At 72.4% G+C, this 57671-nt stretch carries 51 protein-coding genes (2 of these 51 only partly in view); 40 read left to right on the top strand and 11 right to left on the bottom strand.

Annotated elements, in window-relative coordinates:
- A protein-coding gene (ccsB, locus tag AC07BS_RS23045; protein ID WP_478647251.1) for a c-type cytochrome biogenesis protein CcsB crosses the window boundary here: on the top strand, positions 1-1065 show its 3' portion. Its footprint begins 15 nt before the window's first position; only the last 1065 of its 1080 coding nucleotides appear in the window; its start codon lies beyond the left edge, outside the window; its stop codon occupies positions 1063-1065.
- 83 nt (positions 1066-1148) lie between these two features.
- The gene (locus AC07BS_RS23040; RefSeq protein ID WP_478647249.1) at positions 1149-1676 is read left to right on the top strand and encodes an SRPBCC domain-containing protein; all 528 of its coding nucleotides are present in this window, start codon (positions 1149-1151) and stop codon (positions 1674-1676) included.
- 22 nt (positions 1677-1698) lie between these two features.
- Here the strand turns inward: AC07BS_RS23040 and AC07BS_RS23035 are convergent, their stop codons facing one another.
- A complete protein-coding gene (locus AC07BS_RS23035; RefSeq protein ID WP_478647248.1) occupies positions 1699-2007 on the bottom strand; it encodes a PLD nuclease N-terminal domain-containing protein in 309 nt (102 codons plus the stop codon).
- An 87-nt stretch (positions 2008-2094) separates the two neighbouring features.
- Between AC07BS_RS23035 and AC07BS_RS23030 the strand changes: the two genes are divergently transcribed.
- Positions 2095-3546 carry a menaquinone biosynthesis decarboxylase gene (locus AC07BS_RS23030; protein ID WP_478647246.1) on the top strand — a complete coding sequence of 484 codons (1452 nt, stop codon included), beginning with the start codon at positions 2095-2097 and terminating at the stop codon, positions 3544-3546.
- Positions 3543-4448 carry a menaquinone biosynthesis prenyltransferase MqnP gene (mqnP, locus tag AC07BS_RS23025; protein ID WP_478647244.1) on the top strand — a complete coding sequence of 302 codons (906 nt, stop codon included), beginning with the start codon at positions 3543-3545 and terminating at the stop codon, positions 4446-4448. The genes AC07BS_RS23030 and mqnP overlap by 4 nt, the downstream gene beginning before the upstream one ends.
- A gap of 118 nt (positions 4449-4566) precedes the next feature.
- Here the strand turns inward: mqnP and AC07BS_RS23020 are convergent, their stop codons facing one another.
- The gene (locus tag AC07BS_RS23020) at positions 4567-5715 is read right to left on the bottom strand and encodes a hypothetical protein (RefSeq protein ID WP_478647242.1); all 1149 of its coding nucleotides are present in this window, start codon (positions 5713-5715) and stop codon (positions 4567-4569) included.
- A 97-nt stretch (positions 5716-5812) separates the two neighbouring features.
- Here AC07BS_RS23020 and AC07BS_RS23015 point away from each other — a divergent pair, with 97 nt between their 5' ends.
- The gene (locus AC07BS_RS23015; protein WP_478647240.1) at positions 5813-6502 is read left to right on the top strand and encodes a UbiX family flavin prenyltransferase; all 690 of its coding nucleotides are present in this window, start codon (positions 5813-5815) and stop codon (positions 6500-6502) included.
- On the opposite strand, the gene AC07BS_RS23010 is transcribed toward AC07BS_RS23015, so the two are convergent.
- Complete coding sequence (locus tag AC07BS_RS23010; RefSeq protein WP_478647318.1) at positions 6499-6633, bottom strand: hypothetical protein; 135 nt, start codon at positions 6631-6633, stop codon at positions 6499-6501. The two genes, AC07BS_RS23015 and AC07BS_RS23010, sit on opposite strands and share 4 nt — an antisense overlap.
- Before the next feature lie 139 nt (positions 6634-6772).
- Here AC07BS_RS23010 and AC07BS_RS23005 point away from each other — a divergent pair, with 139 nt between their 5' ends.
- From AC07BS_RS23005 to AC07BS_RS22980, 6 genes are all read left to right on the top strand, one after another.
- A complete protein-coding gene (locus AC07BS_RS23005) occupies positions 6773-7228 on the top strand; it encodes an Lrp/AsnC family transcriptional regulator (RefSeq protein WP_478647238.1) in 456 nt (151 codons plus the stop codon).
- A gap of 70 nt (positions 7229-7298) precedes the next feature.
- On the top strand, positions 7299-8462 hold the full coding sequence (gene mqnE, locus AC07BS_RS23000) for an aminofutalosine synthase MqnE (RefSeq protein WP_478647236.1): 1164 nt from the start codon (positions 7299-7301) through the stop codon (positions 8460-8462).
- Positions 8463-8530: 68 nt separating this feature from the next.
- On the top strand, positions 8531-8833 hold the full coding sequence (locus tag AC07BS_RS22995) for a DUF4229 domain-containing protein (RefSeq protein ID WP_478647234.1): 303 nt from the start codon (positions 8531-8533) through the stop codon (positions 8831-8833).
- Positions 8834-8965: 132 nt separating this feature from the next.
- Complete coding sequence (locus AC07BS_RS22990; protein WP_478647232.1) at positions 8966-10291, top strand: dicarboxylate/amino acid:cation symporter; 1326 nt, start codon at positions 8966-8968, stop codon at positions 10289-10291.
- A 199-nt stretch (positions 10292-10490) separates the two neighbouring features.
- Positions 10491-11192: a TetR/AcrR family transcriptional regulator gene (locus AC07BS_RS22985; protein WP_478647231.1), complete on the top strand. Its 702-nt coding sequence runs from the start codon at positions 10491-10493 to the stop codon at positions 11190-11192.
- Positions 11193-11332: 140 nt separating this feature from the next.
- Entirely contained in the window at positions 11333-13225 is a 1893-nt protein-coding gene (locus tag AC07BS_RS22980) for an AMP-dependent synthetase/ligase (RefSeq protein ID WP_478647229.1), read from the top strand.
- Positions 13226-13276: 51 nt separating this feature from the next.
- Here AC07BS_RS22980 and AC07BS_RS22975 read toward each other — a convergent pair whose 3' ends face one another.
- Complete coding sequence (locus tag AC07BS_RS22975; protein ID WP_478934130.1) at positions 13277-14440, bottom strand: lipase family protein; 1164 nt, start codon at positions 14438-14440, stop codon at positions 13277-13279.
- Between the two features lie 86 nt (positions 14441-14526).
- Positions 14527-15549 carry an AraC family transcriptional regulator gene (locus AC07BS_RS22970; RefSeq protein WP_478934128.1) on the bottom strand — a complete coding sequence of 341 codons (1023 nt, stop codon included), beginning with the start codon at positions 15547-15549 and terminating at the stop codon, positions 14527-14529.
- Between the two features lie 120 nt (positions 15550-15669).
- Here AC07BS_RS22970 and AC07BS_RS22965 point away from each other — a divergent pair, with 120 nt between their 5' ends.
- Positions 15670-17469 carry an AMP-dependent synthetase/ligase gene (locus tag AC07BS_RS22965; RefSeq protein ID WP_478934126.1) on the top strand — a complete coding sequence of 600 codons (1800 nt, stop codon included), beginning with the start codon at positions 15670-15672 and terminating at the stop codon, positions 17467-17469.
- 148 nt (positions 17470-17617) lie between these two features.
- Here AC07BS_RS22965 and AC07BS_RS22960 read toward each other — a convergent pair whose 3' ends face one another.
- Positions 17618-17821, bottom strand: coding sequence for a cold-shock protein (locus AC07BS_RS22960; RefSeq protein ID WP_184350269.1), 204 nt, complete (start codon positions 17819-17821; stop codon positions 17618-17620).
- Positions 17822-18139: 318 nt separating this feature from the next.
- Here AC07BS_RS22960 and AC07BS_RS22955 point away from each other — a divergent pair, with 318 nt between their 5' ends.
- Entirely contained in the window at positions 18140-19030 is an 891-nt protein-coding gene (locus AC07BS_RS22955) for a menaquinone biosynthetic enzyme MqnA/MqnD family protein (protein ID WP_478647221.1), read from the top strand.
- A 97-nt stretch (positions 19031-19127) separates the two neighbouring features.
- On the opposite strand, the gene AC07BS_RS22950 is transcribed toward AC07BS_RS22955, so the two are convergent.
- Positions 19128-20363, bottom strand: a complete 1236-nt coding sequence (locus tag AC07BS_RS22950) for an alpha/beta hydrolase (RefSeq protein ID WP_478647219.1) — start codon at positions 20361-20363, stop codon at positions 19128-19130.
- A 163-nt stretch (positions 20364-20526) separates the two neighbouring features.
- Here AC07BS_RS22950 and AC07BS_RS22945 point away from each other — a divergent pair, with 163 nt between their 5' ends.
- The 7 genes from AC07BS_RS22945 (at position 20527) to AC07BS_RS22915 (ending at position 30347) form a co-directional block, all read left to right on the top strand.
- Positions 20527-22080 carry a serine/threonine-protein kinase gene (locus tag AC07BS_RS22945; RefSeq protein WP_478647218.1) on the top strand — a complete coding sequence of 518 codons (1554 nt, stop codon included), beginning with the start codon at positions 20527-20529 and terminating at the stop codon, positions 22078-22080.
- Between the two features lie 79 nt (positions 22081-22159).
- On the top strand, positions 22160-23356 hold the full coding sequence (mqnC, locus tag AC07BS_RS22940) for a cyclic dehypoxanthinyl futalosine synthase (RefSeq protein WP_478647217.1): 1197 nt from the start codon (positions 22160-22162) through the stop codon (positions 23354-23356).
- 19 nt (positions 23357-23375) lie between these two features.
- A complete protein-coding gene (locus AC07BS_RS22935) occupies positions 23376-23936 on the top strand; it encodes a hypothetical protein (RefSeq protein ID WP_478647216.1) in 561 nt (186 codons plus the stop codon).
- Positions 23937-24027: 91 nt separating this feature from the next.
- Positions 24028-24645 (top strand): Uma2 family endonuclease, encoded by a 618-nt coding sequence (locus tag AC07BS_RS22930; protein WP_478934122.1) that lies wholly within the window; start codon positions 24028-24030, stop codon positions 24643-24645.
- A 348-nt stretch (positions 24646-24993) separates the two neighbouring features.
- The gene (locus AC07BS_RS22925; RefSeq protein ID WP_478647213.1) at positions 24994-25692 is read left to right on the top strand and encodes a demethylmenaquinone methyltransferase; all 699 of its coding nucleotides are present in this window, start codon (positions 24994-24996) and stop codon (positions 25690-25692) included.
- Between the two features lie 201 nt (positions 25693-25893).
- Positions 25894-28983, top strand: coding sequence for a hypothetical protein (locus AC07BS_RS22920; protein ID WP_478934120.1), 3090 nt, complete (start codon positions 25894-25896; stop codon positions 28981-28983).
- Between the two features lie 77 nt (positions 28984-29060).
- Positions 29061-30347, top strand: a complete 1287-nt coding sequence (locus tag AC07BS_RS22915; protein ID WP_478647210.1) for a geranylgeranyl reductase family protein — start codon at positions 29061-29063, stop codon at positions 30345-30347.
- 569 nt (positions 30348-30916) lie between these two features.
- On the opposite strand, the gene AC07BS_RS22910 is transcribed toward AC07BS_RS22915, so the two are convergent.
- Positions 30917-31741 (bottom strand): C40 family peptidase, encoded by an 825-nt coding sequence (locus AC07BS_RS22910; RefSeq protein WP_478647209.1) that lies wholly within the window; start codon positions 31739-31741, stop codon positions 30917-30919.
- A 735-nt stretch (positions 31742-32476) separates the two neighbouring features.
- On the opposite strand from AC07BS_RS22910, the gene AC07BS_RS22905 reads away from it, so the two are divergent.
- From AC07BS_RS22905 to nuoN, 14 genes are read left to right on the top strand one after another with little or no spacing between them, the layout of a single operon-like run.
- Positions 32477-32836, top strand: coding sequence for an NADH-quinone oxidoreductase subunit A (locus AC07BS_RS22905; protein WP_086568361.1), 360 nt, complete (start codon positions 32477-32479; stop codon positions 32834-32836).
- An 11-nt stretch (positions 32837-32847) separates the two neighbouring features.
- Positions 32848-33402: a NuoB/complex I 20 kDa subunit family protein gene (locus AC07BS_RS22900; protein WP_478647207.1), complete on the top strand. Its 555-nt coding sequence runs from the start codon at positions 32848-32850 to the stop codon at positions 33400-33402.
- Complete coding sequence (locus AC07BS_RS22895; RefSeq protein ID WP_478934117.1) at positions 33399-34205, top strand: NADH-quinone oxidoreductase subunit C; 807 nt, start codon at positions 33399-33401, stop codon at positions 34203-34205. Before AC07BS_RS22900 ends, AC07BS_RS22895 begins: the two co-directional genes overlap by 4 nt.
- Positions 34205-35530: an NADH-quinone oxidoreductase subunit D gene (locus AC07BS_RS22890; RefSeq protein WP_478934116.1), complete on the top strand. Its 1326-nt coding sequence runs from the start codon at positions 34205-34207 to the stop codon at positions 35528-35530. Before AC07BS_RS22895 ends, AC07BS_RS22890 begins: the two co-directional genes overlap by 1 nt.
- A 17-nt stretch (positions 35531-35547) precedes the next feature.
- A complete protein-coding gene (gene nuoE, locus AC07BS_RS22885) occupies positions 35548-36357 on the top strand; it encodes an NADH-quinone oxidoreductase subunit NuoE (RefSeq protein ID WP_478647315.1) in 810 nt (269 codons plus the stop codon).
- Positions 36354-37724 carry an NADH-quinone oxidoreductase subunit NuoF gene (gene nuoF / locus AC07BS_RS22880; protein WP_478647202.1) on the top strand — a complete coding sequence of 457 codons (1371 nt, stop codon included), beginning with the start codon at positions 36354-36356 and terminating at the stop codon, positions 37722-37724. The genes nuoE and nuoF overlap by 4 nt, the downstream gene beginning before the upstream one ends.
- A complete protein-coding gene (locus AC07BS_RS22875) occupies positions 37721-40240 on the top strand; it encodes an NADH-quinone oxidoreductase subunit G (protein WP_478934115.1) in 2520 nt (839 codons plus the stop codon). Before nuoF ends, AC07BS_RS22875 begins: the two co-directional genes overlap by 4 nt.
- Entirely contained in the window at positions 40237-41610 is a 1374-nt protein-coding gene (nuoH, locus tag AC07BS_RS22870) for an NADH-quinone oxidoreductase subunit NuoH (RefSeq protein ID WP_478934113.1), read from the top strand. Before AC07BS_RS22875 ends, nuoH begins: the two co-directional genes overlap by 4 nt.
- Positions 41603-42181 carry an NADH-quinone oxidoreductase subunit NuoI gene (gene nuoI, locus AC07BS_RS22865; protein ID WP_478647198.1) on the top strand — a complete coding sequence of 193 codons (579 nt, stop codon included), beginning with the start codon at positions 41603-41605 and terminating at the stop codon, positions 42179-42181. Before nuoH ends, nuoI begins: the two co-directional genes overlap by 8 nt.
- Positions 42178-43008, top strand: coding sequence for an NADH-quinone oxidoreductase subunit J (locus tag AC07BS_RS22860; RefSeq protein WP_478647196.1), 831 nt, complete (start codon positions 42178-42180; stop codon positions 43006-43008). Before nuoI ends, AC07BS_RS22860 begins: the two co-directional genes overlap by 4 nt.
- A complete protein-coding gene (gene nuoK / locus AC07BS_RS22855) occupies positions 43005-43304 on the top strand; it encodes an NADH-quinone oxidoreductase subunit NuoK (protein WP_478647195.1) in 300 nt (99 codons plus the stop codon). The genes AC07BS_RS22860 and nuoK overlap by 4 nt, the downstream gene beginning before the upstream one ends.
- 12 nt (positions 43305-43316) lie before the next feature.
- The gene (nuoL, locus tag AC07BS_RS22850) at positions 43317-45212 is read left to right on the top strand and encodes an NADH-quinone oxidoreductase subunit L (protein ID WP_478934110.1); all 1896 of its coding nucleotides are present in this window, start codon (positions 43317-43319) and stop codon (positions 45210-45212) included.
- Between the two features lie 2 nt (positions 45213-45214).
- Positions 45215-46822 carry an NADH-quinone oxidoreductase subunit M gene (locus tag AC07BS_RS22845; RefSeq protein WP_478934108.1) on the top strand — a complete coding sequence of 536 codons (1608 nt, stop codon included), beginning with the start codon at positions 45215-45217 and terminating at the stop codon, positions 46820-46822.
- Positions 46819-48477 (top strand): NADH-quinone oxidoreductase subunit NuoN, encoded by a 1659-nt coding sequence (nuoN, locus tag AC07BS_RS22840; RefSeq protein WP_478647190.1) that lies wholly within the window; start codon positions 46819-46821, stop codon positions 48475-48477. The genes AC07BS_RS22845 and nuoN overlap by 4 nt, the downstream gene beginning before the upstream one ends.
- Positions 48478-48564: 87 nt before the next feature.
- Here nuoN and AC07BS_RS22835 read toward each other — a convergent pair whose 3' ends face one another.
- The 3 genes from AC07BS_RS22835 to AC07BS_RS22825 all read right to left on the bottom strand — a co-directional run bounded on the left by AC07BS_RS22835 (position 48565) and on the right by AC07BS_RS22825 (position 51072).
- Positions 48565-49083, bottom strand: coding sequence for a hypothetical protein (locus tag AC07BS_RS22835; RefSeq protein WP_478934106.1), 519 nt, complete (start codon positions 49081-49083; stop codon positions 48565-48567).
- A gap of 73 nt (positions 49084-49156) precedes the next feature.
- Positions 49157-49888 carry a GOLPH3/VPS74 family protein gene (locus AC07BS_RS22830; protein ID WP_478934104.1) on the bottom strand — a complete coding sequence of 244 codons (732 nt, stop codon included), beginning with the start codon at positions 49886-49888 and terminating at the stop codon, positions 49157-49159.
- Positions 49885-51072: a fumarylacetoacetate hydrolase family protein gene (locus AC07BS_RS22825; protein WP_478647187.1), complete on the bottom strand. Its 1188-nt coding sequence runs from the start codon at positions 51070-51072 to the stop codon at positions 49885-49887. The genes AC07BS_RS22830 and AC07BS_RS22825 overlap by 4 nt, the downstream gene beginning before the upstream one ends.
- 239 nt (positions 51073-51311) lie before the next feature.
- Between AC07BS_RS22825 and AC07BS_RS22820 the strand changes: the two genes are divergently transcribed.
- From AC07BS_RS22820 to AC07BS_RS22795, 6 genes are all read left to right on the top strand, one after another.
- The gene (locus AC07BS_RS22820; RefSeq protein ID WP_478647185.1) at positions 51312-52568 is read left to right on the top strand and encodes a carboxylate--amine ligase; all 1257 of its coding nucleotides are present in this window, start codon (positions 51312-51314) and stop codon (positions 52566-52568) included.
- Positions 52569-52623: 55 nt separating this feature from the next.
- Entirely contained in the window at positions 52624-53829 is a 1206-nt protein-coding gene (locus tag AC07BS_RS22815; RefSeq protein ID WP_478647184.1) for an NAD(P)-binding domain-containing protein, read from the top strand.
- 208 nt (positions 53830-54037) lie between these two features.
- Positions 54038-55048: a polyprenyl synthetase family protein gene (locus tag AC07BS_RS22810; protein ID WP_478647183.1), complete on the top strand. Its 1011-nt coding sequence runs from the start codon at positions 54038-54040 to the stop codon at positions 55046-55048.
- A 285-nt stretch (positions 55049-55333) separates the two neighbouring features.
- Positions 55334-56587 (top strand): LolA family protein, encoded by a 1254-nt coding sequence (locus AC07BS_RS22805; protein WP_478647181.1) that lies wholly within the window; start codon positions 55334-55336, stop codon positions 56585-56587.
- Between the two features lie 55 nt (positions 56588-56642).
- The gene (locus AC07BS_RS22800) at positions 56643-57626 is read left to right on the top strand and encodes an ABC transporter ATP-binding protein (RefSeq protein WP_478647180.1); all 984 of its coding nucleotides are present in this window, start codon (positions 56643-56645) and stop codon (positions 57624-57626) included.
- On the top strand, positions 57613-57671 hold the beginning of the coding sequence (locus tag AC07BS_RS22795; RefSeq protein WP_478934100.1) for an ABC transporter permease. 817 nt of this gene lie beyond the right edge of the window; the window shows 59 of its 876 coding nt (coding positions 1-59); it begins with the start codon at positions 57613-57615; its stop codon lies off the right edge, out of view. Before AC07BS_RS22800 ends, AC07BS_RS22795 begins: the two co-directional genes overlap by 14 nt.

Here is a 57671-nt window from a genome sequence, read left to right as displayed (position 1 = left end):
GCAACCAACGAGAACCTGGCCCACACCAGCAATGTGCTGGTCTATTCGGCCATGGCCGTCTACACCCTGGCCTTCCTCGCGCACATCGCGGAGTGGGTGCTCGGCAGCCGCAGCGCGGTCGGCCGTACCGCCGCCGCCCTCACGGCCACGGCGAAGCCCGCCGTGACCGTGACCACCCGGACGGCCGGGCAGAGCGGCGGCACCGCCGTCCTCGAACGGCCCGAGATCGTCACCCGGGCGGCCCCCGGCAGCCGCGACGTCCCCGACGGCCCCGGCGCCGCCGGCGGCAGCGAGAAGGGCGACCTCTACGGCCGTGTCGCGGTCTCCCTGACGGTGCTGGCCTTCGTCCTCCACGTGGGCGGTGTGCTCACCCGCGCCCTGTCGGTGGAGCGGGCGCCGTGGGGCAACATGTACGAGTTCTCCACGACCTTCGGCATGTGCGCCGTCGGCGTCTACCTGGGCCTGCTCGTCGCCGGGAAGAACGTCCGCTGGCTGGGCCTGCCGCTCACCACGTCGATCCTGCTCGACCTGGGTCTCGCGGTCTCCGTGCTCTACACCGACAGCGACCAGCTGGTGCCCGCCCTCCACTCGTACTGGCTGTGGATCCACGTCTCCTGCGCGATCATCTCCGGTGCCGCGCTGTGGGTGGGCGCCACCTCCAGCCTCTTCTACCTCTTCCGTGACCGCCACGAGGTGCGCCTGGACGAGAACCGGGCCACCGGCGCCTGGGACAACGTCCTCTCCCGACTGCCCTCGGCCGCCACGCTCGACAAGTTCGCCTACCGCGTCAACGCCACCGTCTTCCCGCTGTGGACGTTCACGATCATCGCGGGCGCCATCTGGGCCGAGGCCGCCTGGGGCCGCTACTGGGGCTGGGACCCCAAGGAGGTCTGGTCCTTCATCACCTGGGTCGCCTACGCCTGCTACCTCCACGCCCGCGCCACCGCCGGCTGGAAGGGCCGCAAGGCCGCGTACCTGGCCCTGGTCGCCTTCGCCTGCTACCTCTTCAACTACTACGGCGTGAACATCCTGCTGAGCGGCAAGCACTCCTACGCCGGCGTCTGAGACGCCCGGCCCACGCCCGACACGGCCCGTCCCCCCGCGCTCCCGGCGCGCGGGAGGCGGGCCGCCGTGCTAGACGTGGACCCATGGAGATCCCCTCCCCCTACGGCGCCTCCGAGACGCGGGGCGACATCCACACCCTGCGCTACGAGCTGTCGATCCCCTACTCCGTCGACGAGGTGTGGGACGCGGTGGCCACGCCCGAGGGGCTGCCGACCTGGCTGGCCGCCGCCGAGCCCTTCGAGCCCCGTGAGGGCGGGGCGATCACCCTGCGCTGGCTGAACACCGACGCCGAGGGCAACGCCACCGTCGCCCCCGGGCGGGTCACCGCGTGGGAGCCGAAGCGGGTCGCGGAGTACACGGTCGACGTCCACGGCCGCATCCGCTTCGAGCTGGAGGCCGGACCGCTCGGCGTCGGCGGGACGCTGCTGCACTTCACCAACGAGATGACCGGTCCCGACGACCGGCGCCTGGACTGCCTGGCCGGCTGGCACCACCACTTCGAGTACCTGATGCAGGCGCTGGCCGGGCAGCCGGCCGACTGGTCCGGCTGGACGCTGGACCGCTGGCGGCAGCTGCGCGGGCGCTACGAGCGCGGGCCGCGGCACGAGTGACCCGCGGCGGCCGGGGGAGGCGTCAGCCGCGGGGCGTCCCGCCGCCCGGGCCCTTGTCGTCGTCCTCGGGGCGCAGCGAGCGCAGGAACTCCGGGTTGTCGTCGGGTGCCACCCACCGCCGTTCGGGCCGCCGCGGCCGCGCCGCCGCGCGCGGCCGGCCGGCGACCAGCCAGGCCACGGGCCCCACGAGCACCTCGCCGAACAGCAGGATCACGAACACCCACGCCAGCTTCGGCAGCCCCCGTACCTCGTTCTCCGGGGTGTTGAGGCAGTCGATGAAGGCGTAGATCCACAACGCCAGGATCAGCAGGAACGGCAGATACCTGAGCATGGAGACAGCCCCCGGGAAGCGGTGCTCGGAGCCGCTGGGCGGCCCCCGTGACGGGTCCAGGGTAGTGCGTGCTCGATACTGGAACGCATGGCTTACGACGATCTTCGCTCCTTCCTCCGGGCACTGGAGCGCGACGGCGATCTCAAGCGCATCACGGCGGAAGTCGACCCCTATCTGGAGATCGGGGAGATCGTCGACAGAGTGAACAAGTCGGGCGGTCCCGCGCTGCTCTTCGAGAACGTCAAGGGCGCCTCGATGCCGCTCGCGATGAACGTCTTCGGCACCGACCGCCGGTTGCTCAAGGCGCTCGGTCTGACGTCCTACGACGAGATCAGCGAGAAGATCGGCGGTCTGCTCAGGCCGGAGCTCCCGCAGGGGTTCGTCGGCATGCGCGAGGCGTTCGGCAAGCTCGGCGCGATGGCGCACGTCCCGCCCCGCAAGGTGAAGGACGCGCCGGTCCAGGAGGTCGTTCTCACCGGCGACGACGTGGACCTGGAGAAGCTGCCGGCGCTGTTCACCTGGCCCGAGGACGGCGGCTCCTTCTTCAACCTCGGTCTGACCCACACCAAGCACCCCGAGACCGGCGTCCGCAACCTCGGCCTCTACCGCCTCCAGCGTCACGACAAGCGCACCATCGGCATGCACTGGCAGATCCACAAGGACAGCCGCAACCACTACCAGGTGGCCGCCAAGCGGGGCGAGAGGCTGCCCGTCGCCATCGCCTTCGGCTGCCCCCCGGTCGTGACGTACGCGTCGACCGCGCCGCTGCCCGGCGACATCGACGAGTACCTCTTCGCCGGCTTCGTCCAGGGCAAGCGCATCGAGATGGTCGACTGCAAGACCGTGCCGCTCCAGGTCCCGGCCAACGCCGAGGTCGTGCTGGAGGGCTGGCTGGAGCCCGGCGAGATGCTCCCCGAGGGCCCGTTCGGCGACCACACCGGCTTCTACACGCCGCAGGAGCCCTTCCCGGCGCTCACCATCGACTGCGTCACCATGCGGCGCCGCCCGCTGCTCCAGTCGATCGTCGTCGGCCGCCCGCCCACCGAGGACGGGCCGCTGGGCCGCGCCACGGAGCGGTTCTTCCTGCCGCTGCTGAAGATCATCATCCCGGACATCGTGGACTACCACCTGCCGGAGTCCGGCGGCTTCCACAACTGCGCGATCGTCTCGATCGACAAGAAGTACCCCAAGCACGCCCAGAAGGTCATGCACGCCATCTGGGGCGCCCACATGATGTCGCTGACCAAGCTGATCATCGTGGTGGACTCCGACTGCGACGTCCACGACCTCCACGAGGTGTCCTGGCGGGCCCTGGGCAACACCGACTACGCCCGCGACCTCACCGTCGTCGAGGGCCCCGTCGACCACCTCGACCACGCCTCCTACCAGCAGTTCTGGGGTGGCAAGGCGGGCATCGACGCCACCGCGAAGTGGCCCGAGGAGGGCTACACCCGCGACGGCGGCTGGCCGCACATGGTGGAGTCGGACCCGCGGACGGCCGCCCTGGTCGACCGCCGCTGGAAGGAGTACGGACTGTGAGCGCCGGCGCCGCCGCCGCGCCGCGCATGGGCCGCGCCCGCGGCTTCCTGCGCGTCGTGATGATCGAGCACTCCGTCTTCGCGCTGCCCTTCGCGTATATCGCCTCCCTGACGGCGATGTTCGACAAGGACGAGCGCGTCGACTGGGTCAGGCTCCTCCTCGTCACCGTCGCCATGGTGGGCCTGCGCACCTTCGCGATGGCCTGCAACCGCATCATCGACCGTGAGATCGACGCCCGGAACCCGCGTACCGCGAACCGCGAGATCGTCACCGGCGCCGTCTCCGTCCGCTCGGCGTGGACCGGCGCGCTGATCGCCGTCGCCGTCTTCCTCGGCGCGGCGGCGCTGCTCAACCCGCTGTGCCTGGCGCTGGCGCCGGTCGCGGTCGTCCCGATGGTGGTCTACCCCTACGGCAAGCGCTTCACGAACTTCCCGCACGCCATCCTGGGCCTGGCCCAGGCCATGGGCCCGGTCGGCGCGTGGCTGGCGGTGACGGGGGAGTGGTCCTGGGACGCGGTGATCCTCGGCCTCGCGGTCGGCGTCTGGATCGGCGGCTTCGACCTGATCTTCGCCTGCCAGGACGTGGCGGCGGACCGGGCCCACGGGGTGAAGTCCACGCCGGCCCGCTTCGGCATCGCGGCGGCGCTGTACGGCTCCCGGGTCTGCCATGTGATCACCACGGCGCTGCTGGCCTGGTACGGGCTGGCGACGCACGCGGGGGTGTTCTTCTGGACCGGCCTCGTGGTGGTCGCGGGGGCGTTCCTCTACGAGCACTCGATCGTGCGGCCGGGTGATCTGTCCCGCCTGAACAGGGCGTTCTTCACGGTGAACGGTTTCATCGGGATCATGCTGTTCGTGTGCGCGCTGCTCGACCTGCTGGTGCGGGGGCTGGCGCCGGCCTGACGACCTGATCGGCCGGATCGCCTGATCGGCCGGATCGCCTGATCGCCGTACAGACGCCGGAAGGGGCGGTCCCGTTGGCCGGGGCCGCCCCTTCGCGCGTGGTGCCGGATACGCGGCGTCAGACGCCTTCGAGCCCGGCCTTCCCGGGCCGGCCCGCGCCCAGGCGGTCGCCGCCCAGCGTCAGCGCGGCGCCGAGGAGGTCCTGCGGCCTCAGCTCCTGGGCGCCGGACGGGGCCTCGACGCGGGCGGTCGCGCCGCCCCGGAACGTGACGGCGACCGGCAGTTCGCCCTTCGCCTCCTTGTCGAAGGCGGAGGCGTCGAAGGTCAGGCCGGCGAGGTCGCCGCCGCGGAGGGCGATGTCGACGGTGACGTCCTTGTCGGGGACGTCCCCGAGGTCGTCGTCCCCGCCCTTGTCCTTCCGGCTGAACGGGTCGAGCTTCTCCTGGAGCGGCCGGAGGCTCTCCTTCATGTCCTGGGCGACCTTCTTCGCCGGGACGGTGACCCGCACGTGCTCGGTGCCGTCCTTCGTGCCCGCGTCCTTGAAGCGGGCGTTGTCGCCGACGGCCTTCCTGAACGCGTCGAGGAGCTGCTTCTGGCTCCTGCCGTCGGGCGAGAACGGGTTCGGCGCGGCCTTCCCGCCGCCGCCACGGGCCTCGGCGAGCCGCTCGAACTCCTCGGTGTCGAGGGAGACCCAGCCGCCCTTGAGGAGGCTCTTGACGGCGCCCATGGAGGCGGGCAGCTCGTCGGCCCTGCGCGTCAGTTCGTCGAGGACCGCCTTGGGCGTGCGGGTGTCCGGGCCGCGGCCGGTCCCCTTCCCGGCCGTGCCGGCCAGGGCGAGCACCTGCCCGAGGTCGGCGCGGGCGTAGGCCCTGCGGTCGAGGGAGCGGACCTCCACGAGCCGCTTGCCGCCGCCGGTCGTGAGCTCGTACGCGATGCGCGCGTTCTTGTCGTCCTTGCCGGTGACGTCCTTGAGCGGCTTGTCGTAGGACGCGGTGAAGGAGTACCGCAGGCCGGCCAGGACGTCGGCGTCGGAGCGCTCGAAGTCGTCCTCGCCCTTGAGGGCCTCGTAGATCTTCCCCGCGTCGGCGGCGAAGGACATCTCCGCCGCGTACGACGTCCGCTCGCCCAGCCGGTCGAAGGCGCGCTGGACCTTCGCCGCCGTGCCGAGCTTCCCGGTGTCGCAGGCGGTGGCAGCGGTGGTGACGAGGACGAGGCCGCCGAGCGCGGCGAGGCCCCGGTGGGTACGACGGATGATGATTCCCCCCATGTGGCTGATCTTGCGCAAAACCCAGCTAAATCCAGGAGGATTAAGCATGTCAAAGGACTTTTCGGCCGTGGCTGCGGGCTGCGGATAGGCTCGGGGCGTGGAGCGGTACGAACACACAACGCAGCGCCGGCCCTGGGTGGTGGGCGTTTCCGGCGCGTCCGGGACGCCGTACGCCGCGGCCGTCGTGCGCGGACTGCTGGCGGCGGGCGAGGCGGTGGACCTGGTGGTCAGCCGGGCCTCGCGGCTGACGCTGCTGGACGAGACGGGGATCGCGTTCCGGGACGCGCACTGGCGCGACGACCTGCGGAGCTGGCTGGCGCTGGGCGCCGACGGCAAGCCGGGGACCTTCGATCCGGACGTGTCCGACGTGCGGTACTGGGCGGCGGGCGACCTGGCCGCCGGGCCGTCGTCCGGCTCGTATCCCGTCAAGGGGATGCTCATCGTCCCGGCGAGCACGGCGTGCGTGGCCGGTGTGGCGATGGGGCTGTCGAAGGATCTGCTGCAACGGGTGGCGAGCGTGACGCTGAAGGAGCGCCGGCCGTTGATCGTCGCGGTGCGGGAGACCCCGCTCAGCGGCCAGACGCTCAGACAACTCGTGGCGCTCGACGACGCGGGAGCCGTGGTGCTGCCCGCCTCGCCGGCGTTCTACGCGGGGGCGACGCACATCCAGGATCTGGTGGACTTCGTCGCCGGGCGGGTGCTGGACGCGGCAGGGGTGCCGCACCGGCTCTACCGCCGATGGGAAGGAGAGCTCGGTGGCGCCAGCGGATCCCGCCGTGCGGGCTAGCGCTTCTTGGCGCGCGGCAGACGGAGCCTGGGCTCCGCGCGGCGCTGGTCGGTGGGCTGGTGGGCACGCGAGCGGTTGGCCAGGTCCTGCAGCTCACGCATGCGGGCGTAGGCCATCTCGATCGAGTACACGGGCTCTTCACTCCTGATGATCGAAGGATCGTCGTTGATTCGCTGATCTGGTGAAAGATTTGCGGGGTCTTGAGCCCCGTACGCCTTAGATTCTACACGTAAACCGGCGAGTTCGCTGATTATTGAAAGGTGCCAGGTTATGGACGCGGTGGACAGGCAGCTCATCCAGGCTCTGCGGGAGAACGGCCGGGCCTCGTACGCGGAGCTGGGCAGGCTCGTCGGCCTGTCCGGACCCAGCGTCACGGACCGGATCAACCGCCTGGAGGCGGCGGGGGTCATCACCGGCTACCGCGCGACCGTCAACTCCGCGTCCCTCGGCCTGGGTGTCACCGCCCTGATCGGCATCCAGCTCTCGGACGCCGCCGACCACGAGGACGTGGCCCGCCGGCTGCGCGACCTGGAGGAGATCGAGGACTGCTGGTTCATCGCCGGCGACGACTCCTACATGCTCAAGGTGCGCGTCGGTGACGTGGACGGCCTGGAGCGCACCATCCGCCGGCTGTCCGGCACCAAGGGCGTCGCCCGCACCCGGACCACCATCGTGCTCTCCACCAAGTGGGAGAACCGGGTGGGTGAGCTCCCCGAGGAGGCGTGACGGCGGGGGAGTAGGCTCGTCGGGGATCGACGCGGCAGCGCAGGACAGTGACAGAGAGGCGGGCGCATCCATGGACGCGGGGCTCAAGCGCGAGCTGGAGGAGAAGGTCCACGCCGGTGAGCGGCTGACCCGCGAGGACGGCATCGCCCTCTACGAGTCCGACGACCTGGCCTGGCTGGGCGGTCTGGCCAACGAGGTGCGGACGCGCAAGAACGGCGACGTCGTGCACTTCAACGTCAACCGCCACCTCAACATGACCAACGTGTGCACGGCCTCCTGCGCCTACTGCTCGTTCCAGCGCAAGCCGGGCGAGAAGGACGCGTACACGATGCGCATCGAGGAGGCCGTCCGCCTCGCCAAGGCGATGGAGAGCGAGAACCTCACCGAGCTCCACATCGTCAACGGCCTCCACCCGACGCTGCCCTGGCGCTACTACCCGCGCTCGCTGAAGGCCCTCAAGGAGGCGCTGCCGAACGTCTCGCTGAAGGCCTTCACCGCCACCGAGATCATGCACTTCGAGAAGATCTCGGGGCTGCCCGCCGACGAGATCCTCGACGAGCTCATCGACGCCGGCCTGGAGTCGCTCACCGGTGGTGGCGCGGAGATCTTCGACTGGGAGGTCCGCCAGCACATCGTCGACCACGACACCCACTGGGAGGACTGGTCGCGCATCCACCGCCTGGCGCACTCCAAGGGCCTCAAGGGCCCCTGCACGATGCTCTACGGGCACATCGAGGAGCCCCGCCACCGCGTGGACCACGTGCTGCGGCTGCGCGAGCTCCAGGACGAGACCGGCGGCTTCCACGTCTTCATCCCGCTGCGCTACCAGCACGACTTCGTGGACATGAAGGACGGCAAGATCCGCAACCGGCTCCAGGCGCGGACGACGATGGCGACCGGCGCCGAGGCCCTCAAGACCTTCGCGGTCTCCCGGCTGCTCTTCGACAACGTCCCGCACGTGAAGGTGTTCTGGGTGATGCACGGCGTCCAGACCGCCCAGCTCGCGCTCCAGCACGGCGCGGACGACATGGACGGCTCGGTGGTCGAGTACAAGATCACCCACGACGCCGACAACTACGGCACGCCCAACAAGCTCACCCGTGACGACCTGCTGGAGCTGATCCGGGAGGCCGGCTTCCGGCCGGTCGAGCGCAACACGCGCTACGAGGTCATCCGTGAGTACCCCGGTCCGGACGCCTCGCTGCGCGAGACGCCGCAGGCGATGCGCGTCTGAGATCCACTTCGGGCCGTGCTGTACTGAATGCACCCCCCTTGGTCGCCGTCGAGAAGAAGGTCCCGTCCGTGAGTAGCCAGAAGTACGCGTCGCTCCGCTACACCGCCCTGCGGATCGGCCTGCTCGTCGCCTGCTTCGCCCTGGTATGGGTGCTGTGCTACGCGCACGTCATCCCGCTCGGGGTCGGCGACTCCAACCTGGTCTGGATGGTGCTGCTCGCGCTCATCCTCTCCGCCCCGCTCAGCTGGGTCCTGCTGCGCAAGCAGCGCGACGCCATGTCCGAGCAGATCGTGGAGCGCGTGGACCGGGCCAAGGCGCGGCTCGACGCCAGCGCCGGCCAGGAGGACGGCGCGCAGACGCCCGGCGCGTAACCCTTCTCACACCTTTTCGACGCCCTGTCGCGGAATATCCCTTTCGCGACAGGGCGTCGGCGCGTTTCGGGCCGCGTGCGCCTCAAAGTTCTTCTTGGGGATGCTCAAAGCATGAGTGTTAACGTGGTCGGCATGTCGACGCCCCCGTCCACCCCGGCGTCCGCTCAGCGCGGGCGCATATCGCGCATCCTCTCCGTCCCCTTCTGGGCCCAGATCCTGCTCGCCCTCGTGGTGGGCGGCCTGCTCGGCTGGGTCGCCAAGAGCGGCGACGTCTCCTGGCTCAAGACCACGTTGGACAAAACAGGCGGCATATTCGTCCAGCTGCTGATGGTGGTCGTCGCCCCGCTGGTGTTCTTCGCCATCCTGGTGTCGATCACCAACCTGCGGAACGTCTCCAACGCCGCCCGGCTGGCCACCCGGACCCTGCTCTGGTTCATGATCACGTCGCTGATCGCGGTCGTCATCGGCCTCGCCATCGGCGTGCTCACCGACCCGGGCGCCGGTACCGGCCTGACCGCCGCCGACGGCGCCGAGCCCAAGAAGCACGGCTCCTGGCTGGACTTCCTCACCGGCATCGTCCCCACCGACGTCATCACGCCCTTCACCGAGCTCAACGTCCTCCAGATCGTCTTCATGGCCGCCGTCGCCGGCATCGCCGTGCTGCAGATCGGCGACAAGGCCCAGCCGCTGCTCACCCTCAGCCAGTCCGTGCTGGAGCTGCTGCAGAAGGTGCTGTGGTGGGTCATCCGGCTCGCCCCGCTGGGCAGCCTGGGCCTGGTCGGCAAGGCCGTCTACACCTACGGCTGGGGCCTGATCAGCAAGTACGCGACCTTCACCGCAGACATCTACGTGGGCTGCGCCCTCGTCCTCTTCGGCGTCTACCCGCTGCTGCTGGCCACCGTCGCCAAGGTCAACCCGCTGCGCTTCTTCCGCGGCGCCTGGCCCGCCATCCAGCTGGCCTTCGTCTCCCGCTCCTCCGTGGGCACCATGCCGCTGACCCAGAAGGTCACCGAGCGCCTCGGCGTGCCGCGGGAGTACGCCTCCTTCGCGGTGCCGTTCGGCTCCACCACGAAGATGGACGGCTGCGCCTCGATCTACCCGGCCATCGCGGCCATCTTCGTCGCGCAGGTCTTCGACGTGCCGCTGGAGATCAAGGACTACGTCCTGATCGTCTTCGTCTCGGTCATCGGCTCGGCCGCGACCGCCGGCCTCACCGGCGCCACGGTCATGCTGACCCTGACCCTGTCGACGCTGGGCCTGCCCATGGCGGGCGTGGGCCTGCTGCTGGCCATCGACCCGATCGTGGACATGATGCGCACCGCCACCAATGTGGCCGGCCAGTCCGTGATCCCGGTCCTGGTCGCCTCCCGGGAGGGCATCCTCGACCGCGAGGCGTACGAGACGGCCGACGGCTCGAAGCTCGAGAGCGAGCCGTCGCCGGTCCCCGTCGCCGCGTAGGCGCGTAGGCGCGTAGGACGAGGCACCTTGTGGACGCCCCCGGTCTCCCCCCGAGGCCGGGGGCGTCCGCGTGCCGGGGCCCCGGTTCGGGGGCCCGGCCGCCGGGGGACGGCTGGATCTCTACCCTTGACGTCCCTCCTCCCTGTGATATTACCTGCCGGTAACGTGACGGGGGGGAGGGATTTCTGTCGTGAATGTCATGAGTTCCGTCGAGCCCGCGCAGTCCAAGGCCGGGCGCGGGGGCAGCGGCAAGGCGAAGGCCAAGCGGATGCCCCGGGAGGTGCGCGAGCGCCAGATGCTCGACGCCGCCGTGGAGGTGTTCGCCCGGCGCGGGTACAGCGCGGCGTCCATGGACGAGATCGCCGAACTGGCCGGCGCCTCCAAGCCGCTGGTCTATCTCTATCTGAACTCCAAGGAAGACCTCTTCAGCGCGTGCATACGGCGCGAGGCGGAGTCGCTGATGGCCGCGGTGTCGGCCGCGGCCGAGCCCGGCGCGCCCGCCGACCGGCGGCTGTGGAGCGGCCTGCTGGCGTTCTTCGCGCACACCGCCGCGCATCCCGACGGCTGGGCGGTCCTCAGCTGCCAGGCGCGCACCCACGGCGAGCCGTTCGCGCGGGTGGTGGCGGGGATGCGGCAGCGGATCGTCGACCTCGTCACCCGGCTGATCGAGGAGGCCGCCAAGGCGGCCGCCCCCGCCGTACCGCTGACCGCCCACGAGGTCTCCGGCCTGGCGCACGCGCTCGTGGGCGCCGCCGAGTCGTTGGCCGGCTGGGCCAACTCCGGTACCCGCGCCGATGCCGGCGCCGCCCCCTCGGTGGACGAGACGGCGCGGACGCTGATGAACGTGGTGTGGGTGGGGCTGGACAACCTCGTGAACGGTCGTCGCTGGACCCGCGGGTGAGCCGCGCGGCCCCCGTCGCCGCGCGCCGGGGGCGCGAACACTGGCCCCGCCGGGTGCTCCGGCGTACATTTACGGCCATTGATTTACCGATGAGTAAGGTTACTTGCCGGTCTGGATGTGGGTCTGAACAGGAGCCGCACGTGTCCGTACCGCACAGCACCGCCCTGCCCCCGCTCGTCCCGCCCCGTACGACGACCGTCGCCGGCGTCGTCCGCGAGGCCTCCGTCCCCCCGCTCGCCGCGCCGGTCCTCCGCGGCTCGCTCGGCGACCTGCCCTTCGACACCGCGGCCGACGTCCCCCAGACCGTGGTGATCAGCCGCAAGGAGAGCGGCGGACTGTGGCGGGACGTCTCCGCGGCCCGCTTCGCCGCCGAGGTGCGCTCGGTCGCGGGCGGCCTGGTCGCGAGCGGGCTGCGGCCCGGCGACCGGCTGGCCGTCATGGCCCGCACGTCCTACGCCTGGACCCTGCTGGACTTCGCCGCGTGGGCGGCGGGCCTGGTCACCGTCCCCGTCTACCCCACCTCCTCGCCGGTCCAGACACACTGGATCCTGCGCGACTCCGGCGCGGCGGCCTGCGTCGTCGAGACCGCCGAGCAGGCGGAGGCCGTCGCGGCCGGCGACCTCCCGGACCTCGCGCACCTGTGGCGGCTCGACGACGGGGCCGTCGCCACACTCACCGCCGCCGGCCGGGGGCTGCCCCCCACCGTGGTGGACGGACGCCGGGCCGGCCGCGGCCCCGACGACATCGCCACCCTCATCTACACCTCGGGCACCACCGGCCGCCCCAAGGGCTGCGTCCTGACGCACGCCAACTTCTTCGCCGAGGTCGACAACGCCACCGAGCTCCTCCACCCGGTCTTCAAGGCCACCAGCAAGGAGCCCGCCGCCACCTTGCTCTTCCTGCCGCTCTCGCACGTCTTCGGCCGCATGGTCGCCGTCGGCTGCCTGCGCGCCCGGGTCCGGCTCGGCCACGCCCCCAGCCTCGCCACCGAGGAGCTCCGCGCCGACCTCGCCGGCTTCCGGCCGACGTTCCTGCTGACCATCCCCTACGTCCTGGAGAAGATCTACAACACCGGGCGGGCCACGGCCGAACGCATGGGCCGCGCCGACTCCTTCGACCGCGCCGTCCGCGTCGCCACCCGCCACGGCGAGGCCGACGCGCGGGGCCGCGACGGCACCCGGCCCGGCCCCGGCCCCCGGCTGAGGGCGGCCCGCGCCCTCTACGACCCGCTGGTCTACCGCCGCATCCGGGCCGCCCTCGGCGGCCGGGTCCGCTACGTCATCAGCGGCGGCTCCCCGCTCGGCAGCCGGCTCGCCTCCTTCTACACGGGCGCCGGCATCGAGGTCTTCGAGGGCTACGGGCTCACCGAGACCACGGCCGCCGCCACCCTGACGCCCCCGCTGCGCCCCCGCCCCGGCACGGTCGGCTGGCCGCTGCCCGGCGGCGGGGTCCGCATCGCCGACGACGGCGAGGTGCTGCTGCGCGGCGGGCACGTGTTCGCCGGCTACTGGGACGCCGAACGGCGGGCCGCGACCGGGGCCGTCGCGGGGGAGTGGTTCCCGACCGGAGACCTCGGCGCGCTGGACGCCGACGGCTATCTGACGATCACCGGCCGCAAGAAGGAGCTGATCGTCACCTCCGGCGGCAAGAACGTCGCCCCCGCCCCGCTGGAGGACAGCCTCCGCGCCCACCCCCTCGTCGACCAGTGCGTGGTGGTCGGCGACGACCGGCCGTACGTCGCCGCGCTGATCACGCTCGACGCGGACGGCTTCGCGCACTGGCAGCGGATGAACGGCCTGGACGACGTGCCGGCGCAGGAGCTGGTGGACGACCCGGCGCTGCGCGCCGCGCTCCAGGAGGCGGTGGACGGCGCCAACGCGCTGGTGTCACGGGCGGAGGCGATCCGCCGGTTCACGGTGCTGCCGGTCGCCTTCACCGAGGAGTCGGGGCACATCACGCCCTCGCTCAAGCTCAAACGGGCCGTCATCGCCCGGGACTTCGCCCGCGAGATCGACGCCCTCTACGAACGGTGAGCGTGCCGCGGGGGCCCGGACCCGTACGGCCCGGGCCCCCGCGGACGCGTCCTAGCAGGTGCCGCTCACCGGCCGGCCGGCGAAGCGGTCCGCCAGCCAGTTCGCGGCCGGGACCGCCTCGCTGATCACGCCCAGCACGTGCTCGCCCAGGGGCAGCGACTTCCACTGGACCGTGGCGCCCCCGGCACACCAGTCGGCGCGCAGCCGCCGGCCCACGTCGTACGGGATCAGCTCGTCGATCACTCCGTGGTAGAGGTACACGGGGTGGTCCGGGGCGTGGGTGCCCAGCGTCGAGGAGCGCAGGGCGCGCTGCCAGTCGGGCTGCTGGAGCGGGTCGCGGACGGTGACGTCCGCGATGCGCTTGAAGAGGCCGGCCACGGTGTTGACCACGACGCAGTTCTTCCGCATGAAGTCGATCGAGGCGCGGCCCCGGTCGTTGAGGTAGCGGTCCAGGCCGAGTTCGGGATAGGCCGCGTCGTGGCCCGCGGCGGCCATCAGCACCAGGCCGGCGCCGATCCCGCCGTTGTTCGCGGCGGCGGTCCGGAGCAGGTCGGCGGGCACCCCGCCGGTCGCGGTGCCGCGCACGTCGAGCTCGGGCGCGTACGCGTCGTGCAGTTCGGCGGCCCAGCCGCTCGCCTGGCCGCCCTGGGAGTAGCCCATGATGCCGACCGGGCTCCGTGAGCTCAGCCCGGTGCCCGGCAGCCGCTGCGCGGCCCGGGCGGCGTCGAGGACGGCGTGCCCCTCGGCGCGCCCGACGGCGTAGGTGTGGTCGCCGGGGGTGCCCAGGCCCTCGTAGTCGGTGACGGCGACGGCCCAGCCGCGCAGGGTGAGCTGCTGGATGAGGTTGGCCTCCAGGGTGGTGCCCCGGGGGAAGCCGGCGGAGGGGGCGCAGTGGTCGGCCAGGCCGACGGTGCCCACCGCGTAGGTGACCAGGGGGCGCGGTCCGGTGCGACCGTCCTGGGGGACGATCACGGTGCCGGAGACGACGTTGGGGGTGCCCTTGGCGGTGGTGGAGCGGTAGGTGATGTGCCAGGCCCTGGTGCGGGTGGGCTGGCCGGGCAGGGGGTGGAAGGAGGTGGGGGCCGAGGTGACGATGTCACCGGGCGACCCGGTCGCCGCCGGCGCGGCGGACGCGGTGCCGCCGGGCAGACCGAGCGCGACGGCCAGCGCGGCCAGCGCGGAGAGGGCGACGTGGGCTCTGTGGCGCAGGTGCATGCGGCTCTCCCGACTGTCCTGGGGTGGCTCCGGACGTGGCACAGAACCGTAATGACCGTCCGGTAAGGGGGCGTTGACCGGAACGCTCAGCTTCGCTGACTCCGCAGCCGGTAGACGCCCGGGGTCTCGCCCGTCCAGCGGCGGAAGGCGCGGTGGAAGGCGGTGTCCTCGGAGAAGCCCAGCCGCGCGGCGAGTTCGGCGATCGGCTCCCGGCCCTCGGCCAGCCCGGCGATCGCCGCGTCCCGCCGGACCTGGTCCTTCAGCCGCCGGTACGAGGTGCCCTCCGCCCGGAGCCGGCGGCGCAGCGTCGCCGGGCTGACCGCCAGCCGGGCGGCCAGCTGGGGGACTTCCGGCAGCCGTGCCGGGCGGCCCTCGCGCAGCGCCCGGGTGAAAGCGCGCCGCACCTGCTCGGTGACGGTGGTGCCGTACTCGCGGCGGCTGAGCAGCTCGGCCGGGGCACCCCGCAGCAGCTCCCGCAGGCCCTCCTCGTCACGCACCAGGGGCGCGGCCAGCCAGCGGGCGTCGAAGGCGGCGGCCGTGCGCGGGGCGCCGAAGCGCACCGGGCAGCCGAACATCAGGGCGTACTCCGGGGCGTGCGGGGGCTCCGGGCAGGCGAAGGCGACCCGGTGCAGCGGGATGCGCCGCCCGGTCAGCCAGCTCGCCAGCCGGTGCCAGACGAGGACGGCGCACTCGGCGAGGAAGCCGCCCTCGGCGTGGTCGCCGAGGTCGTTGCGGACGGTGAACTCCGCCTCCGTGCCGAGGCGTTCGAGCCCGAGGTCGGGGCCGCCGGGGAAAAGCCCGTAGAAGCGCACGGCCCGGTCCACCGCCGTGCCCAGGTCGTGGCAGCCCACGCAGGCGTAGCACATCATGGCGAAGGTGCCGGGTCTGCCGGCCGCCGGACCCAGCGCGAGGAACTCGTCGCCCGTGGCCCGGTGCAGGGCCCTGACCAGGCGGGCGAACTGCTCGGCGGTCACCCGCGCCCGGTCGTCGCCGGGCAGCAGCGGCGGGATGCCGGCCCCCTGGAGCAGGGGGGCGGTGTCGATGCCGAGCCGTCCCGCCCCGCCGAGCGCGGCCCGTACGTGGTGCACGCTGATCGTCGGCATGCTCATGCCCGCACGGTAGCCGTCGTCGAGCGCCGGGGTCAGTGGTGCTGACGCATCCGGTCATCCCCGAGGGGCGGGCGGGCTCCTTAGCGTTCGACGCGGGACGGACGGATTCCAGGAGGCGCCATGGAGCGTGAACGGCCCGACACACTCGCGGAGTTCATCGAATGGACGGCGCGCCGGTACGGCCGGCTGCCCGCGCTGCGCCACCGGTCGCGGGAGGGCGGCGGCTGGGTGGAACGGTCCTTCCTCGCGCTGCGGGACGAGGTCCGCACGGTCGGGCGCGGGCTGATCGCCCTGGGGGTGCGGCCGGACGAGAGGGTGGCCGTCGTGGCCCGGACCCGGCCGGAGTGGACGGTGGCCCAGTTCGGGGCGCTGGCCGCGGGCGCCGTGGTGGTGCCGGTCTACCCGACGGCCGGGGAGGACGAACTGGCCTGGGTGCTGGGCGACTCGGGCGCCGCGGTCGTCGTGTGCGAGGACGCGGCGCAGGCGGCCCGGGTGGCGGCCGTACGGGCGAAGCTGCCCCGGCTGCGGCACGTGGTGCTGATGGACACCGGCGGCTGCGCCCCCGGGGAGCTGGCCCTGGGACGGCTGCCGGGCGGGGTGCCGGCCGGCGAGCTGGAGCGGCGGAGCGCGGCCCGGCGCGGCACGGACCTGTGCACGATCGTCTACACCTCCGGCACCACGGGCCCGCCCAAGGGCTGCCGCCTCACCCACGCCAACGTCGTCTCCAACCAGGACGCCACGGCCCACCTCACCGAGGGCGGGCCCGGCTCCTTCACCTACCTCTACCTCCCGCTGGCCCACGTCCTCGGGCAGATCGTCCAGCTGACGTCGCTGCGCACGGGCGGCACCCTGTGCTACTTCGGGGGCTCGGTGGAGGACGTCGTCGCCGAGCTGGCGGAGGTGCGGCCCACCCACCTGCCGTCGGTGCCCCGGCTCTTCGAGAAGGTCCACGCCACGGTGGTGTCGCTGGCCGAGGCGCAGGGCCCGCGGGGACGGGAGCGGCTGGAGGAGGCGGTACGGGCCGGGCTGGCGGTGGCGGACGCCCGGGCCCGGGGCGAGGAGCCGGCCGAGGAGCCGCTGGCGGCGTGGCGGACGGCGGAGGAGACCCTCTTCGCGCTCGTCCGGGCGGCCTTCGGCGGGCGGCTGCGCTGGGCGCTGACCGGGGCCGCGCCGATCGCGCCGCGGACGCTGGACTTCCTGCGGGCCTGCGGTATCGCCGTCTACGAGGGCTACGGGATGACCGAGGGCTCGGGGGTGATCACGATGAACCACCGGGGCGCGGTCCGGCCGGGCACGGTGGGGCGGCCCATCGCGGGGTACGAGGTGCGGATCGCCGGGGACGGGGAGGTGCTCGCCCGGGGGCCGGGCGTCTTCCCCGGCTACCACGGCGACCCGGTGGCGACGGCCGCGGTGGTGGACGAGGACGGCTGGCTGCGCACCGGCGACCTGGGCGCGCTGGACGCCGACGGCTATCTGACGATCACCGGCCGCAAGAAGGACCTGATCATCACGTCGAGCGGGAAGAACCTGGTGCCGGCGCCCGTGGAGTTCGCCCTCCAGCAGTCGCGCTTCGTCTCCCGCGCGGTGCTGGTCGGCGACCGCCGCCCGTACCCGGTGGCGCTGCTGACGCTGGACGCGGCGGAGGTGGCGGCGTGGGCGGCCCGCTCGGGGGTGGACCTCGGCGCCGCGGGACCGGCCCGGCACCCGGCGGTGCGGCGGCTGTGCCAGGAGGTCGTCGACGCGGTCAACGCGCGGCTGGCCCGGCCGGCCCGCATCCGGGCGTTCGCGATCCTGAACGAGGACTTCAGTGTGGAGAACGGCGAGCTGACGCCGACCTTGAAACTCCGCAGGTCGGTGGTGGGTGAACGCTACGCGGCGGAAATCGAGGAATTGTACGAACGGCAGAACAATCGTTCGTGAAGAATGCGGGGCCGGCCGGAGATGGGTGGCCTGTGAATTCCCCGGCCCGTCGCCGGCATCGTCCCCCTACCCGTAAAAAGGCAGGAGCCCCGCCTCCGCCGAAGCGGAAGGCAGGGCTCCTTAAGTGGATCCACTCGGGATCCGGGCGTTACGCCGGGGTGACGTTCTCCGCCTGCGGGCCCTTCGGGCCCTGCGTGACGTCGAAGGTCACCATCTGGTTCTCCTCGAGGGAGCGGAAGCCAGCGGCGTTGATCGCGGAGTAGTGGACAAAGACGTCGGGGCCCCCGCCGTCCTGGGCGATGAAGCCAAAGCCCTTTTCAGCGTTGAACCACTTCACGGTTCCGGTAGCCATAAGCCCTCCTTGGGCCAAAGGGTTGCCCTGCTCCAGAACCTGCGAGAAGTCTGAAAACTACAAAAGCCTGCGGGGTCACATGCTCCGCAGGCTCTGTACTGCAAGGGAAACCAAACTGCAACTTGCGGCGAGCCTAGCACGCCAGGTTCTTCCGGGGAAGGAGTCGAAGATCACGCCGAAGGGGGGTTTTCCGGCCCTTCGCCGAGGAAAAGATGAACGTTTGGGCCCCGGGCCGGTGAGGCCCCCGCGCGACCCCGGCTGCCGCCCCGGTGCCACCCCGGCCCGGCGGCCGCCGCCGACCGGGGCTAGCCTCCGGATGTGGACAATTCAGCCTCAGACGTAGCGATCGCCGACGATGCGACCGAGCCGCTCCGCAGCCGCCCGCGTGTCGGCCACATCCAGTTCCTCAACTGCCTGCCCCTCTACTGGGGCCTCGCCCGCACCGGCGCCCTGCTGGACCTGGATCTGACCAAGGACACCCCCGAGAAGCTCAGCGAGCGGCTCATCGACGGCGACCTGGACATCGCCCCGGTCACCCTGGTGGAGTTCCTGCGCAACGCCGACGACCTCGTGGCCCTGCCGGACATCGCGGTCGGCTGCGACGGCCCGGTCATGTCCTGTGTGATCGTCTCGCAGCTGCCGCTGGACAAGCTGGACGGCGCCCGCGTCGCCCTGGGCTCCACCTCGCGCACCTCCGTACGGCTGGCGCAGCTGCTGCTCGCCGAGCGCCACGGCGTCACGCCCGAGTACTACACCTGCCCGCCCGACCTCTCCGCGATGATGCAGGAGGCGGACGCCGCCGTGCTGATCGGGGACGCCGCCCTGCGGGCCGCGCTGCACGACGCCCCCCGGCTGGGCCTGGAGGTCCACGACCTGGGACAGATGTGGAAGGACTGGACGGGCCTGCCGTTCGTCTTCGCGGTCTGGGCCGCGCGCCGCGACTACCTGGCCCGTGAGCCGCGGATCGTCGCCAAGGTCCACGAGGCGTTCCTGGCCTCCCGAGACCTGTCCCTGGAGGAGGTCGGGAAGGTCGCCGAGCAGGCCGCGCGCTGGGAGGCCTTCGACGCCTCGCTGCTGGAGCGCTACTTCACCACGCTGGACTTCCGCTTCGGCCCGGACCAGCTGGCGGGGGTCGCGGAGTTCGCCCGCCGCACCGGCCCCACCACCGGCTTCCCCGCCGACGTACGGGTGGAACTGCTGGAGCCCTGACCCCCGGTCGGGGTCAGGGCTCCGGAGCGAGCGCGTCACGGGCCGCCGTGCGGCGGCGCCGGGCTCCCGCGGAACAGGACGGGGCCCGGCGGGGGGATCAGGGAGCGACCGGTCCTTCCAGGTGCTCGCTGATCCACTGCATGCTGCCGGCGTCCATGCCCTCGATGTAGGTCTTGGCGTTGTGCCGGCCGCCCTCGATCTTCTGCAGGCGGGTGTGGACGGGGCCCTTGTTGCCGTAGGTGGCGATGAACTTGTCCACGTGCGGGATGACGCTGGACTCCTTCGTCCCGTACTGGAACGCGAGGTAGACGTCGGGTCCCTTGCGGGCGATGAGGTCCTTGGCCAGCACCTCGGGGTTGTTCTCCGCCTTCTCCTTCTCGTGGCCCTTCCACAGCGGGGAGTCCGGGACGATGTCCGGGCCGGAGGCGATGACGGCCTTGAACTTGTCCGGGTGCTTCAGCACGGCCTTCAGGCCGGAGAAGGCGCCGGAGGAGGAGCCCATGAACGCCCAGCCGTCACGCGACTTGATCGTGCGGAAGTTGGCCTTCATCAGGTCCGGGACGTCCTCGGTCAGCCAGGTGCCCATCTTCGGCTGGCCCGGGATGTCACTGCCGTCCCAGTAGAGGCCGCCGGTGTCCGGCTTGGGGTTCAGGACCGGCATGGCGAGGATGAAGGGCTTGCCCTTGCCCTCGTTGTACCACTTGGTGATCGACGACTCGAGGTGGAGGCCTCCGTCGTCCATCCAGTAGTTGTTCGGGAAGCCGGGGCCGCCGGGCAGCGCGACGAGCACCGGGAAACCGTGGTCCTTGAACTTCGGGTCGTTGTACGCCTTGGGCGCCCACACCCACACCTTGCCGGTGAAGCCCGACTTCTTGCCCTCCAGCGTGGTGACGGCGACCTGGGTGCCGTCGGAGAGGGTGCTGGTGTTCTTGAACTCCGCCTTCGGGCCGGTCGGCATGAGGACCTTGGAGTCCGGCTTCTGCGGGGCGCCGCCGCCCTGGCCGCCGCCCGCCTGGTCCTGGCCGAAGCTGACCGGCTTGCCCTTGTCGGAGAACGGGCCGATCTTGAAGTAGTTGAGCACCCCGGCCGTGATCAGGCCGAGCACGGCTATGGACGCCACGATGATCGTCCACTTCTTGGCCCGGCCCGCCCGCGCGCGCCCCTGGGACTGGTAGGCGCCCTCGGGATCCCAGTCGCCCTGCGGCTGCTGGTAGGTCTGGGTCTGCTGGTAGCCACCCGGGTGCGGAGGGTAGTCCCCGCCGCCCTGGTAGCCGCCCTGCGGCTGCTGGTAGCCCCCGTTGGGCCGGTAGCCCCCGTTGGGTGTGTGCGTCATCGCGTCGCTCCGGATGATGCTGCTGCCCCGAAGGACATGACGGTTTGTTCCGTCCTAGTGGATGGGCAAACCAGGCGTCGGGGTTCCTGGTGGGCCCCGTGAATTGAGTCATAGGCTGAATTCGGGGCCGCAGGGCCCCTTCCGGGGGGAGGCGAAAGGCCCGATGCAGCCGCTTACGGCAGAAGATCCGCAGGTCATAGGGGCATACCGGCTGCTGGGCCGGCTCGGGGCCGGCGGCATGGGCCGGGTCTATCTCGGCCGCAGCTCCGGCGGCCGTACCGTCGCGGTCAAAGCCGTGCACCCGCATTTCGCCCTCGACGAGCAGTTCCGGGCGCGTTTCCGGCGCGAAGTGGAATCCGCCCGGAAGGTCGGCGGCGCGTGGACGGCCCCGGTGCTCGACGCCGACCCCGACGCGGCCGTCCCCTGGGTCGCCACGGGCTATGTGGCCGGCCCCTCCCTCACCCAGGCCGTCGCCGAGACCGGGCCGCTGCCGGAGGCGACCGTCCGGGCCCTCGGCGCGGGCCTCGCCGAGGCGCTGGCGGCCGTGCACGCCCTCGGCCTCGTCCACCGGGACGTCAAGCCGTCGAACGTGCTGCTCACCCTCGACGGCCCCCGGCTCATCGACTTCGGCATCGCCCGCGCCACCGACGGCACCGCCTCCCTGACCACCACCGGCGTCTCGGTCGGCTCACCCGGCTACATGTCCCCCGAACAGATCCTCGGCAAGGGCGTCACCGGAGCCGCGGACATCTTCTCGCTGGGCGCCGTCCTGGCGTACGCGGCCACCGGCGAGCCGCCCTTCACCGGCGACAGCTCGGCGGCGCTCCTCTACAAGGTGGTCCACGAGGAGCCCGTGCTCGGCGACGAGCTCCGCGGCGACCTGCGGGAGCTGGTCGCCGACTGCCTGGGCAAGACCCCGGGGCGGCGGCCGGACCCGGCCGAGCTGCTCCGCCGGCTCGCCCCCGCCACCGGCGCGCACGATCTCGTACGGTCCGGCTGGCTGCCCGCGCCGCTGGTGGAGCGGGTGAGCCGGCAGGCGGTGGAACTCCTGGACCTGGAGGCGGCGCCGGCCGCCGGGCGGGCCCCCGAGGCGGAGGTGCCCCGGCAGCGGCGGTGGTCCCTGCCCCCGCGGCCCGCGAAGGCCACGGCGCCGGAGGACGGTGAGGGCTCGTCGGGGCGGCGCAGGATCAGCTGCACCCTCGTGCTCACCGTGACCGGCGTGGTGGCCGCCGGCCTGCTGACGGCGGCGTTCCTCACCGGCCTGCTGCCCGGGGCCGTCAACGACGACGGCGGCGGGAACGCGGCCCGGCCGGCCTCCCCGGCCGGCAGCGCGCCCGGCACCGACGCGACGTCGCCCCGTGCCGAGGTGCCCGAGGCCTTCCTCGGCACCTGGACCGGCCAGGTCGTCCAGGCCGACGGCACCCCCAACGGCACCATGACCAGCACCATCACCGCCGGGACCAAGGGCTCGTACGTGGTCCGCACGACCTACTCCGCGCTCGGCGTCGTGGAATGCAAGGCCAAGGCGAAGCTCGTCACCGCCACCGCCGGCAAGCTCACGCTGACGGAGGAGACCGACGGCGAGCGCAAGGCGTTGTGCACGGGCGACACGGCGACCGTCACCTACTCCCTCGCCGACGGCGGCCGCCTGGCCTTCGCCTCCGACGACCCCAGAGGAGGCCGGCCCACGGCCGCCCTCACCCGAGCCGGGGGCTGACCCCGGCCCGCGAGGGGCCCGGCAGGGCCCCTCGCGTAGGCTGGCCCGGTATCGCACACCCCCTCCGAAGGGACGCCCGGTGACCGAGAACGCCGACCTTCAGTTGGTCCTCGACCGCGCCGCAGCCGGCGGCCGGATCACCCCGGAGGAGGCGCTCGAGCTCTACCGCTCCGCGCCGCTGCACGCCCTCGGCCAGGCGGCCGACGCCGCGCGCCGCCGCCGCTACGCGGGCACCGAGCACATCGCGACGTACATCATCGAGCGCAACATCAACTACACGAACTCGTGCGTCACCGCGTGCAAGTTCTGCGCCTTCTACGCCCCGCCGAAGAGCGACAAGGTCTGGACCCGGCCGCTGGACGACATCCTGCGCCGCTGCGCGGAGACCGTGGAGCTTGGCGGCACCCAGATCATGTTCCAGGGCGGCCACCACCCGGACTACGGCGTGGAGTACTACGAGGAGCACTTCTCGGCGATCAAGAAGGCGTTCCCGCAGCTCGTCATCCACTCCCTCGGCGCCTCCGAGATCGACCACATGTCGCGCATCTCGGGCGTCTCGGCCGAGGAGGCCATCCGCCGCATCCACGCCGCCGGCCTCGACTCCTTCGCCGGCGCCGGCGCCGAGCTGCTGCCCGAGCGGCCGCGCAAGGCCATCGCGCCGCTCAAGGAGTCCGGCGAGCGCTGGCTGGAGATCATGGAGCTCGCCCACAACCTGGGCGTCGAGTCGACCTCCACCATGCTCATGGGCACCGGCGAGACCAACGCCGAGCGCATCGAGCACATCCGGATGATCCGCGACGTGCAGGACCGCACGGGCGGCTTCCGCGCCTTCATCCCGTACACCTACCAGCCGCAGAACAACGTGCTGAAGGGCCGGACGCAGGCGACCGTCTTCGAGTACCTGCGGATGCTCGCCGTCGCCCGGCTGTTCCTCGACAACGTCGCCCACATCCAGGGTTCGTGGCTGACGGTCGGCAAGGAGGCGGGCCAGCTCTCGCTGCACTACGGCGCGGACGACCTGGGCTCGGTGATGCTGGAGGAGAACGTCGTCTCCTCGGCCGGCGCCAAGCACCGCTCCAACCGCATGGAGCTCATCGACCTCATCCGCAAGGCGGGCCGCGTCCCGGCGCAGCGCGCCACGACGTACGAGCACCTGCTCGTCCACGACGACCCGGCGAACGACCCGGTCGACGACCGCGTCGTCTCCCACCTGTCGTCGACGGCGATCGAGGGCGGCACGGCGCACCCCGAGCTGAAGATCGTCGCGGCGAGCTGACGGCCGGGACGGGCGGACGATGTCCACGGTCCACCGCGTCCGCGCGCTCCGGCTGACGGAGGACGGCGAGCTCCTGTCGGCACCCGGCGGCTACGCCGTCGCCGTCTCCGGCGGTCGCGTCACCGCGATCGGCCCGTACGAGCGGGTGCGTGCGGAAGCCGGCGAGCACGCGCGCGTGCGCGAGTGGGACGGCGTCCTGACGCCGGGCCGGTACGAGCCGGACGCCGCCGCGTACCTGGAGGCCACCTACCACCCGGATCCCCGCGAGGCGGCCGAGTACGGCACGGAGCCCCTGACCGGGGCCGCGCTGGCGGCGGTGGGGATGACGGACACCCGCTGGGGCCACAGCGCCCGGCGAGGCGTCCAGCGACTGCTGGCGGCGGGCACGACGGCCCTGACGGGCCCGTTCGCACGGCCGGCGGTCCGAACGGCCGTCGAACGCTCGGGCATCCGGGTGCTGCCCGGCCCGCGCCCCAGGACCCTGGCGGTGTCGGGCGCCGCCGACTTCGCGGTGTTCGCGGACGACGGCGCGGCGCTGGTGACCGTCCTGGACGGGCGCCTGGTGTTCCGCCGCCGCTGAGCCGGCGGCGCGGGAGCCCCCTTCATTACTTCGGGTGACGCTACCGTCGTATATGGGACCGCGATCCGCACCCGCGTCCAGACTCACGCCCATGGGAGCAGTGATGAGCGCTGACCGGATGGTGAAGGCCACTCCTGAAACGTGGATGAACCCACCCGGGGGGCAGTGGACGTATGACCAGGTGAAGCACTTGGAGCTGCCGTTCGACTGGGAACTCGTGGACGGAGTGATCGTGGTTCGGGGGATGGCCAAGTGGTGGCATGACCAAGTACGTGACGAGCTCCTCGTCCGGCTGAAGCAGGCGCTGCCCGGTCCGGACTACGGCATCAACGTGGAGCGGTGCACCATGCTCGACGAATTCAACGTCGTCAAGCCTGATGTCGTCATCTTCGACAAACGGGACCTGGACGTCTTCACCGTGGACTGCACGCCAGCCACCAACGTGAAACTCGTGATCGAAGTGGTGTCGCCCGGTTCCACCGTGGACGACCGTGTGCGCAAGCCCGCGCTTTATGCGGCAGCGGGGATTCCCTACTACTGGCGGGTGGAGCGCGACTGCGACGACCTCCCCGAGGTGCATGAATTCTGGCTCCACAGTCGTACGGGAGAGTACGTCTCGGCCCCCGAGCACCCGTGCCACAACATCAAGGTGGAAACTGACCGGCCGTTCCCCATCTCAATCGACCTGGCGAGCCTCGTCGAGCTCTGATCTGCCTTCATCAGTGATCCGTCAAGGCGACGTCTCCGCACGTCAGGACCCCATCAAGGGCAGCCGCCCCCACCCCTCCCGCCCGGCAGGATGAGCAGCGCGGGGACGGCCGCTTCGGTCGTCCCGTGGTGCGGGATGGAGGGCCCAGTCGTACAGACGGGCCGCAGGGACGCGCACTGCCGGCAGGTAGCCGTGTTGCCGAGGGGGCGACGGGCAGGGAAGCCGGCAGTCCTCGGGGTGGGGCCCACAGGAGCGAGCGCAGTCCGCACGGCACCGCAGGCGACCGGTCCTTCCCGGGCGAGCCGTCCCCGTCCGAGCGCCTTCGGACCCGTGGTGAACAATGGGGCCGTGACCCGAGCAACCCTGGACAAGCAGCCGCACGAAGTCGCCGCGATGTTCGACGACGTGGCGGCCAAGTACGACCTGACCAACGACGTCATCTCGCTCGGCCAGGCCCGTCGCTGGCGCAAGGCCGTGGCACGGGCCGTCGACGCCCGCCCGGGGCAGAAGGTCCTCGACCTCGCCGCCGGTACGGGCACCTCCTCGCTCCCCTTCGTGTCCGACGGCGCCTACGTCGTTCCATGCGACTTCTCGCTCGGCATGCTGCGCGAGGGCAAGAAGCGCAACCCCTGGCTGCCGCTCACCGCCGGTGACGCCACGCGGCTGCCCTTCGCCGACGACGTCTTCGACGCCGTCACCATCTCCTTCGGGCTCCGCAACGTCCAGGAGACCGACACCGCCCTGCGCGAGCTGCTGCGCGTGACCAAGCCGGGCGGGCGCGTGGTGATCTGCGAGTTCAGCCAGCCCACGTGGGGCCCCTTCCGCACCGTCTACTCCGAGTACCTGATGCGCGCCCTGCCGCCCATCGCCCGCACGGTGTGCAGCAACCCCGACGCGTACGTCTACCTCGCCGAGTCGATCCGGGCGTGGCCCGACCAGCCCGCGCTCGCCGCGCTGCTGGGGGAGGCCGGCTGGTCGAAGGTCGCGTGGCGCGATCTGACGGGTGGCGTGGTCGCGCTGCACCGGGGATTCAAGCCCGTCGGCTGAGCGAAATTCCGGGGACAGCACGGCATAAGGGACGTTGCCGGGCGTGTCGGCGATTGTCATGGGCAGGCCGCGCCGGATCGGTACGATCATGATCGGCCGGATCCGGCCGTCCCTCCCGCCTCCTGCCGACGCCCCGGAGTGCCTATGCCGTCGTTCTGTCCCGCCTGTGGCACCGCGTTCGTGCCGGAGGCGCGCTTCTGCATGACCTGTGGGAAGGGGCGGCCGGCGGCCGAGGCGACCGCGACGGTCGCGTCCGTGCCGGCCCCTCCGGTCCCGGCCCCGGCGGCCGTACCGCCCGCGCCGCCCGGGCGGCCGCCCCTCCCGGGCGCCCCTCCGGCGTACGCGCCTCCCGCGTACGCGCCCCGCGTCACCGGGCCCTCTCCCGCCGGCCTCTTCCTGAGCCGCACCTTCAGCGGCGACTGGCTGGGCGCGGTCCGGACGGCCGTGTGGCCGACGGCCCTGCTGCTCTTCCTCGCGCTCGTGGTCTCCGTGCCGTCCACCGACGACTACGAGGTCGCCGGCTTCGGCAACTGGTCCGACCGCTTCCAGGCCGCCCTCGCCCTGCTGCTCCAGGGCCTCGGCGCCACGCTGGACGTCGAGATGCGCAGCGGGGGACTGCTGTCGCTGTTCGTGCGCGGCAGCGGCTCCATCTCCGTGTGGCCGCTCACCATCACGCTCCTGTGGTCGGTCATGGTGGCCCTCGGCGCCAAGCGGCTGCGCGACGCGCGGCCCGCCGGGTCCGGCGGCGGCGCGGAGGCCGCGCTGCGGGTCGCGCTGCTGTGCGGCGCCGTGGTGCTGGTCCTCGGCCTGATCGGCCGGCCGGACGTACCGGTCGTGTCGGTCTCCACCAACCCGGGGCTCGCCGCGCTCTTCACGTTCGTGCTGACCGGCGTGGTGAGCGGTGCCGTGCTGTGCCGCGACGAGCTGGCCGCCCGCCTCGGTCCCGGCGCGCGGATGGCCGTACGGGCGTGGGGCACGGCCCTGCGCGCCCTCGCACTGACGGTCGGTCTGTGCGCGGTGGTGGCCTTCGTGATCGTGGCCTCCGAGGAGAAGAGCGAGGACTGGAGCTGGCTGGCGGTCCTCCCCGTCCTGGTCAACTCCGGCCTGATGGTCCTGGGCCTCAGCTGGGGCGCGGGCATCGAGGCCGGCAGCACCGAGAGCGGCCAGCACAAGGGCGAGACCCTGGGCCTCTCCGAGCTCGGCGACAACGTGAGCGGCTGGGCGCAGGCGGGCGCGGTCCTGCTCGGCGTGGTGTGCGCCGTCCTGCTGGCGGTCGTGGTGGCCCGGCGCTCGGCGGACCGCCGGGAGCAGGTGCTGTCCGGCGGCTTCTTCCTGGCGGCGCTGTGGCTGCTGTCGTTCGTCTCCAGCGCGTCGGTGGAGATGACTGCGGGATCGTCGCTGTCGTACGGCTCGCGCGGCTACGAGGCGTCGGTCGGGTCGGACGTGGGCGAGCTGCTGCTGTTCGGCCTGCTGTGGACGGCGGGCGCGGTCCTGCTGGCGACGCTGGCGGCGCGGATCCCGGGCGGTCCGATGGGGCTCGGTGGTCCGGGCGGATCCGGCGGGTTCGGTGGGTTCGGGGGGTTCGGTGGTCCGGGTGGCGGCGGGAAGGCGGGGTTCGCCCCGGCCCCGCCGATGCCGCGATTCGCCCCGGAGGGGACGACGACGATCCCGGCGATGCCGGCGCCGCCTCTGGCGGGGCCGGGCACGACGGTGCCGGGGCCCCTGGCGGGGCAGCCGGGTACGGCGGCGGGGACGGCGGCGCCTGCGGGCCCGACGGTGCCCGCCCCGGCGGGGCCTGTGCCTCAGGCGGGGTCTGCCGCTCCGGCGGCGCCCGCAGGTCCGGCAGGGTCTGCGACCCCGGCGGCTCCGGCCGCTCCGGCCGCTCCGGCGGCTCCGGCCGCTCCGGCGGCTCCGGCGGCTCCGTCGGCCCCGACGACTCCGGCCGCTCCGGTGGTCCCGGCCGCCTCGAAGCCGCCGGTCGGCCCGGCGGCCCCGGCGGCCTCGGCGGCACTTCCCGCGCAGGCCGGCACCGCGGCCCCGGCCGTTTCCGCTGCCCTGCCGGCGCCTGCGGCTCCGGCGGGGTCCGCGCCCCTGCCGACGTCCGCCGCGTCGGCGGCACCTGGCGCCCCGGCCGGCACCGCGACCCCGGCGGCGTCCTCGGCAGCAACCGCCGCTCCGGCGGCATCCACGGCTTCGGCTGTACCTGCCGCCCCGGCTGCACCTGCCGCCCCGGCTGCTCCCGCAGCCCCGGTGGCACCCGCCACCTCCGCCGCTGCCGCCGGCACCGCGACCCCGGCGACGTCCGCCACTCCGGCGGCGCCTGCGGCTCCGGCGGCACCTGCCGGCCCTGAGGCCCCGGCGGCACCCGCGGGGACTGCGGCCCCGGCGGCGTTCGCCGCCCCCGCCGCCCCGGCGGCCTCCGCCACCCCGGCCGCCACCTCCGCGTACGTGCCCCGCCAGGGCGCCGGCGCCGGCGCGAGCGACCCCGGTACCGCCCAGTGGGCCTCCCCCTACGGCCCCGGCCCCGGCCCCGGCCCGGGCAACGGCCCCGACGCCCCGGCGGCAGCCGCCCGTGGACGCCGCAAGGCGATCGTCTGGGTCGCCGCCGGGCTCGCCGCGTTCCTCGTCGGCGGAGCCGTGACCGGTGGGTTGATGCTGTGGCAGAAGAACGGCCAGCACCGGAAGGAGTCCGCACCCCGCGCCGTCGCCACCCCCTCGGCCGGTCCGTCCACCGGTCCGTCCACCGGTCCGTCCGCCGGTTCGAGCCCGAGTGCGGGGCCGTCCGACGCGCCCTCACCCCTCGCCTCCGGTACGGCGTCCGGGACGGCCTCCGCGCCGGCCGGCTACACCATGCAGCAGGATCCGCTCGGCTTCCGCCTCGCCGTGCCCGAGGGCTGGAAGCGTTCCGACAAGGACAGTCTCCAGACCGACTACGAGGCGCCGACCGGCGGTTCGTACGTCCGGGTGGGCCTGGTGGTGAAGAGCAAGCAGTCCGCGTTCGAGCACTTCGAGGAGCTGGAGAAGACGCTCAAGGAGAAGAACAGCACGTACACGCGGGTCGCGCTGGAGGCCAACACGTTCCAGGGCCGCCCCGGCGCCCGCTGGGAGTTCACCTGGACCGACCGGCAGACGGGCAGGACGATGCACGCGGCCGACCAGGCGTACGTGAACGAGGCCGGCACCGAGTACGCGGTCTACTACCAGGCGCGCGACGAGTACTGGTCCGGCGCGCGCAAGGTGTTCGACACGGCGCTGTCGACGTGGTCGGTCATGCCGGTCGACTTCAACTGACCCGCGGGGGCCCGGCGGGGGCTCCCCCATAGACTTTCGGTTGTTTCCCCACCGCCGAGTCTTCGGGAGTCCCCGCCGTGACCGAGTCGCCCTCCGAACACAGCGCAGATGTGATCGTCGTCGGGGCGGGCCCGGCCGGCTCCACGACCGCGTACTACCTGGCCAAGGCGGGGCTCGATGTCCTCCTGCTGGAGAAGACCGCCTTCCCGCGCGAGAAGGTGTGCGGCGACGGCCTCACGCCGCGCGCCACCAAGCAGCTCGTGGCGATGGGCATCGACGTCTCCGAGGAGGCGGGCTGGCTGCGCAACAAGGGCCTGCGCATCATCGGCGGCGGTGTCCGCCTCGAACTCGACTGGCCGGAGCTGGCGTCCTTCCCGGACTACGGACTGGTCCGCAAGCGCGACGACTTCGACGAGCAGCTCGCCCGGCAGGCCGTGAAGGCCGGCGCCCGGCTGTACGAGCGCTGCAACGTCGGCGCGCCCGTCATCGACGACCGTACGGGCCGCATCACCGGCGTCGAGGCGAAGCTGGGCGAGGAGAAGACGCCCGTCACCTTCCACGCCCCGCTCGTCGTCGCGGCCGACGGCAACTCCTCCCGGCTGTCGCTGGCCATGGGCCTCCACCGGCGCGACGACCGCCCGATGGGCGTGGCCGTCCGTACGTACTTCACCTCGCCGCGCCACGACGACGACTACCTGGAGTCCTGGCTGGAGCTGTGGGACCGGCGCGGCCCGGGCCCGGACCGGCTGCTGCCCGGTTACGGCTGGATCTTCGGCATGGGTGACGGCACCAGCAACGTCGGGCTCGGCGTGCTCAACACCTCCGACTCCTTCAAGGAGCTGGACTGGCGCGAGGTGCTCAAGGCCTGGTGCGCCTCGATGCCGGAGGAGTGGGGCTACACCCCGGAGAACATGACGGGCCCGATCCGCGGCGCGGCCCTCCCGATGGCCTTCAACCGCCAGCCGCACTACACCCGCGGCCTGCTGCTCGTCGGCGACGCGGGCGGTCTGGTCAACCCGTTCAACGGCGAGGGCATCGCCTACGCGATGGAGTCCGGCCAGCTGGTCGCCGACGTCATCGTCCAGGCGCACGCCCGCTCCTCGTACGCCCAGCGGGAACTGGCCCTCCAGCGGTACCCGAAGATCCTCAAGGACACCTACGGCGGCTACTACACGCTCGGCCGCGCCTTCGTGAAGCTCATCGGCAACCCGAAGGTCATGAAGCTCGCGACCGAACGCGGCCTGACCCACCCGCTGCTGATGCGGTTCACGCTGAAGATGCTGGCGAACCTGACCGATCCGACGGGCGGCGACGCGATGGACCGCATCATCAACGGCCTGTCGAAGGTGGCACCCCGGTCCTGACCGCCCCGCGGCGGAACGATCGACAATCACCCCTTCGAGTACATTCCGCACGGTTTCGGCGTGTCCGCTTTGCGGAAAAATCGAGATAAGCCCGGTTCCGGTCGTGGTCGTCGAGGCCACCACGTGGAGGGGATGTGGTCGTCCCGCACGACCCGGGGGCGTGCCGGGCCGGCCCGGCACCGGCCGCCGACCGCCCTCTTCCCGACGCCCGCTGACGGACCGTCCCCCCGCCGGCCCCGCCCGTCGTGCGAACGCCCCCGCACGGCGGGCGGACCATGTGCTCCGGCCCTTCACCGACCGCTCGCCGACCGTTCTCCGACGCTCGCTCAGGTGCCCGATTTCGACCGGGACCGAAGGGGTTTGCACGGCCGAACGCCGGATGCGCACACTCCAGGTATCCGCACGGGGGGTCCGGGTGCCCGGGGTACCAACGGGGGTGGGCACCCGGGCGTGAGGGGCCGCGGTCGGCGCGGGCCCATGCGAAAGGCCGCCGCCCCGAGCGGGGGGAGCGGCGGCCTTCTCGTTCTCGGGTGCGCGCCGGGCGCGGGGCCCGGCGGCGCGGGGGCGCGTCAGAGGACGCGCACGGCGCCCGTCGGCGGGGAGTAGCTCATGTCGCGCTCCACGATGCCCGTGCTCGGGTTCTGGGCGCCGATGAACTTGCCGCCACCCACGTACACGGCCACGTGGTACGCGCTGCCCGCGGAGCCCCAGTAGAGGATGTCGCCGACCTGGAGGTTCGAGGTCGACACCTGGGTGCCGGCCGTCGACTGGTCCTGCGAGACGCGCGGCAGGTCGATGCCGATCTGGCTGTACGCGGCCATGACCAGGCCGGAGCAGTCGTAGGAGGACGGCCCGGTGGAGCCCATGACGTAGGCCTTGCCGAGCTGCGCCCGCAGGAAGTCGACCAGGGTGGCCGTGCTCCCCGACGCGGTGGACTTCTTGGTGACGGAGCCGCCCGACTCGTCGGCGCTCGCCGACTGCGTGCTCAGGGAGGAGCGCTCGCCGCCGCGGGAGGCGCGCGCCTCGTCCGCCTCGCGCTTCTCCTTGGCCTTGCGCTCCGCCTCGGCCTTGCGGTCCGCCTCGTCCTTGGCCTTCTTGGCGTCGGCCTTGGCGTTGTCGAGGGCCTCCTCCACCTGCGCGCGGACCTGGTAGTCGACGGCGGTCTGCTGGGTGGCGACCGCGCTCTGCGCGATGGACGTGGCGAGGTCCGCGTTGAACGCGGGCATCTCCATCGTCGCCTCGGTGGGCTTGTCGGCACTGGCGGAGGCGGAGCCCGCGCCGGCGACGGCCAGGGTGCTGAGGACGCCACCGGCCACACCCGTGCGGACGACCCAGGACTGGGACGCGGGGCGACGGGGCTTCCGGTGGCTGGTTATGTGCGCGTTCGGGGACATGGGACAAGGGACTATCAGTCCCCGTAGGCGGAGTTCAAGATAAGTGACCTGCGCCACATTTGGCGTGTACGCGTCGGGAATTCCCGGCTTTGATCACGGGACGGTCACGACGCGGACCCCCTTCCGGAGGCGGAACAGCCGCCTCAGCACGGCTTTTGGGGTTCGGCGACGCCCGGCGGGCCTCTTATCACCTTTACGGCATGCGCGTCGAGACTACCCATCAGAACCGGCCGCCGAACCTCCCGTCGCGTGGCGGAACTCACGCAACGCGCGCCCCTGTGGGTGCTCGTGAAGCGGTGCGCGAGGAGGTATGGGGGCGCCACTCCGAGGGTGCCGCCCGAGGGTGCCGCGCCGACCGCCGTCGCTCTATCGGAGGGCGGTTCCTTATCAGTTGACAATTGATCACGTCAATTTGCGTGCGGCAAGTGGTTCCTGATAATGACTCACCCCCTCCGACCAGCGCTTCGGCGCCCGAATGTCACCCCTGGTGACCGGTCGACCGCTTCGCGTATGAAGATCACCGATCATCCGACTTCATGATCGTTCGTCAGGTGGTGGAGATCACAAACGTGGTCGTGTACGCCGTGTCGCAGATCACAGACCGGCGGGCATAGGATGCAGTCGACCCGGGCTTGTGAACTGCCTCACATGTCGGCGATCTTCGTCGAGGACCTCCGCCCGCCGGGTCCGGTCAGCCAGCAGTCAGCGTCGACAGACTGGAAGGAGCGAGGAGCGGTGAACGCCTACGCGCCCATCCTCGTACTGGGAGCCCTCGGTGCCGGCTTCGCGATCTTCTCCGTGGTCATGGCGTCGATCGTCGGGCCCAAGCGCTACAACCGGGCCAAGCTCGAGGCGTACGAATGCGGCATCGAGCCGACCCCGCACCCGGCCGGCGGCGGCCGCTTCCCGATCAAGTACTACCTGACGGCGATGCTCTTCATCGTCTTCGACATCGAGATCGTCTTCCTCTACCCCTGGGCCGTCACCTTCGACTCCCTGGGGATGTTCGGGCTCGTGGAGATGCTGCTCTTCGTGCTCACCGTCTTCGTCGCCTACGCCTACGTATGGCGGCGCGGCGGCCTGGAATGGGACTAAGGGGGCCCCGGATGGGACTCGAGGAGAAGCTGCCCAGCGGCTTTCTGCTGACCACCGTCGAACAGGCCGCGGGGTGGGTGCGCAAGGCGTCCGTCTTCCCCGCCACCTTCGGCCTGGCCTGCTGCGCCATCGAGATGATGACCACCGGCGCCGGCCGCTACGACCTGGCGCGCTTCGGCATGGAGGTGTTCCGCGGCTCGCCCCGCCAGGCCGATCTGATGATCGTGGCGGGCCGGGTGAGCCAGAAGATGGCGCCCGTGCTGCGGCAGGTCTACGACCAGATGCCCAACCCCAAGTGGGTGATCTCCATGGGGGTCTGCGCGTCCAGCGGCGGCATGTTCAACAACTACGCGATCGTGCAGGGCGTCGACCACATCGTGCCGGTCGACATCTATCTGCCCGGCTGCCCGCCCCGCCCCGAGATGCTCCTGGACTCGATCCTCAAGCTCCACGAGAAGATCCGGAACGAGAAGCTCGGCGCGCACCGCGAGGAGGAGGAGCGGGCGACGGAGCGGGCGGCGCTCAAGGCCCTGCCGCTGATCGAGATGAAGGGGCTGCTGCGATGAGCGAGACCCCCGGAAAGCGCCCCCCGGAGGGCGCCGGCCCGGCCGGCCCCGGCCGGGCGAACGGGACCGGCGGCACACCCGACGGGATCAACCCCGACAAGGCCTCCGCCGCCCAGAACCTCCCCGGCCAGCGCCTCGACCACGGCGAGGTGATCGGCGTCCGGCACGGCATGTTCGGCGCCGGCGACGGCGGCGACACCACCGGCTACGGCCGGCTCGTGCGCACCGTCCGGTTGCCCGGCGCGACCGCCCGGCCCTACGGCGGCTGGTTCGACGAGGTGGCGGACGAGCTGGAGGGCGCCCTGGAGGAGCAGGGGCTGGTCCCGGAGACCGCGATCGAGAAGACCGTCGTCGACCGCGGCGAGCTCACCTTCCACATCGCCCGCGAGCACCTGCCGCGCGTCGCCCGCACCCTGCGCGACGACGCGGCGCTCCGCTTCGAGCTGTGCACGGGCGTGAGCGGAGTGCACTTCCCCGGCGACAAGGGCCGCGAGCTCCACGCCGTCTACCACCTGCGGTCGATCACCCACAACCGGTTGATCCGGCTGGAGGTCGGCGTCCCCGACGACGACCGCCACCTGCCGTCGATCGTCGACGTCTATCCCACCAACGACTGGCACGAGCGCGAGGCCTACGACTTCTTCGGCCTCGTCTTCGACGGCCACCCCGCGCTCACGCGGATCATGATGCCGGACGACTGGCAGGGCTTCCCGCAGCGCAAGGACTATCCCCTCGGCGGCATCCCCGTCGAGTACAAGGGCGCCCAGATCCCGGCTCCGGACCAGCGGAGGTCGTACAGCTGATGACCACCCCGAACGACGCCGGCCCCCGGGAGACCACCGAGGGCCCGGTCTACACCGTCACCGGCGGCGACTGGGACGAGATCGCCTCGGCCGCCCAGCGGGCCGACGACGAGCGCATCGTCGTCAACATGGGTCCCCAGCACCCGTCCACCCACGGCGTGCTGCGCCTGATCCTGGAGATCGACGGCGAGACCGTCACCGAGGCCCGCTGCGGCATCGGCTACCTCCACACCGGCATCGAGAAGAACCTCGAGTTCCGGAACTGGACCCAGGGCACCACGTTCGTGACGCGCATGGACTACCTGACGCCCTTCTTCAACGAGACCGCGTACTGCCTGGGCGTGGAGAAGCTGCTCGGCATCGAGGGCGACATCCCCGACCGGGCCTCGGTCGTCCGCGTCATGCTCATGGAGCTGAACCGAATCTCCTCCCATCTGGTGGCCATCGCCACCGGCGGCATGGAGCTCGGCGCCACCACGATCATGATCTACGGGTTCCGGGACCGCGAGCTGATCCTCGACATCTTCGAGCTGATCACCGGCCTGCGGATGAACCACGCCTACGTCCGCCCCGGCGGCCTCGCCCAGGACCTGCCGCCCGGCGCGGTCGACCAGGTGCGCGAGTTCGTCAAGAAGATGCGCCGGAACCTCCCCGAGTACGACAAGCTCGCCACCGGCAACCCCATCTTCAAGGGCCGCATGCAGGACGTCGGCTATCTGGACCTCACCGGCTGCATGGCGCTCGGCGCCACCGGCCCCATCCTGCGCTCCGCCGGCCTCCCGCACGATCTGCGCAAGGCCCAGCCGTACTGCGGCTACGAGACGTACGACTTCGACGTCCCCACCGCCGACAGCTGCGACGCCTACGGGCGGTTCCTGATCCGCCTGGAGGAGATGCGCCAGTCGCTGCGGATCGTCGAGCAGTGCCTGGACCGGCTCCAGCCGGGCCCGGTCATGGTCGCGGACAAGAAGATCGCCTGGCCCGCCCAGCTGGCCCTCGGACCGGACGGGCTCGGCAACTCCCTCGACCACATCAAGAAGATCATGGGCACCTCGATGGAGGCCCTGATCCACCACTTCAAGCTGGTGACGGAAGGCTTCCGGGTGCCGCCCGGCCAGGCGTACACGGCCGTGGAGTCGCCCAAGGGCGAGCTCGGCGTGCACGTCGTCAGCGACGGCGGCACCCGCCCCTACCGGGTCCACTTCCGCGACCCCTCCTTCACCAACCTCCAGGCCGTGGCGGCGATGTGCGAAGGCGGCCAGGTCGCCGACGTGATCGTCGCGGTGGCCTCGATCGACCCAGTGATGGGAGGCGTAGACCGGTGACGGATGTACAGCTGGGGATGCCGCAGCTCCCCGCGCCCGACTATCCCCCGGACGTCCGGGCCCGGTTGGAGGAGGACGCCCGGGAGGTGATCGCCCGCTACCCCGACAGCCGCAGCGCCCTGCTGCCGCTGCTGCACCTGGTGCAGTCCGAGGAGGGCCACGTCAGCCGCACCGGCATCCGCCTGTGCGCCGAACTCCTCGGCCTCACCACGGCCGAGGTCACGGCCGTCGCGACCTTCTACACCATGTACCGCCGCAAGCCCGGCGGTGACTACCAGGTCGGGGTGTGCACCAACACCCTGTGCGCGGTGCTCGGCGGCGACGCCATCCTCGACGCGCTCGAGCGCCACCTCGGCGTCGGCCACGGCGGGACCACCGAGGACGGCAAGGTCACCCTCGAACACATCGAGTGCAACGCCGCCTGCGACTTCGCCCCCGTGGTGATGGTCAACTGGGAGTTCTTCGACAACCAGACCGTCGAGAGCGCCACCCGCCTCGTCGACGACCTCCGCGCCGGCCGCGCCGTCGAACCCACCCGCGGCGCGCCCCTGTGCACGTACAAGGAGACGGCCCGCATCCTGGCCGGCTTCCCCGACGCCCGGCCCGGCGCCGTCGAGGCGAGCGGCGGTGCCGGACCCGCCTCGCTGGCCGGGCTGCGGCTGGCCCGGGGCGAGACCGGACCGGCCCGGGTCGGCCCGCCGCGCGGCGAGCCCCCGCAGGGCGAGCGCCCGCCCGGCCACCCCAGCTCCCACGACGCGCCGCAGCAGACATCCGCCTCGGACCCCGACCACCCCGCGGGACCGGTCACCGAGGAGGGGGAGGGATGACCGTGGCACCCGAGATCTTCGAGACCAGCCCCGAGAAGCTCCTCGCGCCCGTCCTCAGCGCCTTCTGGGACGAACCCCGCTCCTGGACGCTGGAGACCTATCTGCGGCACGAGGGCTACGAGGGCGCGCGCAAGGCCCTCGCGATGGCCCCCGACGAGGTCATCGCCTACGTCAAGGACTCGGGACTGCGCGGCCGCGGCGGCGCCGGCTTCCCGACCGGCATGAAGTGGCAGTTCATCCCGCAGGGCGACGGCAAGCCGCACTACCTCGTGGTCAACGCCGACGAGTCCGAGCCCGGCACCTGCAAGGACATCCCGCTCCTCTTCGCCAACCCCCACTCCCTCATCGAGGGCATGGTGATCGCCTGCTACGCGATCCGGTCCACCCGCGCCTTCATCTATCTGCGCGGCGAGACCGTGCCCGTGCTGCGCCGGCTGCACGAGGCCGTGCGCGAGGCGTACGCGGCGGGCTACCTCGGCCGGAACGTCCTGGGCAGCGGCGTCGACCTGGACGTCACGGTGCACGCGGGCGCCGGCGCCTACATCTGCGGCGAGGAGACCGCCCTCCTCGACTCCCTGGAGGGCCGCCGCGGCCAGCCCCGGCTGCGGCCCCCCTTCCCGGCCGTCGCGGGCCTGTACGCCTGCCCGACCGTGGTGAACAACGTCGAGTCCATCGCCTCGGTCCCGGCGATCCTCAACCGCGGTAAGGAATGGTTCCGTTCGATGGGCAGCGAGAAGTCCCCGGGCTTCACGCTCTACTCCCTCAGCGGGCACGTCGCCAACCCCGGCCAGTACGAGGCGCCGCTGGGCATCACGCTCGGCCAGCTGCTGGGCATGAGCGGCGGCATGCGCCCCGGCCACCGGCTCAAGTTCTGGACGCCCGGCGGCTCCTCGACCCCGCTGCTCACCGACGAGCACCTCGACGTCCCGCTCGACTACGAGGCCGTCGGCGCGGCGGGCTCGATGCTGGGCACCAAGGCGTTGCAGTGCTTCGACGAGACCACCTGCGTGGTGCGGGCGGTGACGCGCTGGACCGAGTTCTACGCCCACGAGTCCTGCGGCAAGTGCACGCCCTGCCGCGAAGGAACCTACTGGCTGGTGCAGTTGCTGCGCGACATCGAGGCGGGCCGGGGCCGCATGAGCGACCTCGACAAGCTCGCCGACATCGCCGACAACATCAACGGCAAGTCCTTCTGCGCCCTGGGCGACGGTGCCGCGAGCCCCATCTTCTCCTCGCTGAAGTACTTCCGCGCGGAGTACGAGCAGCACGTCAAGGGCCGGGGCTGCCCCTTCGACCCGGCGAAGTCCACCGTCTGGGCCGACGACCCCGACAACCACCGGCACTCTCCCGTGGGGGTGAACGCATGACCGTCACCACACCCGCCCCCTCCGGCGGCGGAGGCGGCTCCCCCGCCGTGCCGCCGGAGGACCTGGTGTCCGTCACCATCGACGGCGTCCAGATCTCCGTCCCCAAGGGGACGCTGGTCATCCGGGCCGCCGAGCTGCTCGGCATCGAGATCCCGCGCTTCTGCGACCACCCGCTGCTGGACCCGGCCGGGGCCTGCCGTCAGTGCATCGTCGAGGTCGAGGGCCAGCGCAAGCCGATGGCCTCCTGCACGATCACCTGCACCGACGGGATGGTCGTACGGACCCAGCTCACCTCGCCCGTCGCCGAGAAGGCCCAGCGGGGTGTGATGGAGCTGCTGCTCATCAACCACCCGCTCGACTGCCCCGTCTGCGACAAGGGCGGCGAGTGCCCGCTGCAGAACCAGGCGATGTCCGCCGGCCAGGCCGACTCCCGGTTCGAGGGCCGCAAGCGCACGTACCTGAAGCCGCTGCCCATCTCCTCGCAGATCCTGCTGGACCGCGAGCGGTGCGTGCTGTGCGCGCGCTGCACCCGCTTCTCCGACGAGATCGCCGGCGACCCGATGATCGACCTGCTGGAGCGGGGCGCGCTGGAGCAGGTGGGCACGGGCGAGGGCGAGCCCTTCCGGTCGTACTTCTCCGGCAACACGATCCAGATCTGCCCGGTGGGCGCCCTGACCTCGGCGGCGTACCGCTTCCGGGCCCGCCCGTTCGACCTGGTGTCCTCGCCCTCGGTGTGCGAGCACTGCGCGGGCGGCTGCGCGACGCGTACGGACCACCGGCGCGGCAAGGTGATGCGCCGGCTGGCGGCCGAGGACCCCGAGGTCAACGAGGAGTGGCTGTGCGACAAGGGGCGCTTCGCGTTCCGCTACGCGCAGCGGCCCGAGCGGTTGCAGACCCCGCTGGTGCGGGGCGAGGACGGCACGCTGGCGCCGGCCGGCTGGCCCGAGGCCCTGGACGTGGCGGCCCGCGGGCTGGCGGCGGCCCGGGGCCGGGCCGGGGTGCTGCCGGGCGGCCGGCTGACGGTGGAGGACGCCTACGCCTACGCCAAGTTCGCGCGGGTGGCGCTCGGCACCCACGACGTCGACTTCCGGGCCCGGACGCACAGCGGTGAGGAGGCCGACTTCCTGGCGGCCCACGTCGCCGGGCGCGGCCGCGACCTGGACGGCACGGGCGTGACGTACACGTCGCTGGAACAGGCGCCGGCCGTGCTGCTGGTGGGCCTGGAGGCGGAGGAGGAGGCGCCCGGCGTCTTCCTGCGGCTGCGCAAGGCCTGGCGCAAGCGCGGGCAGCGCACGTTCGCGCTGGCCACCCACCTCACCCCGGGGCTGCGGAAGGCCGGCGGCACGCTGCTGCCCGCGGCACCCGGCACCGAGACCGAGTGGCTGCGGGCCCTCACGTCCTCCTCCGGGCTGGACCGGGACGGCCGGGCGGCCGCCGAGGCGCTGCGCGCTCCCGGCGCGGTGCTCGTCGTGGGCGAGCGGCTGGCGGGTGTGCCGGGCGCGCTGACGGCCGCCGTGGCGGTCGCCGGGGCCACCGGTGCCGCGCTGGTGTGGATCCCGCGCCGGGCCGGCGAGCGCGGCGCGCTGGAGGCGGGCGCCCTGCCCGGCCTGCTGCCGGGCGGCCGGCCGGCGACCGACCCCCGGGCGCGGGAGGAGACGGCGGCGGCCTGGGGCCTCGCGGAGCTGCCGCGCGGCTCCGGCCGCGACACCGGGCAGATCCTCCGCGCCGCTGCCACGGGCGAGCTGGGTGCCCTGGTCGTGGGCGGTGTGGAGGTCGCGGACCTGCCCGAGCCGGCGCTGGCGCGCGAGGCGCTGGACGCGGTCGGGTTCCTGGTCAGCCTGGAGCAGCGGCCGAGCGAGGTGTCGGACCGGGCGGACGTGGTGCTGCCGGTCGCGGCCGTCGTGGAGAAGGAGGGCACCTTCCTCGACTGGGAGGGCCGGGCCCGGCCGTTCGCGGTGGCGATCAAACCCGATCAGCAGCCGCGGCGGTATCCGCCGCTGCCGGACGGGCGGGTGCTGCACATGCTGGCCGACGCCCTGGGCGCGGACCTCGGCCTGCCCGACGCGCGGGCCGCGCGCGCGGAGCTGGCCTCTCTGGGCACCTGGTCCGGGGAGCGGGCGGCGGGGCCGGACGAGCCGGCCCGGCCGCTGCCCCGCCCGGAGCGGGGCGAGGCGGTGCTCGCCGGGCACCGGCTGCTGCTCGACCGGGGCCGGCTGCAGGAGGGCGACGACGCCCTGGCCGGCACCCGGCACGAGGCGGTCGCCCGGCTGTCGGCGGCGACGGCCGCCGAGGCGGGCGTGGCCGACGGCGGGACGCTGCTGGTGACCGGCCCGGCCGGGGCGGTGCGGCTGCCGCTGCGGATCACGGCCATGCCGGACCGGGTGGTGTGGCTGCCGCTGAACTCCACGGGCGGCGGCGTCGCCTCCGACACCGGCGCGGTGCCGGGTGAGCTCGTACGGATCGGCGCGGACGCCGGGGAGAGCGCCGGAGCCGCGGGACGGGAGGCGCTGTCGTGAGCCCCGCGCTGAGTCAACTCGCCGTGGAGGACCTGTCGGTGTTCGGCAGGGACCCGTGGTGGCTGGTGGTCGTCAAGGCCGTCTTCTGCTTCGCGTTCCTGATGCTGACGGTGCTGTTCTCCATCGTCTGGGAGCGCAAGGTCGTCGCCTGGATGCAGCTGCGCATCGGCCCCAACCGGCACGGCCCGTGGGGCATGCTGCAGTCGCTGGCCGACGGCATCAAGCTGATGCTCAAGGAGGACGTGATCGTCCGCCGCGCCGACAAGGTCGTCTACGTCCTGGCGCCGGTCGTCGCCGCGATCCCGGCCTTCATGGCGATCGCGGTGATCCCCTTCGGCCCGTCCGGCGACGAGGTCTCGATCTTCGGGCACCGCACCACGATGCAGCTGACCGACCTGCCGATCGCGGTCCTGTACATCCTCGCGGTCGCCTCGGTCGGGATCTACGGCATCGTGCTGGCCGGCTGGTCGTCGGGCTCGACGTACCCGCTGCTGGGCGGCCTGCGTTCGTGCGCGCAGATGATCTCCTACGAGATCGCGATGGGCGCGGCCTTCGCTTCGGTCTTCCTCTACTCCGGGTCCATGTCGACGTCGGTGATCGTCGAGCAGCAGCACGACCGCTGGTACGTCCTGCTGCTGCCGGTGTCGTTCCTGATCTACATCGCGACGATGGTGGGGGAGACCAACCGGGCCCCCTTCGACATGCCGGAGTCCGAGGGCGATCTGGTCGGCGGCTTCAACACCGAGTACTCGTCCATCAAGTTCGCGATGTTCATGCTCGCCGAGTACGTGAACATGGTGACCGTCTCGGCGGTGGCGACGACGCTCTTCCTGGGCGGCTGGCGGGCCCCGTACCCGGTGTCCGCGTTCTGGGAGGGCGCGAACCACGGCTGGTGGCCGATGCTGTGGTTCGTCATCAAGGTGCAGCTGCTGCTGTTCTTCTTCATCTGGCTGCGCGGCACGCTGCCGCGGGTGCGCTACGACCAGCTGATGAAGCTGGGCTGGAAGGTGCTCATCCCGGTCTCGCTGGTCTGGCTGATGCTGGTGGCGACCGTCCGGGCGCTGCGGAACGAGAACTACGGGTTCCAGGACATCGTGCTGTACGTCGGCGGCGCCGTCCTCGTGATCCTGCTGCTGTCGCTGCTCGCCGACCTGTTCCGGGGCCGGGGCCGGGACGGCGAGGGGGCGGGGGAGCCGGCGGAGGGCCCGCCGGCCGCGTTCGACCCGATGGCGGGCGGCTTCCCCGTGCCGCCGCTGCCCGGCCAGAGCCTGCCGCCCGCGCCCCGGCGCCGGCCCCGGCGGGACCGGGAGCTCATCGCCAGCGGCGGCGCGGACACTCCGAACGACCGTAAGGAGGCTGACGGTGTCTGACGTCCAGAACCCGGTGGCCGGCTTCGGCGTGACCTTCAAGGCCATGTTCAAGAAGCGGCTGACCGAGCAGTACCCCGAGGAGAAGAAGCACACGGCGCCCCGCTTCCACGGCCGCCACCAGCTCAACCGGCACCCGGACGGGCTGGAGAAGTGCATCGGCTGCGAGCTGTGCGCCTGGGCCTGCCCGGCGGACGCCATCTATGTCGAGGGCGCGGACAACACCGACGAGGAGCGCTACTCCCCGGGCGAGCGGTACGGCCGCGTCTACCAGATCAACTACCTGCGCTGCATCCTGTGCGGCCTGTGCGTCGAGGCCTGCCCGACCCGGGCCCTGACGATGACGAACGAGTACGAACTGGCCGACGCCAGCCGCGAGTCGCTCATCTATACGAAGGAGCAGCTGCTGGCGGGGCTGGAGGACCGCATGGTCGACACCCCCCACGCCATCTACCCCGGCATGACGGAGAAGGACTACTACCGCGGCCTGGTGACGGAGGCGGCGCCGGGCACCGAGCGCCAAGTGGCCGTGTCCAAGGGCGAGAAGCCCGCCGGTGAAGGGGTCGAGGCGTGAGCGCCGGGCTGGCCGCCGCCGGGACGACGTCGACCGGCGAGGCGGTCCAGTTCTGGGTGCTGGCGGTCGTCGCCGTCGCGGGCGCTCTGGGCGCGGTGCTGATGCGCAAGGCCGTCCACAGCGCCCTGTCGCTCGCCGGGACGATGATCGTCCTGGCGGTGTTCTACCTGGCCAACGGCGCCTACTTCCTGGGCGTCGTGCAGATCGTGGTCTACACGGGCGCGATCATGATGCTGTTCCTCTTCGTGGTGATGCTGGTGGGCGTCACGGCCGCGGACTCGCTCAAGGAGACGATCCGGGGCCAGCGGCTGCTGGCCGGGCTGTGCGCGCTGGGCTTCGGCATCCTGCTCGCGGCCGGCATCGCCAACGCCTCGCTCCACGACTTCACCGGCCTGGGCCAGGCCAACGCCGGCGGGAACGTCCAGGGGCTGGCCGCGCTGATCTTCACCAAGTACGTCTTCGCGTTCGAGATCACCGGCGCCCTGCTGATCACCGCGGCGGTCGGCGCGATGGTGCTCACCCACCGCGAGCGCACCCGGCGGGCCGCCACCCAGCGCGAGCGCTCCGAGGCGCGGGTGCGCGGCGGCAAGCAGGTCCCGCCGCTGCCGGCTCCCGGCGTCTACGCCCGGCACAACGCCGTCGACGTCCCCGGTCTGCTGCCCGACGGCACGCCCGCCGACCTGTCCGTCAACAGGACGCTGAAGGACCGGGGCCAGATCCGCGACGTGTCGGGCCAGGCCCTGGAGGACCTGGCGGCGCTGGAGCAGCGCTCCCGGACGTGGCTGGCGAGGAACAACGAGGACCGTTCCGAGGAGCGTGCCCAGTGAACCCGGTCAACTACCTCTACCTGGCGGCCCTGTTGTTCACCATCGGCGCCACCGGTGTGCTCATCCGGCGGAACGCGATCGTCATCTTCATGTGCGTCGAGCTGATGCTGAACGCCTGCAACCTGGCCTTCGTCACCTTCTCCCGGCTGCACGGCAATCTCGACGGCCAGATCATCGCGTTCTTCACGATGGTCGTGGCCGCGGCCGAGGTCGTGATCGGCCTGGCCATCATCGTGACGATCTTCCGCTCCCGCCACTCGGCCTCGGTCGACGACGCCAGCCTGCTGAAGCTGTAAGGGGACACCACGGTGGACAACCTCATCGGATTCCTCGTCCTCGTGCCCCTGCTGGGCGCGGGCGTGCTGCTGTGCGGCGGGCGGCGGCTCGACCGCTCCGGGCACTGGATCGGCACCCTGCTCGCGGCCCTGTCCTTCGTCATCGCGGTGGTGCTCTTCGCCGACATGCTCGGCCGGCCCGGCGACGACCGCGAGCTGGGCGCGACCGTCTTCAGCTGGGTGCCCGTCGGCGGCTTCCGCGCCGATGTCGGCTTCCAGCTCGACCAGTTGTCGATGACCTTCGTGCTGCTGATCACCGGCGTGGGCTCGCTGATCCACCTCTACTCGGTCGGCTACATGGCGCACGACGAGCGGCGGCGGCGCTTCTTCGGCTATCTGAACCTCTTCCTCGCGGCGATGCTCCTGCTGGTCCTCGCCGACAACTACCTGCTGCTGTACGTGGGATGGGAGGGCGTCGGCCTGGCGTCGTACCTGCTCATCGGGTTCTGGCAGCACAAGCCGAGCGCCGCCACGGCGGCCAAGAAGGCCTTCCTCGTCAACCGCGTCGGCGACATGGGGCTGTCCATCGCCATCATGCTGATGTTCACCACCTTCGGCACCTTCGCCTTCGGGCCGGTGCTGGAGAACGCCGACCGGGCGGGCGAGGGCACGCTGACCGCCATCGGGCTGTTGCTGCTGCTGGCCGCCTGCGGCAAGTCGGCCCAGGTGCCGCTGCAGAGCTGGCTCGGCGACGCCATGGAGGGCCCCACGCCGGTCTCCGCGCTCATCCACGCGGCGACGATGGTGACCGCCGGCGTCTATCTGATCACCCGCTCGGGCGCGATCTTCGACGCCGCCCCCGACGCGCAGACGGCGGTCGTCACGGTGGGCGCGGTCACGCTCCTCTTCGGTGCGATCGTCGGTTGCGCGAAGGACGACATCAAGAAGGCCCTGGCGGGTTCGACGATGTCCCAGATCGGCTACATGATCCTCGCGGCCGGCCTGGGGCCGGTCGGCTACGTCTTCGCGATCATGCACCTGGTCACCCACGGCTTCTTCAAGGCCGGGCTGTTCCTCGGCGCCGGTTCGGTGATGCACGGGATGAACGACGAGGTGGACATGCGGCGTTACGGCGGACTGCGCCGGTACATGCCGGTCACCTTCGTGACGTTCGGACTGGGCTACCTCGCGATCATCGGCTTCCCGGGGCTGTCCGGCTTCTTCTCCAAGGACAAGATCATCGAGGCGGCCTTCGCCAAGGGCGGCACCGAGGGCTGGATCCTGGGCGGCGCCGCGCTGCTGGGCGCGGCCATCACCGCGTACTACATGACCCGGGTGATGCTGCTGACCTTCTTCGGCGAGAAGCGCTGGCAGCCCGACGCGAACGGGGAGCTCCCGCACCCCCACGAGGCGCCGCGCACCATGACCATCCCCATGATCGTGCTCGCCTTCGGATCGGTCTTCGCCGGCGGGCTGTTCAGCGTCAACGACGCCTTCCTGAACTGGCTGGAGCCCGTCACCGGCCACGCCGAGGGCCACTCGCCGGTCACCGCCGCGCAGGTCACGGCGGCCACCATGGTCGTGCTCGTGGTGGGCGCCGCGCTCGCCTGGGCGCAGTACGGGCGGCGTCCCGTGCCGGTCACCGCGCCCCCCGGCGGGCTGCTCGTCCGGGCCGCCCGGCGCGACCTGCTGCAGGACGACTTCAACCACGTCGTGCTGGTCCGCGGCGGCGAGCACCTCACCCGCAGCCTCGTCTACGTCGACCACACCCTGGTCGACGGCGTCGTCAACGGCACCGCCGCCTCCATCGGCGGCCTGTCGGGCCGGGCGCGCAGGCTGCAGAACGGCTTCGCGCGGTCGTACGCGGTCTCGATGTTCGGCGGTGCGGCGGTGCTCATCGCCGCGACCCTGCTGATGAGGGCGGTCTAGTCATGTCATTTCCCCTGCTGACGGCCACGGCCGTGCTGCCCGCGGTGGGCGCGGTCGCCACGGCCGCCGTCCCCGCCGCGCGCCGCACGGCCGCCAAGTGGCTGGCCCTGGGTTTCTCGCTCGCCACCCTGCTGCTCGCGGCGGCGCAGCTGGTGCGCTTCGACCCGGACGCGAAGGGCCCGTTCCAGCTCACCGAATCGCACGCCTGGATCAAGGACTTCGGGGTCCGCTACGAGCTGGGCGTGGACGGCATCGCGGTGGTGCTCGTCGCGCTCACCGCGCTGCTGGTGCCCTTCGTGATCCTGGCGGGCTGGCACGACGCCGACCCGCTCGAGACCAAGTCGTCGCGCTGGCGGCCCACTCAGGGCTTCTTCGCCCTGATCCTGATGGTCGAGGCGATGGTGGTGATCGCCTTCGAGGCCACCGACGTCTTCGTCTTCTACATCTTCTTCGAAGCCATGCTCATCCCGATGTACTTCCTCATCGGCGGCTTCGGCGACCGGGCGGGGGAGCGCACGGAGGCGGAGTCGGCGGCCCAACGCAGCTACGCCGCCGTGAAGTTCCTGCTCTACAACCTCGTCGGCGGTCTGATCATGCTGGCCGCCGTCATCGGCCTCTACGCGGTCACCGCCCACCAGCTGGGCCACGGCACCTTCTCCCTGACGGAGATCCTCCAGGCCCGGGCCGACGGCCGGCTGGAGTTCGCGACCGTCACCGAACGGGCCCTGTTCCTCGGCTTCTTCTTCGCCTTCGCGGTCAAGGCGCCGCTGTGGCCGCTGCACACCTGGCTGCCCAACGCCATGGGCGAGGCCACGGCCCCCGTCGCCGTACTGATCACCGCGGTGGTCGACAAGGTCGGCACGTTCGCCATGCTGCGCTTCTGCCTCCAGCTCTTCCCGGAGGCGTCCGCCTGGGCGACGCCGGCGATCCTGGTGCTGTCGCTGATCAGCATCCTCTACGGCGCGCTGCTGGCCGTCGGGCAGCGCGACATCAAGCGACTGATCGCCTACGCCTCGATCTCCCACTTCGGCTTCATCATCCTGGGGATCTTCGCGATGACCACCCAGGGCCAGGGCGGAGCCACGCTCTACATGGTCAACCACGGGATCTCCACGGCCGCGCTGATGCTGGTGGCGGGCTTCCTGATCTCCCGGCGCGGGTCGCGGCTGATCGCCGACTACGGCGGGGTGCAGAAGGTCGCGCCGGTGCTGGCGGGCACGTTCCTCGTCGGCGGTCTGGCCACGCTCTCGCTGCCGGGGCTGGCGCCCTTCGTCTCCGAATTCCTGGTCCTGGTCGGCACGTTCAGCCGCTACCCGGTGGCCGGCGCGGTGGCCACCCTGGGCATCGTGCTCGCCGCGCTCTACGTCCTGGTGCTCTACCAGCGGACGATGACCGGGCCGGTGGCCGAGCCCGTGCGGGGGATGCCGGACCTGCGGGCGCGCGAGCTGGTCGTCGTGGCGCCGCTGATCGTGCTGCTGCTGGTGCTGGGCGTCTACCCCAAGCCGGTCACCCGGATCGTCGAGCCGGCCGTCGAGCACACCATGTCCCAGGTGCACCGGGGGGACCCCCGGCCCGACGTCCGCGTGAACGATGTGGAGGCCGCGAAGTGAGCCACGCAGAAACTGTCCACAGCCTGTGGACACTGGCGGCGCCGGGCGAGCCGCCGGTCCGGATCCCCTCGCCCCACATCGAGTACGCCCAGCTCTCGCCGACCCTGATCGTGTTCGGCGCCGCCCTGCTGGGCGTCCTCGTCGAGGCCTTCCTGCCGCGCCGGGCCCGCCATCCGGCCCAGCTGGGGCTGACCGTGGTCGGCCTGGCCGCCGCCTTCGCCGCGGTGATCGCGCTGGCGGCGGGCGGCCACGCCTCGGACAAGGCGCGGGTGGCCGCGATGGGCGCGGTCGCGGTGGACGGCCCGGCGCTGTTCCTCCAGGGCACCGTGCTGCTGGTGGCGCTGGTCGCGGTGTTCACGTTCGCCGAGCGCCGCCTGGAGCCCGTGGCGCACGGCCGGCCGGTGGACTCCTTCGCCGCGCAGGCCTCGGCCGTGCCGGGCGGCGCGGCGGAGCGCGAGGCGGTGACGGCGGGCATGACGACCACCGAGGTCTTCCCGCTGCTGCTGTTCGCGGTGGGCGGGATGCTCGTCTTCCCCGCGGCGAACGACCTGCTGACGCTCTTCGTCGCCCTGGAGGTGTTCTCGCTGCCGCTGTACGTGCTGTGCGCGCTCGCCCGCCGCCAGCGGCTGCTGTCGCAGGAGTCGGCGGTCAAGTACTTCCTGCTGGGCGCCTTCTCCTCGGCGTTCCTGCTGTTCGGGGTGGCGCTGCTGTACGGCTACGCGGGCACGGTCACGTACTCCGGCATCGCGGACGTCGTCGGCGGCACCACGCGCACGGTGGAGCCGGCGCTGGCGTCGACGACCGGCAACGACGCGCTGCTGCTGGTCGGTGGCGCGATGGTGCTGATGGGGCTGCTGTTCAAGGTCGGCGCGGTGCCGTTCCACATGTGGACGCCCGACGTCTACCAGGGCGCCCCCACCCCGGTGACGGGCTTCATGGCGGCCGCGACCAAGGTCGCCGCGTTCGGCGCCCTGCTGCGGCTGCTGTACGTGGTGCTGCCGGGCCTGCGCTGGGACTGGCGGCCGGTGATGTGGGGCGTCGCGATCGTCACGATGCTGGCGGGCGCGGTGCTGGCCGTGACGCAGACCGATGTGAAGCGGCTGCTGGCCTACTCCTCCATCGCCCACGCCGGGTTCATCCTCGCCGGTGTGGTCGCCGCGACGCCCGACGGCGTCTCGTCGGTGCTCTTCTACCTGGCCGCGTACTCCTTCGTCACCCTCGGCGCCTTCGCCGTGGTGACGCTGGTGCGCGACGCGGGCGGCGAGGCGACGCACCTGTCGAAGTGGGCCGGGCTGGGCCGGCGTTCGCCGCTGGTCGCGGCCGTGTTCGCGGTGTTCCTGCTGGCCTTCGCGGGCATCCCGCTGACGAGCGGCTTCGCGGGGAAGTTCGCCGTCTTCACGGCGGCGGCGCGGGGCGGTGCCGCGCCGCTGGTCGTCGTGGGCGTGGTGTCCTCGGCGATCGCCGCGTTCTTCTACATCCGGGTGATCGTGCTGATGTTCTTCAGCGAGCCGAAGGCGGAGGGGCCCACGGTGTCGGTGCCCAGCCCGCTGACGTCGACGGTCATCGCGGTGGGAGTGGTGGTGACGCTGGTGCTCGGTGTGGCGCCGCAGTACTTCCTCGATCTGGCGGGCCAGGCGGGGACGTTCGTGCGCTGAGCCCGCGCCGCGTCCGCGGCCCCGTACGCCGCTGCCCGGCGCCCCGTGGAAGGGGCGGCCGGGCAGCGGCGTACGGCCCTCAGGGGTTCAGCTGCCCGGCTTGGCGGGGAGGCCGGGGATGCCGACGCCGGCGGGCTTGCCGTCCGCGCTCATGGCCTTGCTGTACTTCTCCTCCTTGCCGGAGGCCCAGGCCACCGTGAAGGACTTGCCGTCGAAGTCCTTGATGGTGCCCGTGGTGAAGTCCTTGGCGCCGTCCTGGCAGTGCTTGACGTTGATGGTGACCGGCTGGGCGTTGTCGACGAGCTCACCGGTGCAGGTGGACTTGCCGCTGATCGCCACGATCTTCTCGACGAAGGTGAGGACGACGACGCTCTTGTCGGCGAGCTTGCCGCCGTTGGACCAGCCGCCCGCGAGGTCGGCGGCGGCGACCCGCTTGGCCGGGGCCTGCTCGGCGGGCTTGTCCTTCGGGGCCTCGGCCGGCTTCGAGGCGGGGGCCGTGGCCCCGGTCTCCTTGGCGTCCTTGTCGCCGCCGCCGCTGCTGCCGCAACCCGTCATCAGCACAGCGGCGAAGATCGCCGCCCCCGTGATCTGTACTGCCTTGCGCACGTGCGCTCTCTCCTTTGTCATGGCCCTGGCCCTCGGGGGCCCGGGCCCGACAAGCTAGCAGCACCGCGCCGGCTCAATCGCCTCCGCCGCCGCAGCCGCCTCCGCAGCCGCTGCCGCAGCCGTGGCCGCCCCCGCAGCCGCCACCGCCGCCGCCCCCACTGCTCGAACCGCTGTTCGCCGAGTCCTGGCGGATGTTCCGGTACACCGCCCAGGAGATCCAGCCGTCGTCCATGAGGCGGCGCATCGGCTTGCGGTCGCGCCGGCCGCCCCAGCCCGGGTAGAGCGCCGAGTCGACGCCGATCGCCGCCACCAGCGCGGCCAGCGCCCGGTCGCGCGGGGTGGGGAAGCCCGCCTTGCGGGCGCCCTCGAAGCGCTGCCGGGCCGGCCCGGTCAGGTCGTCGGACCCCACGGGGTAGCGCAGGGACCGGTCGACGGCGAAGCGGTCGGGCGCCTTGGCGTTCAGCGCCCGGCGCTCGATCAGCCCCGTGATCCAGGGCTCCTCCATGTAGTGGGCCGCGGACCGGATCCACTGGCGGGTCTTCGGGCCCTGGCCGCCGGGGGCCGGCAGGCTCGACAGCGGCCAGGCGAGCAGCCGGTTCTCCGGCGGCGCCGCGGCGCCGGCCGTGACCGGCCGGTCGTGCTCCCGGGTTATGTGCCCGCTCAGTTCGAGCTCGGCCAGGACCGCCCCGGCCAGGCCGTACGCCAGTGGCCGGTCGCCGCACAGCCGTCTGCCGGTCTCCGGGTGGTGGGCGAGGAGGATCAGCTCCTCCGGCAGCGGCAGGCCGGAGGCGTGCACGGCGCTCACGCGCCCGGCGGCGCGGTGCGCGCCGGGGTGATCCGGCCGGTGACCTCGCCGAGGCCGACGCGCGCGCCGCCCGGGCCGGGGGCCCACGCGGTCAGCGTGACCTCGTCGCCGTCGGCCAGGTACGGGCCCTTGCCGCGCGTCAGCTCCAGCAGGCAGCCCAGCTGGTCGGGCTCGGGGCCGCTGACCGTGCCGGAGGCGTAGAGGTCGCCGGTGCGCAGGGAGGCGCCGTTGACGGTCATGTGGGCCAGCTGCTGGGCGGCCGTCCAGTACATGGCGGAGAACGGCGGCCGGGAGAGGGTCTCGCCGTTGAGGGTCACCTCGATGCGCAGGTCGATGCCGCCGGGCTCGGCGGCGGAGTCGTCGAGGTAGGGAAGCAGCGGGTGGGTGCGCGCCGGCGGCTCCGTACGGGCCTCGTCGAAGGCGTCCAGCGGGGTGATCCAGGCCGAGACGGAGGTGGCGAAGGACTTGCCGAGGAACGGGCCGAGCGGCACGTACTCCCAGGCCTGGAGGTCGCGCGCCGACCAGTCGTTGACCAGGCAGACGCCGAACACGTGCTCGCGGAAGTCGCCGAGGGCGACCGGGGTGGCGGTGGGCGCCGGGGTGCCGACGACGAAGCCGACCTCGGCCTCGATGTCCAGGCGCCGGGACGGCCCGAAGGTGGGGAGCTCCTCGTCGGGGGCCTTGCGCTGGCCCTGGGGGCGCACGACGTCCGTGCCGGAGACCACCACGGTGCCCGCGCGCCCGTGGTAGCCGATGGGCAGGTGCTTCCAGTTGGGCGTGAGGGCCTCGCCGTTCGGGCGGAAGATGCGGCCCGCGTTGGTGGCGTGGTGTTCGCTCGCGTAGAAGTCGACGTAGTCGGCGACCTCGAACGGCAGGTGGAGGGACACCTGGTCGAGCGGATGGAAGTACGGTCCGTCCAGCCAGGTGCGCACCTCGGCCCGTACCGCCCGCCACACCGGCCGGCCCGCGGCCATCAGCGGGTTGAGGGTGGGCTCCGCCAGTAGGTGGGCGTAAGCGGAACCGCGGTCGGCGGCGGCAGCCGCAGCGTCGAGGACGTGCGCGCCGTAGCGGACGCCGATCCGGGGGCGGTCGGGCGCGTCGGGGGTGGTGAACACGCCGTAGGGGAGCGTCTCCGGGCCGAAGGGGTCGCCTTCTGCCAGGTCACGGGGGTGGTGCTGGGGCATGGAACGCTGCCTCGCCTTCGTCCTGGACGGTTCGTCAGCCGGGGCCCCGGTGGGCCGGTGCTCACATTACGTGCCGGTGGCGGCCGGGCAAGAGGTGCAGGACAGGTGTCCGACCGCTGGCTAAAGGGAGGGCAATGTCCGGTAACTCCTTGCTGGAGGTGTCGATTCCGAAGTAGCGTCCTAAGTCGGGTCACACACAGTGGGGGGCCGCTGAGGCTGGGTGGCCGAGGGGGGTGCTGGTGGCGAGCAGGAGCGCGCCGGTGGCGGCGGACCGTTCCGTACCCGGGTTGATTCTGAAGATCGGCGACTATCCGCTCCATCACGGCGGGGTCGGCGCGATCCGCAGTCTCGGCCGGCTGGGCGTCCCGATGTACGCCGTCACCGAGGACAGATGGACCCCCGCCGCCGTCTCCCGCTATCTGCGCTCCGGCTTCGTCTGGCCGACCACGGGCACGGAGCGCCCCGAGGAGCTGGTGGCCGGCCTGCTGCGGATAGGCCGGCGGATCGGCCGGCCGGCCGTGCTGATCCCCACCGACGAGGAGGCGGCGGTGCTCATCGCCGAGCACGCCGAGGAGCTGGCCGGCTCCTTCCTCTTCCCTCCCGTGGAGCGCGGGCTGCCGCGCCGGCTGGCCAGCAAGCAGGGGCTGCACGAGCTGTGCGTGGAGCACGGCGTGCCCTCCCCGGCGACGCTGTTCCCGGCGTCGTACGAGGAGATCGAGAAGTACGCCTCGGTGGCCGCCTTCCCGGTGGTCGCCAAGAACCGCGAGGCGTTCGAGCGGCGCCGGCACCCCGCCGTGCACGGCACCACGCGCATCGGCGGGCCGCGCGAGCTGCTGGCGCTGGCCCGGCAGTGGGGGCCCACGCCCGGGGTGATCCTTCAGGAGTATCTGCCGCGCGAGGAGGCGGAGGACTGGATCGTCCACGCCTACTTCGACGCCGAGAGCACCCCGCTGGCGATGTTCACCGGCGTCAAGGTGCGCTCCTGGCCGCCGCACGCCGGTATGACCGCCAACGCCTACATCGTCGACAACCCCGAACTGGCGGCCATGGCCGCGCAGTTCATCAAGCAGATCGGCTTCAGCGGGATCATCGACCTGGACTGGCGCTTCGACCGCCGGGACGGGCGGTACAAGCTCCTCGACTTCAACCCCCGCATGGGCGCCCAGTTCCGGATGTTCGAGAACGAGGCGGGCATCGACGTCGTCCGCGCCCAGCACCTCGACCTCACCGGGCGGGCGGTGCCCGAGGGCGAGCAGCTCACGGGCCGCCGCTTCGTCGTGGAGAACATCGACCTGCCCGCCTTCGCCGCCTACCGCCGCAGCGGCTACACCACCCCCCACGCGCCCGCCCGCGCCAACGGCACCGAGCTGGCCTGGGCCGCGCGCGACGACATGAAGCCCTTCTTCACCATGCTCGCCCGGTTCGTACGGCCGGGCGCGCGTCATCTGTGGCAGCTGTGGCGTTCCCGGCGCCGCTCCGCCGCCGTCTCCGAGTGACCGAACGACACCACGTGCGCAACGTGCCCGGCAGCAACGCCCTGGGAGGGGACTCGTGACACTGCCCGTAGCCGTGATCGGGGCCGGCCCGTACGGCCTGTCGACCGCAGCCCATCTGAAAGCGCGCGCCGTGCCGACGCGCGTGTTCGGCTCGCCGATGGTGAGCTGGCGCGAACACATGCCCGCCGGGATGCTGCTGAAATCCACCCCCTCCGCCTCGAACATCGACGCCCCGCAGCCGGGCCACACCCTCTTCGACTACTGCCAGGACGTGGGCGAGCGGCGCTTCGAGTCGGACTGGGACGTCATCCCCGTCGAGACCTTCGCCGGCTACGGGCTGTGGTTCCAGCAGCGGCTGGTGCCGCAGCTGGAGCACGAGCGCGTGGTCTCGGTGGAACGGCGCGACTCCGGCGGCGGCTTCGAGCTGAAGCTCGACTCGGGCGAGCAGTTCGCCGCCCGCGCGGTGGTCGTGGCCACCGGCCTGAGCGGGCTGGCCCAGCTGCCGCCCGAACTGTCCTCCGCCGTGCCGGCCGGGCCCTCGCCCACCGGGCCCGTCTCGCACAGCTCGCAACACCGCGACCTGTCGGTCTTCGCCGGCCGTGAGGTGGCCGTCGTCGGCGCCGGCCAGTCGGCCCTGGAGAGCGCGGTGCTGCTGGCCGAGGCCGGCGCGTCGGTACGGGTCGTCGCCCGCCGTCGGGGGGCCGTACGGTTCGGCGCCGCGCCGGACGGGCAGCCGGCGCTCAAGCCCGACACCCCGTTCGGGCGGGCCTGGTCGCTCTACGCGTTCTCGTACCACGCCGACGGCTTCCGCCACCTGCCCGCGCCCGCCCGCCGCTATCTGGTGCGCCGGGTGCTCGGGCCGCTGGGCGCGTGGTGGCTGCGCGAGCGGTTCGTCGGCCGGGTGCGGGTCACCGAGGGCAAGCGGATCGTCCGCGCCAGGGTGGAATCCGGGCGCCCCGTGCTGACGCTGACGGGTGAGGGGGAGGGCGCCCCCGAGAGCGAGCTGCGCGCCGACCACGTCATCGCGGCGACCGGCTACCGGGTGGACGTGGCCGCGCTGGACTTCCTCGGCCCCGGGCTGCGCACCCGCCTCGCGGTGGCCGCGGGCGGGCCGCGGCTGGGCGCGGGCTACCGCTCGTCGGTGCCGGGACTGTTCTTCACCGGGCTGCCGGCGGCCGCGAGTTTCGGCCCGGTGATGCGGTTCGTCTGCGGCACGGAATATGCCTCTCCGCGGCTGGCACGGGCGGTGGGACAGGGATAGACCGGGCATTTCACCTGACGCCGGGCGGGCTGACTCTTCAGCCCGCCCGGCGTTTGACGGCCCGGACGCGCCACGGGGAGGCCGGCGACGGGTGCCTGAAGGGGACGGCGCCCACGGTGATCGACAGCCGACCGGATACGCTGACTTTTGGTGAAGACAGCGACACATCGACAATCCCCGTGTCCGCAGGCAGACAGGAGTAACCCTCGTGACCGTCGTCGGGCCTTTTGGGCTGAGCGTGCGGGACCAGGCTCTTGAAGCCGATGTCCAGGCCGGGTTGGCCGCTGTCGAGGAGGGCCTCCTCGAGGCCACCAAGAGCGGCGTGCCCTTCATCACCGAGGCCGCCCAGCACCTGGTCCAGGCCGGAGGCAAGCGGTTCCGCCCGCTGCTCGTCGCGCTCGCCGCGCAGTTCGGCGACCCGTACGCCCCGGGCGTGGTGCCCTCGGCGGTCGTGGTCGAGCTCACCCACCTGGCCACGCTCTACCACGACGACGTGATGGACGAGGCCGACGTGCGCCGCGGCGTGCCCAGCGCCAACGCCCGCTGGGGCAACTCGCTGGCGGTCCTCACGGGTGACTTCCTCTTCGCCCGCGCCTCGCACATACTGGCCGACCTCGGACCGGAGGCCGTGCGCATCCAGGCCGAGGCGTTCGAACGACTGGTCACCGGCCAGATCCTGGAGACCGCGGGCCCGCGCGACGGCCGCGACCCCGTCGAGCACTACCTCGACGTCATCTCCGGCAAGACCGGCTCGCTGATCGCGGTCGCCGGCCGCTTCGGCGCGATGATGTCGGGCGCGGACGAGCGGGTCGTGGAGATCCTCACCCACTACGGTGAGCGCCTCGGCGTCGCCTTCCAGCTCGCCGACGACGTCCTCGACATCGCCAGCGACTCCCACGAGTCCGGCAAGACCCCCGGCACCGACCTGCGCGAGGGCATCCCCACCCTGCCGGTGCTCCATCTGCGGGCCCGCGCCGCCGCCGGCGGCGACCCCGCCGACCGCGAGCTGTGCGACCTGCTCGACGGCGACCTCACCGACGACGCCCGGCACGCCGAGGTGCTGCGCCGGCTGCGCGCGCACCCCGCCCTGGAGCAGGCCCGCCGCGACACCGTCCGCTACGCCCAGGAGGCCCGCGCCACGCTGGCCCCGCTGCCGGAGTGCCCGGCCAAGGCGGCGCTGGAGGAGCTCTGCGACCTCGTGGTGCACCGCGCCGGCTGACCCCGGCTCCGCCGGCCCGGCCGCTCGGGGCCGGGCACGCGGGCGGTGCGCCGCGCGGTTCGACTTTCGGCGGGGGCGCCCCTACGGGGCGTCATACCGAAGGCGTACGGAGACGTGATCCCGTCGGCTGACGACTTTCCGTGGTCGTTTTGATGGAATCGAAAGCGTCGTCCTCAGGGGAATCCCCCTGACTCCGGCGCCTCCACCGAGCGGTCGGGCCACAATGCCTAGGTGTGGGCGAGTGCAGGACGCGACAGACCGCCGCCGACGACGGAGGTAGAGCACATGGCACGAATCCAACCCACCCGCAGGGCCGTCCGCTACGCGGTGCCGGTCGCGGTGGCGGGCGTCGCGGCCGCGACGATCGGACTCACATCGGCGTTCGCCGGCACCGGCGACCCGGACCTTCCCACGATCAGCGCGCAGGACCTCATAGCCAAGGTGGCCGCCTCCGACACCCAGCGGATATCGGGCACGGTCAGGGTCACCACCGACCTGGGCCTGCCCTCGCTGCCGGGCGGCGCCTCCTTCGGCGGGGGCGCGGGCGCCGGCAAGGGCGGCCACGACGGTGCCAAGGGCGGCTCGGCCCCCTCCCCGGAGGCCAAGCTCACCGAGCTCCTCTCCGGCACCCACATGCTGCGCGTCGCCGCCGACGGCCCCGACAAGCAGCGCCTGTCGGTCATCGAGAACGCCGCCGAGTACACCGTCGTGCGCAACGGCGACCAGCTCTGGGCGTACGACAGCGCGAGCAACACCGTCCACCACTCCAAGGCCCCCGCGGGGCAGGAGGCCAAGGGCCACGGGAAGGGCCGGGAGCTGCCGAAGGGCGCCGGCACCGCCACGCCGCAGGAGCTGGCGAAGAAGGCCCTCGACGCGGCCGGTGACACCACGGCCGTCACCGTCGACGGCACGGCCCGGGTGGCCGGCCGCGACGCCTACCAGCTGGTGATCAAGCCCCGGCAGAGCGAGTCGACCGTCGGCTCCGTCCGGATCGCGGTGGACGCGAAGACCGGTGTGCCGCTGAAGTTCACCCTCGCCGCGAAGAGCGGCGGCAAGGCCGTCGTCGACGCCGGCTTCACCCGGGTCGACTTCGGCAAGCCCGCCGCGGACACCTTCTCCTTCACCCCGCCCAAGGGCGCCAAGGTGACCGAGGACGACGGCAAGGGCGCCGGCAAGGACGCGGGCCGCGACCACAAGGGCGCGCTGCCCGAGGCGCTGGGCCTGCCGGGTCTCGCCGGTGACACCTCGAAGGCCGAGGTCACCGGCACGGGCTGGGCGTCCATCGCCCGCATCCCGGTGGGCAAGGAGGCCGGCGGCGTCGTCTCCGGCAAGGCGAGGAGCGGCGGCAAGCACGGCGGCGGGAACGCCGACGCCGAGGCGCTGCTGGACGGCTTCGGCAGCAAGGTCTCGGGCGGCTTCGGCACCGGCCGGGTCTTCAGCACGAAGATCGTCAACGCCCTGGTCACCGAGGACGGCACGGTCTACGCCGGCGCGGTCTCCAAGGACGCGCTGATCAAGGCCGCCGAGGCGAAGAAGTAGCAGCCGCGGGGGCGGCACCCGCCCGCCCCCGGGCCGCACCGCGAGAGGAGACACCGTGGAGAGCCGGTCCAGGCCGGAGGAGGGGCCCGGCGCCACGGACGGGGACCCCGTGGTCGAGACCCGTGGGCTGACCAAGCGCTTCGGCGCCCGGCCCGCCGTCGACGGGCTCGACCTCGTCGTGCCGCGCGGCAGCGTCTTCGGCTTCCTCGGGCCCAACGGCTCCGGCAAGACGACCACCATCCGGATGCTCATGGGGCTCATCGAGCCCACCGCCGGGACGGCCCGGGTGCTCGGCGAGGAGATGCCGCGCGGCGGCCGGCGGGTGCTGCCCAGGGTGGGCGCCCTGATCGAGGGGCCCGCCCTCTACGGCTTCCTGTCCGGCCGCGACAACCTCGTGCGGTTCGACTCCGCCGACCCCATGGCCGACCCCCGCACCCGGGCGGCCCGGGTCTCCCACGCCCTGGAGCGGGTGGGGCTCGCGGCCGCCGCCGGCAAGAAGGCCCGCGCGTACTCGCTCGGCATGAAGCAGCGCCTCGGCCTGGCCGCGGCCCTGCTCCAGCCGCGCGAGCTGCTGGTGCTGGACGAGCCGACCAACGGCCTCGACCCGCAGGGCATGCGCGAGATCCGTACGCTGGTGCGCTCGCTGGCCGCCGAGGGCACCACCGTCTTCCTCTCCTCCCACCTCCTCGACGAGATCGAGCAGGTCTGTACCCATGTCGCCGTCATGTCCCGGGGCCGGCTCCTCACCCAGGGGACGGTCGGCGAGCTGGCCTCCTCCACCCGGGGCCGGCTGGCGGTCACCACCCCCGACACGGCGGAGGCCGTACGGGTCCTCAAGGAGCACGGAGTGAACGACCTCGCGGTCCTCGACGACCGGGTCACCGGAGAGCCGCCGGCCGGCCCGTCGGTGGAGCTCGCCGACCTCAACGCCGCGCTCGTCCGGGCGGGCGTGCGCGTCCGCGCCTTCGGCACCGAACGCGCCTCGCTGGAGGACGCGTTCGTGGCGCTCACCGGGGAGGGCTTCGATGTCGCGGGCTGAGCCGCCGGTCGCGCATGCCACGGCCGCGGCCCGCGGGTGGGGGCT

This window comes from Streptomyces sp. NPDC044063 (genome assembly GCF_056434285.1).
Note: the sequence above shows the minus strand (reverse complement) of the source record. Positions and strands in the feature narration are given on the sequence as shown.

Coding starts and splice junctions, on each gene's coding strand:
- AC07BS_RS22970 (WP_478934128.1), bottom strand. CDS start 15,549: ATGAGCATGCCGACGATCAGCGTGCACCACGTACGGGCCGCGCTCGGC.
- AC07BS_RS22935 (WP_478647216.1), top strand. CDS start 23,376: ATGTCCACGGTCCACCGCGTCCGCGCGCTCCGGCTGACGGAGGACGGC.
- AC07BS_RS22825 (WP_478647187.1), bottom strand. CDS start 51,072: ATGCCCCAGCACCACCCCCGTGACCTGGCAGAAGGCGACCCCTTCGGC.
- AC07BS_RS23035 (WP_478647248.1), bottom strand. CDS start 2,007: ATGCTCAGGTATCTGCCGTTCCTGCTGATCCTGGCGTTGTGGATCTAC.
- AC07BS_RS22895 (WP_478934117.1), top strand. CDS start 33,399: ATGAGCGAGACCCCCGGAAAGCGCCCCCCGGAGGGCGCCGGCCCGGCC.
- AC07BS_RS22805 (WP_478647181.1), top strand. CDS start 55,334: ATGGCACGAATCCAACCCACCCGCAGGGCCGTCCGCTACGCGGTGCCG.
- AC07BS_RS22890 (WP_478934116.1), top strand. CDS start 34,205: ATGACCACCCCGAACGACGCCGGCCCCCGGGAGACCACCGAGGGCCCG.
- AC07BS_RS22965 (WP_478934126.1), top strand. CDS start 15,670: ATGGAGCGTGAACGGCCCGACACACTCGCGGAGTTCATCGAATGGACG.
- mqnE (WP_478647236.1), top strand. CDS start 7,299: ATGGACGCGGGGCTCAAGCGCGAGCTGGAGGAGAAGGTCCACGCCGGT.
- AC07BS_RS22990 (WP_478647232.1), top strand. CDS start 8,966: ATGTCGACGCCCCCGTCCACCCCGGCGTCCGCTCAGCGCGGGCGCATA.
- AC07BS_RS23040 (WP_478647249.1), top strand. CDS start 1,149: ATGGAGATCCCCTCCCCCTACGGCGCCTCCGAGACGCGGGGCGACATC.
- AC07BS_RS22930 (WP_478934122.1), top strand. CDS start 24,028: ATGGGAGCAGTGATGAGCGCTGACCGGATGGTGAAGGCCACTCCTGAA.
- AC07BS_RS22950 (WP_478647219.1), bottom strand. CDS start 20,363: ATGACGCACACACCCAACGGGGGCTACCGGCCCAACGGGGGCTACCAG.
- AC07BS_RS23020 (WP_478647242.1), bottom strand. CDS start 5,715: ATGGGGGGAATCATCATCCGTCGTACCCACCGGGGCCTCGCCGCGCTC.
- AC07BS_RS22875 (WP_478934115.1), top strand. CDS start 37,721: ATGACCGTCACCACACCCGCCCCCTCCGGCGGCGGAGGCGGCTCCCCC.
- AC07BS_RS22920 (WP_478934120.1), top strand. CDS start 25,894: ATGACCTGTGGGAAGGGGCGGCCGGCGGCCGAGGCGACCGCGACGGTC.
- AC07BS_RS22975 (WP_478934130.1), bottom strand. CDS start 14,440: ATGCACCTGCGCCACAGAGCCCACGTCGCCCTCTCCGCGCTGGCCGCG.
- AC07BS_RS23005 (WP_478647238.1), top strand. CDS start 6,773: ATGGACGCGGTGGACAGGCAGCTCATCCAGGCTCTGCGGGAGAACGGC.
- nuoE (WP_478647315.1), top strand. CDS start 35,548: ATGCCGCAGCTCCCCGCGCCCGACTATCCCCCGGACGTCCGGGCCCGG.
- AC07BS_RS22945 (WP_478647218.1), top strand. CDS start 20,527: ATGCAGCCGCTTACGGCAGAAGATCCGCAGGTCATAGGGGCATACCGG.
- AC07BS_RS22960 (WP_184350269.1), bottom strand. CDS start 17,821: ATGGCTACCGGAACCGTGAAGTGGTTCAACGCTGAAAAGGGCTTTGGC.
- AC07BS_RS23030 (WP_478647246.1), top strand. CDS start 2,095: ATGGCTTACGACGATCTTCGCTCCTTCCTCCGGGCACTGGAGCGCGAC.
- AC07BS_RS22845 (WP_478934108.1), top strand. CDS start 45,215: ATGTCATTTCCCCTGCTGACGGCCACGGCCGTGCTGCCCGCGGTGGGC.
- AC07BS_RS22910 (WP_478647209.1), bottom strand. CDS start 31,741: ATGTCCCCGAACGCGCACATAACCAGCCACCGGAAGCCCCGTCGCCCC.
- AC07BS_RS22985 (WP_478647231.1), top strand. CDS start 10,491: ATGAGTTCCGTCGAGCCCGCGCAGTCCAAGGCCGGGCGCGGGGGCAGC.
- nuoF (WP_478647202.1), top strand. CDS start 36,354: ATGACCGTGGCACCCGAGATCTTCGAGACCAGCCCCGAGAAGCTCCTC.
- AC07BS_RS22900 (WP_478647207.1), top strand. CDS start 32,848: ATGGGACTCGAGGAGAAGCTGCCCAGCGGCTTTCTGCTGACCACCGTC.